Annotated in this window: 59 protein-coding genes and 3 pseudogenes (2 of these 62 cut by a window edge); 35 read left to right on the forward strand and 27 right to left on the reverse strand. The window is 58.6% G+C overall.

The genetic code is table 11. The features are described 5' to 3' along the window. The 10 genes from CAY53_RS09320 to CAY53_RS09365 form a co-directional block, all read left to right on the forward strand. Nucleotides 1–21, forward strand: partial view of a sensor histidine kinase gene (locus CAY53_RS09320; RefSeq protein ID WP_104936878.1) — the 3' portion only. Its footprint begins 1,230 nt before the window's first position; the window shows 21 of its 1,251 coding nt (coding positions 1,231–1,251); the start codon falls outside the window, past its left edge; the stop codon is at nt 19–21. Then, complete coding sequence (locus CAY53_RS09325) at nt 18–1,421, forward strand: sigma-54-dependent transcriptional regulator (RefSeq protein WP_104936879.1); 1,404 nt, start codon at nt 18–20, stop codon at nt 1,419–1,421. The genes CAY53_RS09320 and CAY53_RS09325 overlap by 4 nt, the downstream gene beginning before the upstream one ends. An 85-nt stretch (nt 1,422–1,506) precedes the next feature. Next, nucleotides 1,507–2,991, forward strand: a complete 1,485-nt coding sequence (locus tag CAY53_RS09330; protein ID WP_104936880.1) for a DegQ family serine endoprotease — start codon at nt 1,507–1,509, stop codon at nt 2,989–2,991. A 62-nt stretch (nt 2,992–3,053) separates the two neighbouring features. Continuing rightward, the gene (locus tag CAY53_RS09335; RefSeq protein ID WP_104936881.1) at nt 3,054–4,286 is read left to right on the forward strand and encodes a vitamin K epoxide reductase family protein; all 1,233 of its coding nucleotides are present in this window, start codon (nt 3,054–3,056) and stop codon (nt 4,284–4,286) included. Nucleotides 4,287–4,333: 47 nt separating this feature from the next. Continuing rightward, nucleotides 4,334–4,846: a thiol peroxidase gene (gene tpx / locus CAY53_RS09340; RefSeq protein WP_104936882.1), complete on the forward strand. Its 513-nt coding sequence runs from the start codon at nt 4,334–4,336 to the stop codon at nt 4,844–4,846. 72 nt (nt 4,847–4,918) lie between these two features. Next, complete coding sequence (locus tag CAY53_RS09345; RefSeq protein WP_104936883.1) at nt 4,919–6,115, forward strand: M24 family metallopeptidase; 1,197 nt, start codon at nt 4,919–4,921, stop codon at nt 6,113–6,115. Further along, nucleotides 6,103–6,300 (forward strand): hypothetical protein, encoded by a 198-nt coding sequence (locus CAY53_RS09350; protein WP_104936884.1) that lies wholly within the window; start codon nt 6,103–6,105, stop codon nt 6,298–6,300. The genes CAY53_RS09345 and CAY53_RS09350 overlap by 13 nt, the downstream gene beginning before the upstream one ends. A 9-nt stretch (nt 6,301–6,309) precedes the next feature. Beyond that, nucleotides 6,310–6,786 (forward strand): hypothetical protein, encoded by a 477-nt coding sequence (locus CAY53_RS09355; RefSeq protein ID WP_104936885.1) that lies wholly within the window; start codon nt 6,310–6,312, stop codon nt 6,784–6,786. Between the two features lie 9 nt (nt 6,787–6,795). Then, complete coding sequence (locus tag CAY53_RS09360) at nt 6,796–7,239, forward strand: hypothetical protein (protein WP_104936886.1); 444 nt, start codon at nt 6,796–6,798, stop codon at nt 7,237–7,239. Between the two features lie 9 nt (nt 7,240–7,248). Continuing rightward, nucleotides 7,249–7,725 (forward strand): hypothetical protein, encoded by a 477-nt coding sequence (locus tag CAY53_RS09365; RefSeq protein ID WP_104936887.1) that lies wholly within the window; start codon nt 7,249–7,251, stop codon nt 7,723–7,725. Nucleotides 7,726–7,857: 132 nt separating this feature from the next. Here CAY53_RS09365 and CAY53_RS09370 read toward each other — a convergent pair whose 3' ends face one another. From CAY53_RS09370 to CAY53_RS09385, 4 genes are read right to left on the reverse strand one after another with little or no spacing between them, the layout of a single operon-like run. Next, entirely contained in the window at nt 7,858–10,494 is a 2,637-nt protein-coding gene (locus tag CAY53_RS09370) for a PEP/pyruvate-binding domain-containing protein (protein WP_104937525.1), read from the reverse strand. Between the two features lie 22 nt (nt 10,495–10,516). Further along, on the reverse strand, nt 10,517–10,924 hold the full coding sequence (locus tag CAY53_RS09375; protein ID WP_017865850.1) for a response regulator: 408 nt from the start codon (nt 10,922–10,924) through the stop codon (nt 10,517–10,519). 3 nt (nt 10,925–10,927) lie between these two features. Further along, complete coding sequence (locus CAY53_RS09380) at nt 10,928–12,661, reverse strand: sensor histidine kinase (protein ID WP_104936888.1); 1,734 nt, start codon at nt 12,659–12,661, stop codon at nt 10,928–10,930. A gap of 44 nt (nt 12,662–12,705) precedes the next feature. Beyond that, on the reverse strand, nt 12,706–13,089 hold the full coding sequence (locus CAY53_RS09385) for a response regulator (RefSeq protein ID WP_017866505.1): 384 nt from the start codon (nt 13,087–13,089) through the stop codon (nt 12,706–12,708). 15 nt (nt 13,090–13,104) lie between these two features. Between CAY53_RS09385 and CAY53_RS12730 the strand changes: the two genes are divergently transcribed. After that, nucleotides 13,105–13,713, forward strand: a complete 609-nt coding sequence (locus CAY53_RS12730; protein ID WP_146106477.1) for a hypothetical protein — start codon at nt 13,105–13,107, stop codon at nt 13,711–13,713. Here the strand turns inward: CAY53_RS12730 and purM are convergent. After that, entirely contained in the window at nt 13,647–14,705 is a 1,059-nt protein-coding gene (gene purM, locus CAY53_RS09390) for a phosphoribosylformylglycinamidine cyclo-ligase (RefSeq protein WP_104936889.1), read from the reverse strand. The genes CAY53_RS12730 and purM overlap by 67 nt on opposite strands. 189 nt (nt 14,706–14,894) lie before the next feature. Between purM and cobO the strand changes: the two genes are divergently transcribed. Then, on the forward strand, nt 14,895–15,413 hold the full coding sequence (gene cobO, locus CAY53_RS09395; RefSeq protein ID WP_017865845.1) for a cob(I)yrinic acid a,c-diamide adenosyltransferase: 519 nt from the start codon (nt 14,895–14,897) through the stop codon (nt 15,411–15,413). Nucleotides 15,414–15,468: 55 nt separating this feature from the next. Then, nucleotides 15,469–15,726, forward strand: coding sequence for a DUF5683 domain-containing protein (locus tag CAY53_RS09400; RefSeq protein WP_017865844.1), 258 nt, complete (start codon nt 15,469–15,471; stop codon nt 15,724–15,726). A gap of 164 nt (nt 15,727–15,890) precedes the next feature. On the opposite strand, the gene CAY53_RS09405 is transcribed toward CAY53_RS09400, so the two are convergent. Continuing rightward, on the reverse strand, nt 15,891–17,078 hold the full coding sequence (locus CAY53_RS09405; RefSeq protein WP_104936890.1) for a pyridoxal phosphate-dependent aminotransferase: 1,188 nt from the start codon (nt 17,076–17,078) through the stop codon (nt 15,891–15,893). 562 nt (nt 17,079–17,640) lie between these two features. On the opposite strand from CAY53_RS09405, the gene CAY53_RS09410 reads away from it, so the two are divergent. After that, nucleotides 17,641–18,345, forward strand: coding sequence for a hypothetical protein (locus CAY53_RS09410; protein ID WP_104936891.1), 705 nt, complete (start codon nt 17,641–17,643; stop codon nt 18,343–18,345). 227 nt (nt 18,346–18,572) lie between these two features. On the opposite strand, the gene metW is transcribed toward CAY53_RS09410, so the two are convergent. Both metW and metX read right to left on the reverse strand, forming a co-directional pair. Then, entirely contained in the window at nt 18,573–19,217 is a 645-nt protein-coding gene (metW, locus tag CAY53_RS09415; RefSeq protein WP_104936892.1) for a methionine biosynthesis protein MetW, read from the reverse strand. Then, nucleotides 19,201–20,361, reverse strand: coding sequence for a homoserine O-acetyltransferase MetX (gene metX / locus CAY53_RS09420; protein ID WP_104936893.1), 1,161 nt, complete (start codon nt 20,359–20,361; stop codon nt 19,201–19,203). Before metX ends, metW begins: the two co-directional genes overlap by 17 nt. Nucleotides 20,362–20,668: 307 nt before the next feature. Between metX and CAY53_RS09425 the strand changes: the two genes are divergently transcribed. The 5 genes from CAY53_RS09425 (at nt 20,669) to CAY53_RS09445 (ending at nt 25,624) form a co-directional block, all read left to right on the forward strand. Next, the gene (locus tag CAY53_RS09425) at nt 20,669–21,475 is read left to right on the forward strand and encodes a DUF169 domain-containing protein (RefSeq protein ID WP_104936894.1); all 807 of its coding nucleotides are present in this window, start codon (nt 20,669–20,671) and stop codon (nt 21,473–21,475) included. Between the two features lie 19 nt (nt 21,476–21,494). Further along, nucleotides 21,495–22,748, forward strand: a complete 1,254-nt coding sequence (locus tag CAY53_RS09430; protein WP_104936895.1) for a sulfite exporter TauE/SafE family protein — start codon at nt 21,495–21,497, stop codon at nt 22,746–22,748. A gap of 256 nt (nt 22,749–23,004) precedes the next feature. Further along, nucleotides 23,005–23,577 (forward strand): RBBP9/YdeN family alpha/beta hydrolase, encoded by a 573-nt coding sequence (locus tag CAY53_RS09435; RefSeq protein ID WP_181040255.1) that lies wholly within the window; start codon nt 23,005–23,007, stop codon nt 23,575–23,577. A 298-nt stretch (nt 23,578–23,875) separates the two neighbouring features. Next, nucleotides 23,876–24,442 (forward strand): hypothetical protein, encoded by a 567-nt coding sequence (locus tag CAY53_RS09440; protein ID WP_146106478.1) that lies wholly within the window; start codon nt 23,876–23,878, stop codon nt 24,440–24,442. Nucleotides 24,443–24,445: 3 nt separating this feature from the next. Continuing rightward, a complete protein-coding gene (locus CAY53_RS09445) occupies nt 24,446–25,624 on the forward strand; it encodes an MFS transporter (protein ID WP_104936897.1) in 1,179 nt (392 codons plus the stop codon). A gap of 51 nt (nt 25,625–25,675) precedes the next feature. On the opposite strand, the gene CAY53_RS09450 is transcribed toward CAY53_RS09445, so the two are convergent. Then, nucleotides 25,676–26,236 (reverse strand): DUF2062 domain-containing protein, encoded by a 561-nt coding sequence (locus CAY53_RS09450; protein WP_104936898.1) that lies wholly within the window; start codon nt 26,234–26,236, stop codon nt 25,676–25,678. Nucleotides 26,237–26,436: 200 nt separating this feature from the next. Here CAY53_RS09450 and CAY53_RS09455 point away from each other — a divergent pair, with 200 nt between their 5' ends. The 11 genes and pseudogenes from CAY53_RS09455 to nikR all read left to right on the forward strand — a co-directional run bounded on the left by CAY53_RS09455 (nt 26,437) and on the right by nikR (nt 35,637). Next, nucleotides 26,437–27,261: an amino acid ABC transporter permease gene (locus CAY53_RS09455; protein ID WP_104936899.1), complete on the forward strand. Its 825-nt coding sequence runs from the start codon at nt 26,437–26,439 to the stop codon at nt 27,259–27,261. Between the two features lie 6 nt (nt 27,262–27,267). Then, on the forward strand, nt 27,268–27,717 hold the full coding sequence (locus CAY53_RS12735) for a hypothetical protein (protein WP_146106479.1): 450 nt from the start codon (nt 27,268–27,270) through the stop codon (nt 27,715–27,717). 62 nt (nt 27,718–27,779) lie between these two features. After that, a pseudogene (locus tag CAY53_RS09465) lies at nt 27,780–28,947 on the forward strand (IS4 family transposase). 184 nt (nt 28,948–29,131) lie between these two features. Next, nucleotides 29,132–29,550, forward strand: a pseudogene (locus CAY53_RS13965) (L,D-transpeptidase family protein); the annotation flags it as partial. A 99-nt stretch (nt 29,551–29,649) separates the two neighbouring features. Further along, entirely contained in the window at nt 29,650–30,426 is a 777-nt protein-coding gene (locus CAY53_RS09475) for a hypothetical protein (protein ID WP_104936901.1), read from the forward strand. A 169-nt stretch (nt 30,427–30,595) separates the two neighbouring features. Next, nucleotides 30,596–31,201 (forward strand): hypothetical protein, encoded by a 606-nt coding sequence (locus tag CAY53_RS09480; RefSeq protein WP_104936902.1) that lies wholly within the window; start codon nt 30,596–30,598, stop codon nt 31,199–31,201. Nucleotides 31,202–31,283: 82 nt separating this feature from the next. Then, the gene (locus tag CAY53_RS09485) at nt 31,284–32,015 is read left to right on the forward strand and encodes an amino acid ABC transporter ATP-binding protein (protein ID WP_104936903.1); all 732 of its coding nucleotides are present in this window, start codon (nt 31,284–31,286) and stop codon (nt 32,013–32,015) included. Nucleotides 32,016–32,048: 33 nt separating this feature from the next. Continuing rightward, nucleotides 32,049–32,852, forward strand: a complete 804-nt coding sequence (locus CAY53_RS09490; protein ID WP_219842659.1) for a transporter substrate-binding domain-containing protein — start codon at nt 32,049–32,051, stop codon at nt 32,850–32,852. Beyond that, nucleotides 32,849–33,730 (forward strand): amino acid ABC transporter permease, encoded by an 882-nt coding sequence (locus CAY53_RS09495; RefSeq protein ID WP_104936904.1) that lies wholly within the window; start codon nt 32,849–32,851, stop codon nt 33,728–33,730. The genes CAY53_RS09490 and CAY53_RS09495 overlap by 4 nt, the downstream gene beginning before the upstream one ends. A gap of 75 nt (nt 33,731–33,805) precedes the next feature. Further along, nucleotides 33,806–35,224, forward strand: a complete 1,419-nt coding sequence (locus CAY53_RS09500; RefSeq protein ID WP_104936905.1) for a beta-barrel assembly-enhancing protease — start codon at nt 33,806–33,808, stop codon at nt 35,222–35,224. 2 nt (nt 35,225–35,226) lie between these two features. Next, on the forward strand, nt 35,227–35,637 hold the full coding sequence (nikR, locus tag CAY53_RS09505; RefSeq protein WP_104936906.1) for a nickel-responsive transcriptional regulator NikR: 411 nt from the start codon (nt 35,227–35,229) through the stop codon (nt 35,635–35,637). A gap of 20 nt (nt 35,638–35,657) precedes the next feature. Here the strand turns inward: nikR and CAY53_RS09510 are convergent, their stop codons facing one another. Continuing rightward, nucleotides 35,658–37,037: a sigma-54-dependent transcriptional regulator gene (locus CAY53_RS09510; RefSeq protein WP_104936907.1), complete on the reverse strand. Its 1,380-nt coding sequence runs from the start codon at nt 37,035–37,037 to the stop codon at nt 35,658–35,660. Between the two features lie 172 nt (nt 37,038–37,209). On the opposite strand from CAY53_RS09510, the gene tadA reads away from it, so the two are divergent. Next, nucleotides 37,210–37,689, forward strand: coding sequence for a tRNA adenosine(34) deaminase TadA (tadA, locus tag CAY53_RS09515; RefSeq protein ID WP_245874796.1), 480 nt, complete (start codon nt 37,210–37,212; stop codon nt 37,687–37,689). 218 nt (nt 37,690–37,907) lie between these two features. Here the strand turns inward: tadA and CAY53_RS09520 are convergent, their stop codons facing one another. Then, nucleotides 37,908–38,435, reverse strand: a complete 528-nt coding sequence (locus CAY53_RS09520) for a nitroreductase (protein WP_104936908.1) — start codon at nt 38,433–38,435, stop codon at nt 37,908–37,910. A gap of 199 nt (nt 38,436–38,634) precedes the next feature. Here CAY53_RS09520 and CAY53_RS09525 point away from each other — a divergent pair, with 199 nt between their 5' ends. The 4 genes from CAY53_RS09525 to CAY53_RS14135 all read left to right on the forward strand — a co-directional run bounded on the left by CAY53_RS09525 (nt 38,635) and on the right by CAY53_RS14135 (nt 42,150). Beyond that, the gene (locus CAY53_RS09525) at nt 38,635–39,015 is read left to right on the forward strand and encodes a DUF488 domain-containing protein (protein WP_104936909.1); all 381 of its coding nucleotides are present in this window, start codon (nt 38,635–38,637) and stop codon (nt 39,013–39,015) included. Nucleotides 39,016–39,113: 98 nt separating this feature from the next. Further along, on the forward strand, nt 39,114–41,162 hold the full coding sequence (gene uvrB, locus CAY53_RS09530) for an excinuclease ABC subunit UvrB (RefSeq protein ID WP_104936910.1): 2,049 nt from the start codon (nt 39,114–39,116) through the stop codon (nt 41,160–41,162). A gap of 343 nt (nt 41,163–41,505) precedes the next feature. Further along, nucleotides 41,506–41,712, forward strand: coding sequence for a hypothetical protein (locus CAY53_RS12960; RefSeq protein WP_181040257.1), 207 nt, complete (start codon nt 41,506–41,508; stop codon nt 41,710–41,712). 84 nt (nt 41,713–41,796) lie between these two features. Then, nucleotides 41,797–42,150, forward strand: a complete 354-nt coding sequence (locus CAY53_RS14135) for a transposase (protein ID WP_425430781.1) — start codon at nt 41,797–41,799, stop codon at nt 42,148–42,150. A 28-nt stretch (nt 42,151–42,178) separates the two neighbouring features. Here the strand turns inward: CAY53_RS14135 and CAY53_RS09545 are convergent, their stop codons facing one another. The 16 genes and pseudogenes from CAY53_RS09545 to CAY53_RS14140 all read right to left on the reverse strand — a co-directional run. After that, nucleotides 42,179–43,195, reverse strand: coding sequence for a hypothetical protein (locus CAY53_RS09545; protein WP_104936913.1), 1,017 nt, complete (start codon nt 43,193–43,195; stop codon nt 42,179–42,181). A gap of 14 nt (nt 43,196–43,209) precedes the next feature. Beyond that, nucleotides 43,210–43,680 carry a hypothetical protein gene (locus tag CAY53_RS09550; protein ID WP_104936914.1) on the reverse strand — a complete coding sequence of 157 codons (471 nt, stop codon included), beginning with the start codon at nt 43,678–43,680 and terminating at the stop codon, nt 43,210–43,212. Between the two features lie 454 nt (nt 43,681–44,134). Next, nucleotides 44,135–45,520: an outer membrane protein assembly factor BamD gene (locus CAY53_RS09555; protein WP_104936915.1), complete on the reverse strand. Its 1,386-nt coding sequence runs from the start codon at nt 45,518–45,520 to the stop codon at nt 44,135–44,137. A gap of 100 nt (nt 45,521–45,620) precedes the next feature. Further along, nucleotides 45,621–46,085 (reverse strand): hypothetical protein, encoded by a 465-nt coding sequence (locus CAY53_RS12740; protein ID WP_181040258.1) that lies wholly within the window; start codon nt 46,083–46,085, stop codon nt 45,621–45,623. Between the two features lie 215 nt (nt 46,086–46,300). Further along, complete coding sequence (locus CAY53_RS09565; protein ID WP_245874797.1) at nt 46,301–47,779, reverse strand: DUF805 domain-containing protein; 1,479 nt, start codon at nt 47,777–47,779, stop codon at nt 46,301–46,303. Between the two features lie 50 nt (nt 47,780–47,829). Then, nucleotides 47,830–47,985: a hypothetical protein gene (locus tag CAY53_RS12965; RefSeq protein WP_181040259.1), complete on the reverse strand. Its 156-nt coding sequence runs from the start codon at nt 47,983–47,985 to the stop codon at nt 47,830–47,832. A gap of 229 nt (nt 47,986–48,214) precedes the next feature. After that, nucleotides 48,215–48,817 (reverse strand): outer membrane protein, encoded by a 603-nt coding sequence (locus tag CAY53_RS09570; RefSeq protein ID WP_104936917.1) that lies wholly within the window; start codon nt 48,815–48,817, stop codon nt 48,215–48,217. 267 nt (nt 48,818–49,084) lie between these two features. After that, on the reverse strand, nt 49,085–49,396 hold the full coding sequence (locus CAY53_RS12970) for a hypothetical protein (protein ID WP_104936918.1): 312 nt from the start codon (nt 49,394–49,396) through the stop codon (nt 49,085–49,087). A 13-nt stretch (nt 49,397–49,409) separates the two neighbouring features. Further along, a complete protein-coding gene (locus tag CAY53_RS09580) occupies nt 49,410–49,871 on the reverse strand; it encodes a hypothetical protein (protein ID WP_146106482.1) in 462 nt (153 codons plus the stop codon). Between the two features lie 49 nt (nt 49,872–49,920). Continuing rightward, nucleotides 49,921–50,502 (reverse strand): hypothetical protein, encoded by a 582-nt coding sequence (locus tag CAY53_RS09585; protein WP_104936919.1) that lies wholly within the window; start codon nt 50,500–50,502, stop codon nt 49,921–49,923. A gap of 110 nt (nt 50,503–50,612) precedes the next feature. Then, nucleotides 50,613–51,413: a tetratricopeptide repeat protein gene (locus CAY53_RS09590; protein ID WP_104937529.1), complete on the reverse strand. Its 801-nt coding sequence runs from the start codon at nt 51,411–51,413 to the stop codon at nt 50,613–50,615. A 110-nt stretch (nt 51,414–51,523) separates the two neighbouring features. Then, on the reverse strand, nt 51,524–52,441 hold the full coding sequence (locus CAY53_RS13790; protein ID WP_219842660.1) for a tetratricopeptide repeat protein: 918 nt from the start codon (nt 52,439–52,441) through the stop codon (nt 51,524–51,526). A gap of 58 nt (nt 52,442–52,499) precedes the next feature. Next, nucleotides 52,500–52,874: a hypothetical protein gene (locus CAY53_RS09600; protein ID WP_146106483.1), complete on the reverse strand. Its 375-nt coding sequence runs from the start codon at nt 52,872–52,874 to the stop codon at nt 52,500–52,502. Nucleotides 52,875–53,400: 526 nt separating this feature from the next. After that, nucleotides 53,401–53,799: a YbjN domain-containing protein gene (locus CAY53_RS09605; protein WP_104936921.1), complete on the reverse strand. Its 399-nt coding sequence runs from the start codon at nt 53,797–53,799 to the stop codon at nt 53,401–53,403. A gap of 27 nt (nt 53,800–53,826) precedes the next feature. Further along, entirely contained in the window at nt 53,827–55,959 is a 2,133-nt protein-coding gene (locus CAY53_RS09610; protein WP_104936922.1) for a VIT and vWA domain-containing protein, read from the reverse strand. Between the two features lie 7 nt (nt 55,960–55,966). Continuing rightward, a pseudogene (locus CAY53_RS14140) lies at nt 55,967–55,998 on the reverse strand (hypothetical protein) (its annotated part continues 148 nt past the right edge of the window); the annotation flags it as partial.

The following is a 55,998-nucleotide window of genomic DNA, read 5'->3' on the forward strand; positions in this document are numbered from 1 at the left end:
GAAAAGGAGGCGAGGCCATGAGCACGGCTCTGCCCATTCTGGTGGTGGATGACGACCGCTATCTGCTTTTGGCCCTGCGCCAGACCCTGGAACTGGCGGGCTTTGTGGTCCAGACCTTTGAGCGTTCGCCTGCGGCGCTGGCAGCGGTTTTGGGGCAAAAGGAACATTTCGCTGCCGTGCTGGCCGATATTCGGATGCCCGAGCTGGACGGCATGGCGCTGCTGGCCCGGCTGCATAAGGAGCGGCCCGAACTGCCGGTCATTCTCATCACCGGTCACGGCGATGTGGCCCTGGCCGTGCAGGCGGTGAAGGAAGGGGCCTATGATTTTCTGCAAAAGCCGGTGGACGGGGAGGCGCTTCTGGGCGCCCTGGGCCGGGCCGTGGAACGGAACCGCCTCGTCAAGGAAAATCGGCAGTTGCAGGCCACGCTGGAGGCCAGCCGGGCGGAGCGCACGGCCTTTTACGGTCTGGTGGGCGCGCACCCGGCCATGCGGCAGGTGTACAGACTCATCGAAACCATGGCCACCGCGCCCGACCCGGTGCTCATCAGCGGGGAAACCGGCTCGGGCAAGGAGCTGGCGGCCCGGGCCCTGCACGCGCTTTCCGCCGCGGGCCAGCCCTTTGTGGCCGTGAACATGGCCGCTCTGCCGGCCGAGATGATAGAATCCGAACTCTTTGGTTACGAACGCGGGGCCTTTACCGGTGCGGACAGCCGCAAGGCCGGCAAGTTTGAATTTGCGGGCCGGGGCACCCTCTTTCTGGACGAGATCTGCTCCATGCCGCTGCACCTGCAGGGCAAACTGCTGCGGGTTCTGGAAGAGCGCGCCTTCTGCCGCCTGGGCGGCAATGCGGCCATTCCCCTCGGGGCGCGCGTCATTTCCGCCAGCAACCGCGATCTGGAAGGCGAGGTGGCGAGCGGTCGTTTCCGGCAGGACCTCTATTTCCGGCTCAACGTGCTGCCGCTGAAGATCCCGGCACTGGCGGAGCGGGTCGCGGACATTCCGCTTTTGGCCCGGCATTTTGCCGAAGAGTATGCCCTGCTGCACGGGGATGCCCAGGTCAGGCTGGAGCCTGCCTTTCTGGACGCGCTCAGCCAGCGCTCCTGGCCCGGCAATGTGCGGGAGCTGAGGAACCTGGTGCGCCGGCACTGCATTCTGGGCGGACAGGCGCAGCAGGACAAGGCGATCGGCGCTCCGGCGGCAGCCCTGCCCGCGTCCGGCCCGCTTTCCACCTGGAAAGAGCACATGGAGCGCGAGGAAAAGCGCTACCTCATCGAGGCGCTGGCGCACGCCGGCGGCCAGGTGAGCGCGGCCTGCCGGATTCTGGGACTTTCCCGCAAGAGCGTGTACGAGAAGGTCAGGCGCCTGGGCATTGACCTGGAAGGACTCCGACAGAACAGGGCCGGCAAGAACGTTACTTGACGAAGCCTAGGTTTTGCCGCATTGTGTGAAAGCCTGCGCATGGCAGGCGCAATCCGTTTCCCGTGTTCAAGGAGGAATTGAACCCATGTTTGACGATACCCGTAGGCGTTCCAAGGCTCTGCTCCTGGCCCTGTGCCTCTCGCTGCTGCCTTGCTCTTTCCAGCCGCTGCCCGCTTTTGCCGACGATGCGGCGGACATTGCCATTCTGGATCGCACCGCCAAGGCCTTTTCTTCGGTCGTGAAAAAGGCCGGCCCGGCTGTGGTGCAGATTGTGGTGGAGAAGAACGCGACTCTGGGCGATCTGCGGCAAACGCCCTTTGACGAACTCTTCAGCGATCCCTTTTTCGAGCAGTTCTTCGGCCGCCAGTTCGGGCAGCGGCAGCCCCGCGGCAGGGACCGCATCATGAAACAGCAGGCCGCCGGTTCCGGTTTCATCATCTCGGCGGACGGCTACATCCTGACCAACCACCACGTGGTGGCAAAGGCCGACACCATCACCGTGCGGCTGGCGGACGAGCGCGAATTCAAGGCCAAGGTCGTCGGCACCGACCCGCAGACCGACGTGGCGCTCATCAAGGTGGCAGGCCAGAACCTGCCGGTGCTGCCCCTGGGCGATTCCGACAGCCTGGAAGTCGGCGAATGGGTGATTGCCATCGGCAGCCCCTTCCAGCTCAGCAAAACCGTGACTGTGGGCGTGGTCAGCGCCAAGGGCCGCAACCGCATGGGCATGGCTGACTATGAAAATTTCATCCAGACCGATGCGGCCATCAACCCCGGCAACTCCGGCGGTCCGCTGCTGAATATCCGCGGCGAGGCCATTGGCATGAACACCGCCATTTTCTCCCGCAGCGGCGGCTACATGGGTATCGGCTTCGCCATCCCCATCAACATGGCGAAGAACATAGAGCAGCAGCTCCGCTCCAGCGGCAAGATCACCCGCGGCTGGCTGGGCGTGATGATTCAGGACGTGGACGAGGAACTGGCCAGGCAGTTCGGCAGCGGTGAGCGCCATGGCGCGCTGGTCTCCGAGGTCAGCCCCGGCTCGCCTGCGGAAAAGGGCGGCCTGCAGCAGGGCGATCTGATTGTGGCCATGAACGGCCGGAAGGTGGACAATGTCTCCGACCTGCGCAACCGCATCGCCGAAACCCAGCCCGACACGGAGGTGTCCCTGCGCGTGCTGCGTGACGGCCAGGAGAAGACGCTGAGCATGCGGATCGGCAGCCAGCCGAAAGACCTGGCCAGTGGCGATCGGCAGAGAAGCAGGAGCGGCATGGGCAGCGGCATACTCGACAGCATGGGGCTGTCCCTGCAGGATCTGAGCGACGATGTGGCCCGACAGTTCGGCTACGATAAAAATCAGGGCGTGCTGATTGCCAGCGTGGAGCCGGGTTCCGTGGCCGAGGCCGCCGGCCTCGAAAGTGGGCAGATTGTCGAGGAAATCAACCGCAGCCGCGTCCGCAGCATCAGGGATGTGCCCAAGGCCCTGGCCATGGGCAGAGACGGCAAGCAGGTGCTTTTGCGCGTGCGCAGCGAGGCTGGAAGCCGTTATATTGTCCTGCGGGCCGAATAAACGGTTCATAAGACCAATGGCGGGGCCCTGGATCCGCCCCGCCCCAACCGGCAGGAGACGCCATGGAACTGACAGAAAAAGCGGACAAGAAATTCAAGTGGTCGGCAATTCCGGAATTTTGCGGCAAGTGGCTTGCTGCCGCGCTCTTTCTCATGATTCTGGCCCAAACCGCCCACCTGCTGTTCCGGGGTGAGGCCTACTGCCCCAATGAAGGTTGTCGCATCGTGGACGAGCAGTCGCCCCTGTCGCCGATTGTGACCAATGTCGGCGGGCTGCTCTACTTCGCCATACTGTTTCTGCTCTTCCGGGCCGCGCGCAAACGGCCGGAAGGCGGCGGCGCGGCCCGCTTTCTGCTGGCCCCCTGCCTGCTGGCCGGCATGGCGGCGGAAGGCGTGCTCTCCATCTTTCAGGTGCAGACCGGTGCCTTTTGTGCGTACTGCTGCACCATTCTGGCCGGGCTTTTCCTCATCAACCTCTGTCTGGGCAAAAGGCAGGCGCTGAACGCCATCTTTACCTTCTGCGGCGTGGCTGTGGCCGCCTTTCTGCTGACCTCGCCCAAGGGCGAGGGCCCCATTGCGGCCGCCCAGAGCATCAGGGCCGGTACGCAGTTCGTCAAGACCGGGCCCGAGGGCAGCGATATCCGCTATTTCTTCTTCAAGGAATCCTGCAAATACTGCAAGCCGGTGCTGGACGAGCTTATGCAGGACAACAACGCGACCCTGCGCCTGAATCCGCTGGCCGAGCTGAAAAAAATGGAATTTCCAGAGGCCACGCCCCAGAGCGTCTTTGTCCCGGAGGCCAACCGGCTCTTCCTGCGCGGGCTGGGCATCAACTCCGTGCCCGTGCTCCTGGTGCAGCGGGCCAACGGCAGCATGAGTCTGTACATGGGCGTCAGCCAGATCGGGGAGTACCTGCAGGAAGGCGTGAGCGAAGTCGCTCCCGGGACGCCGGCCATGAACAAGGCTCCGGCGCCTGCGGCCGACGATCTGGAGCCCATAGACCCGAAGAGCGGGGAGCCGATGCCCCAGCAGAGCGAGCCTGCAGCCGAACAGAAGCCGGAAGACTCCCCGCCGTCGCCGCCCGAAGCGCCGTCGGAGGCCCAGGCGCCGGAGAGCGGGCAGCCGGCGGATCCGCCCGGTGCCGACCCGGCCGAAACGCAGTCTGCGACCACGGAAAATTCCGCCACACCGGAGCCTGCCGGGCAAGCCGGCCAGACCTCGTCCCAGTCGGTGGAAAGCCCGGGCCTGCCGCCCTCCGACAAGGACAGCTGCAGCATTGACAAGGACTGTAACTGAACAGGACACACACCGTCCACCCTGAAAAACACTGACAGGAGAACAGCATGGCAAGCATAACCCTTCAAGGCAATAAACTGGAAACCGCAGGCACGCTGCCCGCAATCGGCTCGGCCGCGCCGGACTTCAAACTGCTGAACGGCGAACTGGGCGAGGTCTCGCTCAAAGACTACCAGGGTAAAAAGCTGGTGCTCAACATCTTCCCAAGCATCGACACCGGCGTGTGCGCAACCTCGGTACGGCGCTTCAATCAGGAGGCCGCCAAACTGCCGGGCGTGCAGGTGCTCTGCATTTCGGCCGACCTGCCCTTTGCCCTGGGCCGCTTCTGCGCCGCCGAGGGCATCAAGAACGTGGCCACGCTCTCGGCCTTTCTGGACCCCTTCCGCAGCCCCAGCTTTGGCCAGGATTACGGCGTCCGTATGGTCAGCGGCCCGCTTCAGGGTCTGCTGTCCCGGGCCGTGGTGGTCATCGATGCAGGCGGCAGGGTCGTCCACACCGAGCAGGTGCCGGAACTCACCCAGGAACCGGACTATGATGCGGCCCTGGCTGCCCTCCGGTAATTTCCCGGAATCACCACAATAACAAACGGGGGCGTCCTGCAGGACACCCCCGTTTTTTTGTCTGGAGGCAAAATGCACGAAATCAGGCTGACCCCGAAAACGGAAATCGACGCGCGCATCCGGCACCTGCAGGCGCAACTTGCCGAAGAGGGCGTGGACGCTGCGCTCATCATCCATCACACAAACATGTTTTATTACAGCGGCACTTCCCAGAGCGGCCATCTCCTGATTCCACGGCAGGGTGAGCCGCTCCTCATGGTGCGCCGGAGCTTCGGGCGTGCCAGGGCGGAATCGCCGCTTGCCCAGATTCTGGACGTGCAGAGTCTGAAACTCCTGCCCGCGCTCCTGGCCGAATACGGCTGCGCGAGCGAGCGCGTAGGCCTTGAACTGGACCTTTTGCCGGTCAATCTCTATCACCGTTACCTTGGCCTGTTCCCGAACACCGAATTTGTCGACATCTCCATGCTGACCCGGCGGCAGCGCATGATCAAATCGCCGTACGAAATCGAATTGCTGGAAGCCTCGGCCGCGGTGCTGGATGCGGTCTTTGCCAAGGTGCCCGCATGGCTGCACGCCGGCATGCCCGAGCTGGAACTGGCAAGTCGCTTCGAGGCCGGCATGCGGCAACGGGGTTTTGGCGGCGGCGCGCGGATGCGGAGCTTCAATCAGGACTTTTTCATGGGCAATGTCCATGCCGGCAAAAGCGCTGCGGTGCCCAGTTTTTTTGACGGCCCGGTGGGTGGCCCCGGCACCTCCCCCGCCGGCAATCCGCAGGGCGCAGGCTGGGGCTGCCTGCAGCGGAACGAGCCGGTCTATATCGACTATGCGAGCTGCATCGACGGCTATATTGCGGACGAAACCCGCATGTTCTGCGTGGGCAGAATGCCGGAGGACATGCGGGCCGCCTACGAGGCGGCGCTGGCCGTGGAAGCGGCGGTGCTGGCCAGGGCCCGGCCCGGCGTGCTGTGGGAGGAACTCTACCAGCGTGCGCTGGAGGTGGTGGCGGATACCGGCCTGGGCGACTTTTTCATGGGCCCTGGCCCGGACAGGGTGCGCTTCGTGGGGCATGGCGTGGGGCTGGAACTGGACGAACTGCCGGTGCTGGCCCCCAAACTGCGCCAGCCACTCGAAGCGGGCATGGTCTTTGCCCTGGAGCCGACCTTTGTCTTTCCCGGCGGCGCGGTTGGCATCGAAAACACCCATCTGGTCGAGGCCACAGGCATCCGCACCCTGACTCGCGCGCCCCGGGAAATCGTATGCGTGAGCTGAAAACGAAAAGCTTTTCCGAACCGCCCCAGGAGGATCTGCCGGCCATCTTCCGGCTGCTTGAAGAGGCGCTTTCTGTGTATGGCGGGAGAGGAATGAGAGGAATTGAGCCTGCTTATCCAGGCGAGTATTTTGTGAAGGATGAAACGGTAGCTTATCGTGCAACAATTGAACCTGAAAAGAAATAAGAAAGCACTATGGCCTTTGTGAATGAGTGGATTTCAGAAGAAGATATGGAAAAGTACCATCTCCGTGAGATCAGAAAAAAAATGGTAGCCGATAGGGGCCGCCCTGACTGGGTACGCGACCGGGAACGGGACATGTACCTGATGCAAGTCCGTGGTTTGGGACAGGCGAATGAGTACGAGGTATGGCTGCTCTATGCGCGGGGAAAGTATGCCGCTGTACGGATTTACTGCGCCGGATCGAAACGTCTCGACGATGGAACACTACATAGGCGTTGGCGTTTTGTGGAATTCCATAAGAGCCTGCGTTGTCCCTTTCCCGAACCGCCTCAGGAGGATCTGCCGGCCATTTTCCGGCTGCTTGAAGAGGCGCTTTCGGTGTATGGCGCGGAAGGAATGAGGGCGATTGAGCCTGCTTATCCCGGGGAGTATTTTGTAAAGACTGACCCTGTAGTTTATCGTGCGACAATTGAACCTGAAAAGAAATAAGGAAGCACTATGGCCTTTGTGAATGAGTGGATTTCAGAAGAAGATATGGAAAAGTACCATATCCGTGAGATCAGAGAAAAAATGGTAGCCGATAGGGGCCGCCCTGACTGGGTACGCGACCGGGAACGGGACATGTACCTGATGCAAGTCAATGGTTTGGGACGGGATAACGAGTACGAGACATGGCTGCTCTATGCGCGGGGAAAGTATGCCGCTGTACGGATGTATCGCATTGGCGGTGACATCCATGAAGATAAAACGGAAGATATACGCTGGTGCTTCCAGGAATTCGATAAAGGCCTGTTTTGCCCCTTTCCCGAACCGCCCAGGGAGGAACTGCCGGCCATGTTCCGGCTGCTTGAAGAGGCTCTTTCAGTATATGGCAGGAGGGGAATACGATACAGCGGCGACCTGGTGGCTTTTCATGTAACGCTTGAATTTGAAAAGAAATAAGGAAGCACTATGGCCTTTGTGAATGAGTGGATTTCAGAAGAAGATATGGAAAAGTACCATATCCGTGAGATCAGAGAAAAAATGGTAGCCGATAGGGGCCGCCCTGACTGGGTACGCGACCGGGAACGGGACATGTACCTGATGCAAGTCAATGCTTTGGGACGGGATAACGAGTACGAGACATGGCTGCTCTATGCGCGGGGAAAGTATGCCGCTGTACGGATTTACTGCGCCGGATCGAAACGTCTCGACGATGGAACACTACATAGGCGTTGGCGTTTTGTGGAATTCCATAAGAGCCTGCGTTGTCCCTTTCCCGAACCGCCCCAGGAGGATCTGCCGGCCATTTTCCGGCTGCTTGAAGAGGCGCTTTCGGTGTATGGCGCGGAAGGAATGAGGGCGATTGAGCCTGCTTATCCCGGGGAGTATTTTGTAAAGACTGACCCTGTAGTTTATCGCGCAACAATTGAACCTGAAAAGAAATAAGGAGGCAAAAGATGGCACTGGAAATTCCTGTGAGCGTGGTTTCGTAATGTGCTCCAGGTGGGAGTTCCCCGCCCCTCACTGCTGGTCCGGACTGAATGGCGGCAACTGCGGGAACAGGCCGCATGAAGCCCCTTACGCCTTTTGTCCGCCGGCTGCTCCGGATAAAATCCGGTCGATGTCGCCCGTGAGTTTGTTCTTGTAGTACTTGACCCGGGCCGGATTGCCCATGATCATATCGAGCTGGCGGGTGTGCAGGGTGAGGTAACCCAGAATCTTCAGCCGCTCCAGCATATAGTTCTGATTCCGGCCCTCGATTCTGGCATCCATGTGGTCGCCGTTGGCACTCGCGTGGAAGTCGTAGCGCTCCAGAATCTCCTGAATGAAACGCACCCGGCCCAGACAGCGCTCGTAGTCTGCCGCGCCGCCCTTGAAGGTGAAGCGCACGTAGTTTTCCGGCTTGCGCTCGCTGACCATGGCCTCCATGGTGCAAAAGTGGTAGCCCAGGCGCGAGTTCAGGGTGCAGAAGTGCTTTGAAATCATGAAGTAGTTGCGCTCCGCATACTTGCTCTGGGCGCCGGCAACCAGGTTGGTGTTCATGGTGGAACGCACCAGAATGCTGGTCATGCCCCCGCCGTCCATGGCCGGCGGGCCGTCCCAGGGGATGGCGACAAAGCCGTCCCAGAAGGCCAGCATGGGAATGCTGGCGATGTCGTCCAGCTTCACATACCTGCCCGGCACCTCGTGGGCGAAGCCGTCGTCCAGATTCAGAATCCACCAGTTCATGGGCACCCGGTAGTGGAGCTGCTTGCTGGCCAGTTCGGAAAAGCGGTGATCCTTGCCGAAGTTGAACATCTCCACCACGGCTTTCTCGTGGATGAAGCGGGTGATGTCGTGGAAGGTGCTGCACTTGTCGGGTCGAAAATCGCGGGATTCCGGATCGACCAGGGTCAGGGGGATGATATGGCGGCTGGCCTGCAGCAGGGTCTCGTAGATGGGGCTGCCCTTCATGGGCGCGATCTCGGCGCGTTTCCATTCGAGCAGGGGCGCGATGCTGCCCAGATAGACCCGGCCCAGATCAGCGGCTACGGTGACCAGTTCGCCGTTTTCCACATTCGTCATGGCCGTGGCCACGCCAAAGATGGCCGGAATGCCGAATTCGCGCGCCACATTGGCCAGATGTCCGGCAAAGCCGCCACGCTCGGAAATGACCGCCGATGCGCGGGCCACAAGCGGCGCCCAGGTAGGCAGGGCCTGGGCCACGACCAGTACCGCCCCTTCCGGAAACTGCAGGATATCCGCTTTCTTGGCCACCTTGAAGACCCGGCCCGAGGCAGTGCCGGGACTGACATTGATGCCCTTGTCGAAGAGCAGGGAATGGTCGAAACGGCTCAGGTTCAGTTCCTCGACCGGCAGCACGGCTTCCATCTGCTGGAGCGGCCGGGACTGCAGGAAATACAGCTCCCCTTCCCTGGTGATCGCCCACTCGATGTCCTGTGCGGTCTCGTAGTACTCCTCGATCTGAATGGCCGCGTCGGCCAGCTCGCGAATCTTCTCGGGGCTCAGCGAGGGCGCTCCCACCAGGGACTCGTCGGTTTTGGCACGGATGCAGCCGTCGGATTCGTAGCACTGCACCAGAAAATCCTTGTTCCGCACATCCTGCCGCTCGATGGTCAGATGCTCGTCCCGCGCCACCACGAAGAGATCGCAGAGCGCGTCGCCGTCCACCACCCCCTTGGGCAGCCCCCAGACGGAGTTGATGTAGATGCGGTCGTCTCTCCGGTCAAGGGGGTTACGGGTGTAGACCACGCCGCCGGCCACGGCGTCCACCATGGCCAGGCAGCCCACGCACATGGCAATGTCCTTGTCGCGGAAGCCCCTGTTAAGTTTGTAGGCAATGGCCTGCGGGCTGTACTTGCTGGCCACCACCTGCTTGTAGGCGTGGAAGAACTGCTCGAAGCTCACGTTCAGCTCGCTTCGGTACTGGCCGGCAAAGGAGCTGTTTTCCGCGTCTTCGCCGTGGGCGCTGCTGCGCACCGCGAGTCTGAGCTGCGGGCCCCTGTATTCCTTCTTCAGCTTCTCGAAGGCCGCCATGACCGCATTGTAGAGCGGCTCCGGTATGCCGGCGGCCAGAATGCGCTGACGAATCTGGGAACTCACCAGATCCGGATTACGGTCCAGATCGGTGCCAGCCACCTGAAAGAGGCGGTCCACCTCCTTCTGCAGACCGTCTGTCCGCATGAAGAGTTCGTGGGCCGCGGCGGTGACCACAAAGCCCGGCGGCACCCGCATCCTGAGCCGGTTCTTGATGTCGCCCAGGTTCGCCATCTTGCCGCCCGCCACATCCATCATGTCGCTGGTCACCGCCTCCAGGGGAATGACCAGACGGCGGTCGCTCAGTTCCTTCTTCTGCAGCCACAGCGCATCGATCCGGCTCTGAATGGCGGTAAAGGCCTCCCGCAGGGCCTCGTACCTGCCGGGCGCGATGCGCTCCATGTGGCTGATCATGCTGAACACATTGATGGATACCGTGCCGCACGCCTTCTGGACAAAGGAAAAGCTGAAGGGTTCGGCGCCCTGGAGCGCCTTTTCAATTTCCGCCATGGATTCCAGGGTCTTGGTGTTGGCGGCGAGCAGTTGGCGGAAACTGTAGTAGCGGGCCTTGAAGGTGATCTGCAGTTTTTCGACTGCAGCGGCGTCCAGCCTGGGGCTGTCGTCGTCTCTGGTCGAACCGAAGGTTTTTCTGAACCAGTTGGACAGGCTGTGCAGCATGACGCGCCTCCAGGGGGCTTTTTCAGGCCAGGCCAGCACTCAACTGGCGCTCGTTGATCTGCTTTCTGGCATAGGCGTCTTCTATCTTGTAGAGCAGTTCTTCCAGATTCACGGGCTTCATCAGGTAGTCGAAGGTGCCCAGCTTCATCAGCTCCAGCGCGTCGTCCACACTGGTGTTGCCGGTCAGCATGATGACCTCGATGAGCGGATTCGCCTGCTTGATGGCCGCAAAGGTTTCGGAACCCGACAAACCGGGCATCTGCTGGTCCAGGAGCACCACGTCCGGCGGATCGCTGTGCACCAGCTCCAGGGCCGCCTCGCCGCTGTCGGCGGCATTGACGACAAAGCCGCGCACCCTGAGCTGGCGGGCCGTGGCTTCGCGGAAGATGTCCTCGTCGTCCACCAGAAGAACCTTGAATTTTCTGTCCATGATTTATGCTGCCTCTTGGGGATTGATGGGGCAGGTGAAATTGTTGGGCAAAAGCACGGTAAAGGTGCTGCCTTTGCCGACAATGCTGCTCACCTTGATGACGCCGCCCAGATATTTGACAATGCTGGCGGCTATGGAAAGCCCGAGCCCGGTGCCGTAGGCCCCGCCCTTGGTGGTGAAAAAGGGGTGGAAAATGCGCTCCAGATTTTCGGGCGGAATACCCCGGCCCGTATCGGCAATGTGGATGGCCAGCATCCTGTCTTCCATGCCGGTGCTGATGGCAATGACGCCGCGCTCCTCGCCAATGGCGTCCGCCGCATTCAGAAGCAGGTTGCCGATAACCTGTCGTATGGGTTCGGCCTCGGCCAAAACTGCCGGCAAATCCGGGTCCAGGTCGAGCTGAATATCCAGATTTCTTTTGGTTTTCAGCTCCACCTTCCGCAGCCGGGCCAGGGTGTTGCTCACCTGTGCGTTGAGGTCGCAGGGCTCTGACTGCGGCACCCGTGCCTTGGCCATTTCCTGCAGCCGTCTCGTGATGCCCTTGGCCCGGGTTGCGGCCTTGTCGATAACGGCCAGCTCCTTTTCCAGCGCCTCGCGGCTGTGATCCAACTCGAATTCCGGGGTGAACATGTCGCGGATGACGCCGCTCTCGGCCATGATGATGGCCAGGGGATTGTTGATTTCATGGGCCACACCCGCAGCCAGTTCGCCGATGGAGGCGAGCTTGGAGGCATGCACCAGCATTTCCTGCAGCCTGCTGCCCCTGTCGGCCATGCGCCGGGCATCCTGCATCAGTTTGCTGATGGTAAAGGTGATGAGGAGGGAAAACAGGAGCGTGATGGCGATCAGGCTCCAGAGCAGCACGCGGCGGGCGTGATACATTTCAGCCATGGCCACCGGGAGCGGCTGCGAGAGTTCCAGCAGCCATGGCGCTTCGGCAAGCCGGATGCGGGCGCTCAGGACCGGTTCATCGTCTGTCATCCGCTCCCGTACCTCCGCTTCTTTGGAGGAACCGGAGGCGCTCTGGTCATGCAGCAGGGACCTGTGCACAGTGTCGTCAGGCGCCGGGTTCGCCAACACTTCGGCCAGGCGGTCGGGATTCAGACTGGCGAAAAGGATGTCGTTTCGACCGTCCAGGGTGCGACGCACTGCCACGATGCCCTGCTGTACCTCTCCCTCCTCCGTGTGGATATCACCTATGCAGTAGCTGCGGCTGCCGTCGAAAAGAGCGCCCAGCCAGGGAGCGAGGCCCAGGGTTTTGCCCTGCTCCGGCACAGGGCCCGCATAGGCCCGCACCGTGCCGCCCGCATCCAGAAGCCCCAGACCCGTGAAGTCTTCGTGCAGCGCATTCAGGCGTTTCAGGCCGGCGGCCAGCCCGTCCTGCGAGGGTGCCTGGCTCAGGCTGGGATCGGGCAAAAGGGTGGAGAGATTGCTCACCCGGGCCTGCAGGTAGAGGTCCAGGGCATTTTTCTGATTGTCGGCCAGAGTGGCCAGTTTCAGGATGGCGCTGTTTTTCAGGGAATGGGTGAGCTGGTGGTGGAAATACGCAGCCAAAAGCGCGTTCGGCAGGAGAAAGCCGATAATCAGGCCAATGGTCAGCTTGCGTTGCAGCCGCCTGAAGCGCTGGCCCATCTGCTGACGGTTGGCTTCGCTGTACACATAGGCATGGATGGATTCTCTGGGCGCCCTGGTCGTACTCGGATTGTCCTGCAAGAGGCTCATATCCCAGACTCGCATACGCATCCCTCCGGTGGGAGTACATAATTGCCGGGTTTGCCGGCTCAGGCCAGACCTTGCTTCTTGTTGTAGGCCTGGGTGATGGTGTCCAGCAGCTCGTTGATGGGCACCGGTTTCATGATATAGTCGAAAGCGCCCAACTGCATGCCCTTCATGCCAAATTCCATGGAGGCGTGGCCGGTGAGCATGATCACCTCCACATTCGGCGCAATCTGCTTGGCTGCCTTGAGCGTGTCCACACCGTTCATGTCCGGCATCTTCACGTCCAGAACCATCACGTCGAATTCCTTTTCCCGGAGCAGGTCCAGCGCTGCCGTGCCGGTGCCCGCGCCGCAGGCCTCCAGTTTGCGAACCTTCAGTCTTTTGATGATCGTTTCGCGGAAATCTTCTTCGTCATCGACAATGAGCACCCGTATCGCTTCTGCCATTACGGCCCTCGGTGTTTGAATGAAAAAAAGAAAGTAGAAAAACTTTTCCTAATGTACCCAGAACAGCCGCCTTTCCACCAGATTTTTTGTGATGCTCCAAAAAATAACGGCACCGGGGCTCATGGCGCCCGCCAATACACCCTGTTCTCCATCCCCTGTTTCCCCTGGATGGCGGGCCGCCCCATGGGGCAAGACCCTGGTGCCTTTGACAGGGAAAACACGGCATTGGCTGGAAGGATGCTTCTGACAATCAGCATCTGGTGGCAAATTGCCGAGAGGACGCGATACGTTGAGCCGGGTATCAGAGAGCACTTCAAAAGGTCCACGGAAATCAAGAACCCGGACTTTAGCAACAACGAGGATGCCAAGCCGCCTGTGGGCCATGATCTGTCTGAAAATATGAGAGTCTGTTGCAGAACAGTCTGTTTTCCGGATATTCGGCAGGCGAGTGGTTTTTATCCGGCAGCGCTCTCACAGACGCTGTCCAGGCGCTGGGCGCTCGCGTTCGTGCCCGTTTGTCTGCAAGCCTGGCCTGGCACGCCGGAACAGGGGCACGATCAGCACAGGCCGCTCATGCAGACCGCCTTGCCAGGACTGGCTGCCCTGATTTCGCCGATAAGATAGGCTTTTTCACCAAAGGCCTCGAACTGCTGCATGAGGTCTTCCACCTCCCTGGCTCCAACTATGGCAATCATGCCGATGCCCATGTTGAAGGTGCGGTACATTTCCAGCGGGCTCACCTGACCCTTGTCCTGCAGATAGCCGAAGACCGGGGGCACCGGCCAGGAGCCGGGCTCGATCTGGGCCACACAGCCGGTCGGCAGCACCCGGGGGATATTGTCCAGAAAGCCGCCGCCGGTGATATGCACCAGCCCGTTGATCCGGTGGCGGCGCAGGGTGTTGACCAGTGTCTCCACATAGATCCTGGTCGGGGTCAGCAGCTCCTCACCCACAGTACGGCCCAGCTCGGCCACGTAGTCGTCGACCTTTCTGCCCTCGGTTTCAAAAAAGATTTTCCGTGCCAGGGAATAGCCATTGGAGTGCAGGCCGCTCGAGGCCAGCCCGATGATTTTATTGCCCACCCGGATATCGCTGCCGTCGATGATCATGTCGCGGTCGCAGATGCCCACGGCAAAGCCGGCCAGGTCATAGTCGCCCGGTTGATAGAGCCCCGGCATTTCCGCGGTCTCGCCGCCAATCAGCGAGCAGCCTGCCTGCCTGCAGCCCTCTGCAATGCCCCGCAGGACCTCGGTCGCCTGATCCAGCTCCAGCGCGCTGCTGGCAAAATAGTCGAGAAAAAAGAGCGGCTTGGCTCCGCAGACCACCACGTCGTTCACACACATGGCCACCAGATCGATGCCAATGGTGTCGTGCCGGTTCATCAGCTTGGCGACAGCGAGCTTGGTGCCCACACCATCGGTGGACGACACGAGCACCGGATTGTTCACGTGCTCGCCGCTCAGGCTGAAGAGGCCGGAAAAACCTCCCAGATCGCTCAGCACGCCGCGTTTGTGGGTGGCAGCGACCAGCGGTTTGATGCGCTCGACAAAGGCGTTGCCCCTGTCGATATCCACGCCGGCCTCTGAATATTTCCGGAATACTTGCTCGCTTGTCATGTTCACAGTATGTATGCGATTGTCTGATGGGCGTGCCGCGCTTTCCCTGTTCTGCCCGGCAGTCAAAGAATTTGTACCGATTCTTCCGTGTCCTTGTCAACTGTTTTGCGCGTTTCAATCCAGGCTCTTCCTTTCCTTGTCCGGGAAAGGCGGTTTCGACTTTTTTATCTGCAAGTTCAGGGGGTTCAAATGGAAACAAAAGGATTGCTCATGGTTTTCACCGGCACGGGCAAGGGCAAGACCACGGCCGCTCTGGGCATGGCCCTGCGCGCCTCCGGGCACGGACTGCCGGTCTGCGTCATCCAGTTCATCAAGGGCAACTGGCGCTACGGCGAGCTGGACGCCTTGCCAAAGCTGGGCGTGGAGCTGCATACCATGGGCCGGGGCTTTACCTGGAAATCCGACAATCTGGACGAAGACCGGCGGCTGGCCCTGGAAGGCTGGAACTTTGCCCGGGAACGCATGGGTTCTGGCCGGTACCATATGATCATTCTGGACGAGTTCACCTATCTTCTGCACTACCGGATGCTGGATTTGGCGCCGTGCCTGGAAACGCTGGCCCAGCGCGATCCTGCCCTGCACCTGGTCATCACCGGCCGCTACGCGCCAGAGCCCCTGATCGAGCTGGCCGATCTGGTGACCGAGATGCAGGCCGTCAAGCATCCCCTGCAGCAGGGCATCAAGGCTCAGCGGGGCGTGGAATTCTGAGAGCTGCCTTGATCCCGGACTGGACCGTATTACACTATGCACAAACGAGCGAACCATGACACCTGAAGCCCAGGAGGACAAGATGCCCCAGGACTACTCCGCCCGTATTCGCAATCCCGGCACCGCCGCCGTGCTCAGCGCCCTGCTGCCGGGTCTTGGCCAGATCTACAACGGCACCTTCTGGCGTGCCCTGCTCTGGCTGCTTATCACGCCCGGCCTCTGGCTGGGCACCGGCGGCCTGCTGGGCTGGCTCTGCCACGTGGTCGCCGCCGTAACCGCCTACAATTTCGCCCAGAGGCACCCGTATCACTGAGCTGCCCTGCTATCGGGCTTCAGGCCATCAGAAACTGAACCTTTCCTGCGGCATCCGCCGGCAAAGGGTACGGGCATCAGGCCCGAACCGCGCCGCGCGGGCGATAAAAATGGCCGGCCTTCCACCAGGAAAGGCCGGCTTGTGCAGCGAAACGAGCGGTGAGATTACAGCTTCCCGGCGGCTGCCACCGCCCTTTTGAAGCCTTCCGCCGAGGCGCGAATCACCTTTTCCTCCACACAGAAGGCCAAGCGGATATGACCGGCCAGCCCAAAGCTACGGCCCGGCACCGCAAGGATGCGCTCGTCCTGCAAGAGGGCGCAGAACCTGGCGTCGTCGGCAATCGGCGTTTTGGGGAAGAGATAGAAGGCGCCCTTGGGCCGCACGTATTCGAGGCCGGCGGCATCCAGGACCTCGCAGAAGGCGGCGAGTCGCTGTGCATACACACCGCTCTCCACCGCCGCGCCGTCCAGCCGCGCCACCACGCGCTGCATCAGGGCCGGGGCGTTGACAAAGCCCAGGATGCGCAGACCCAGAATCAGGGCCGAGAGCAGCGCCTCCTTGTCTTCCATGTCCGGATGCACGGCGATGTAGCCGATGCGCTCGCCCGGCACCGAAAGCTCCTTGGAAAAGGAGGAGGCCACAAGCGTGTTGGTCGAAGCCTGCATGAACGGCGCCACCGTGTTGTTGTCAAACACGATGTTCCGGTAGGGCTCGTCCGCAACCATGAAAATGCGGTGACCGAACTTCCTGCTCGCACGGTCCAAAAGGGCGCCCAGTTCATTCAGGGCCGCGGCCGGATAGATCTGGCCGGTCGGGTTGTTCGGGCTGTTCAGCAGAACCACCTTGGTTTTTGGCGTCAGCGCGGCTTCGATGGCGTTCAGATCCAGGTTGAACTGTGCGTCGCATGCCACAGTCTTGAGCACGCCGCCGTGATTGTCCGCATAAAAGCCGTACTCCACAAAGTAGGGCGCTGGCACCAGCACCTCGTCGCCAGGGTCGAGCACGGCCTTGAAGATGACATTCAGCGCGCCGGCCGCACCGCAGTTCATCACCACATCCGTGCCGGCGAGCTTCAGCCCCTGCTCTCTGGAAACCCGGGCCGCCACGGCCTCACGGGTGGCCATGAAGCCGGGATTCGGCATATAGCTGTGCACCCCGGGCCTCTCCTCGGCCGCCACCTGTTGCAGGATCTGGGAAAAGCGGGCCGGCGGCGGCACGTCCGGATTGCCCAGGCTGAAATCATAGACATTGTCCACGCCGAACTGCGCCTTCATGCGCAGGCCCTCTTCAAACATCTTGCGAATCGTGGACGACTTTTCGTTCATTTCGCGCATCTTTCTGGCAATACCCATATCTGCCTCCTTGCAGGGATGAAAGGGGGGATGCAAAGCGCCCGCAGGCGGCCGCCCATTCCCGCTGTTCCCGGTCTTCAGACAGGCGAGAGCCGCTGGGGCGCACGGGAACCGCGGCTTCTGCAGCCTCTGGCCTCGCCATGCCGCCGCAGGTCCACAAGATAGCCGGAATGCCTGCGAATTGCTTTCCTTTTTTCAGGAGTACCAGCGGACAGGGGCAGGACGCTTGTGCCCCGCGCCGCCACGCCCTGTTACAGGAAAAGGGGCCACAAAAAACTTGCACGGCAAAGGGACATTGCGTATAGTCCGCGAAAATAGTAATTAACAGGGCGCCTATGTAATACAAAGGCTGAATTTTCTATGGAAACCCCAAAAAAACGATAAATTAGCATAAGCCCCGATTCGTATTTTGTAATCAGACTCCTGTTTACAGGGGCATGGCCCAGGGATGGAGAGCCGGGGCGGGAAGATGCCGCTTTCGGGGTCCGGCATCAGGCTTAGAACATGGAAGGCAGGGGGATAACGGTACCCCTCCTGCCCCAACTTTTGAGGTGGAAATTTTATGCAATCACCAAAGAAGAAAAAAGGCTTTCTGAAAATCATCCTTTTGCTTTGCATCCTGGCCCTGGTGCTGGCCGGGTGTGCAGGGGGGGGCCGGATGGGCAGGAAAAAGGGCAAGCCAGAGGTGAATCCCGCCAATGCCGGTCAGGCGCAGAGCGCCGAGGTGGAAAAAAATGGCGGCAAAAAAATCGCCTATCTGACCTTTTCTCCGCCGGAACAGGTGCGCTGGGTGGAGAACGATGATCCCGCTCTCCGGAATTCCGGGGTTGCCGAATGGATAGTGGAAGGCTCCAGCGCCGAAAGCACGCCGGCTCGGGTGATGTATCAGAAGCTGATGCCTGTCCAGGATGCAAGCACGCTGAAGGCGCAGATCCTGAAACCACTGGCAGGCTGCCCGGACAGCAAGGTGCAGGACCTGCAGCTTGGGAGCAAATACCGCGACCAGCTGGGCTTTCAGGCCACGTGCTCCAAACTGGGCACCCAGGACTACGGGCTGATCGACTATGTGGCGATTTTCAGTGACGGCGTGGCCAATCACGTGATGCTGGCCGAGGTGAAAACGCCGCCGTCCAACAAGGTGGGTGTTCTGGACTCCAAAAGCGCTGAGATGCAAAAACAGGCCCAGACCAGCAAGAACTTTGCCGATATGCTCAGCAAGGCGATCCGGAGCGTCCGCGTCTGCAACGAGCAGGAACTCTGTATCTGATTTATTTGGAAGGGGGGAGGGAGCAGGCCGGCGCCAAAAGGCGCCGGCCTTTTTTATGCCGTTCTCCTTGACGAGCGCCTTGCGGCCGAGGGCCGGAACCGGGCCTGAAGCAGCAGGCCCCGGCACCGCCTCCGCTGCAGCGCCAAAAGGCGGTCTCCGCAGGACAGCCAAGGCCCTGAACAGAAAATCTGCCCTGTGGGCGCGGCTTTTTCTGGGCGGATTTTGGGCTACCTGACCTCCTTCTCCAGCATGAAAATGCCATAGGTGGCCCGCAGATTGGTGAGGGTGCGCACCTGATGGCCCCGGGTTTCGTGGTGGTGGGTGTTGATGGCCACCTCGCGCACGGCCTGCATGCCAAAGCGGCGCATGAAGCGCTGGAAATCGCCAATGGACAGCACCCGGATATTGGGCGTGTCATACCATGCGTAGGGCAGTTGGTCGGTGATGGGCGCACGGCCGCAGGCGAGCATCTGCAGGCGGACGCGCCAGTGGGCGAAATTCGGAAAACTCACGATGGCGCGCCTGCCGACGCGCAGCATGTCCAGCAGCAAATCGTGGGGTCTGCCAATCTGCTGCAGAGTCTGGCTCAGGATGACCACGTCAAAGCAGTTGTCCGGGTAGTCGCCAATTTCCGTACAGAAATCGCCCTGCAGCACCGTCAGCCCCCGCTGGATGCAGCGGGCCACCTTGGACTCGTCCAGTTCTATGCCCGTGGCCTGCACCTGCTTGCAATCACGCAGATGGGCCAGCAGATCGCCGTTGCCGCAGCCCAGGTCGAGCACCCGCTCACCGGGCGCTATCCAGGAGGCTATCACCTGCAGGTCATAGCGCAAAAGCGCGCCGCCCCTGTCGCTGTCAGATACAGTGTGCATGGTAGATCCGCGCCAGAAAGCCGCTGACGAGCCGGTTCATGTTGTCGTTGGGCAAAAGAAAGGCGTCATGACCCCACTGCGCCTCTATTTCGCAGAAACTCACATCGCTGCCGTTCTTCTTGAGCGCTGCCACGATCGCCTTGGACTGATAGGTCGGATAGAGCCAGTCCGAGCTGAAGGACAGCACCAGAAAGGGCACCTTCGCCAGCTCCGGCCTGATGAGCTGGTGGCTGCCGTCGCGGCCCAGGTCAAAGTAGTCGGCCGCCTTGGTGATGTAGAGCAGGGAGTTGGCGTCGAAGCGGTCCACAAATTTCTTGCCCTGATGGTGCAGATAGCTTTCCACCTCGAAATCGCCGCCAAAGTTGAAGGACAGACTGCTGCTGTGCAGCCTGCGGCCGAATTTTTCCCGCATGGCGGCATCGGAGAGATAGGTCACATGCCCGATCATGCGTGCCACCGCGAGCCCGTGGGCAGGGCCGGGACCGTCGTAATAGTTGCCGTGGTTCCAGGCCGGGTCGGCCATGATGGCCTGCCGGGCCACCTCGTTGAAGGCAATGGCCTGGGCCGAATGCCGGCTCGTGGTGGCGAGCGGAATGGCCGAACGCACCATTTCGGGATAGTCCACGCACCACTGCAAAACCTGCATGCCGCCCACCGAGCCGCCGATCAGGGCCATCAGCTTCCTGATGCCCAGATGCTCGATCAGGTGCTTTTGCGCCCGCACCATGTCGCCGATGGTGACCATGGGAAAGCTGAGGCCATAGAAGTCGCAGGTGGCCGGATTGATGGACGCCGGCCCGGATGAGCCCACGCAACTGCCGAGAATATTGCTGCAGATAACGAAATAGATATTGGTGTCAATGGCCTTGCCCGGACCCACCATGTTGTCCCACCAGCCGGGGCGGGTATCGGACTCGCTCGAATAGCCGGCCACGTGCGCATCGCCCGAGCAGGCGTGCAGAATGAGCACCGCGTTCGATCGGTCGGCGTTGAGCTGGCCGATGGTCTCGTAGGCCAGGGTGATGGGGCCCAGCCTGGCCCCGCTGTCCAGAACCATCTGGTTCGGCGGCTCGGCAAAGGTGTAGAATTGCCGCCTGACAATCAGCCTGGCCGTCTCTGCCTGTGGACTGCTGGCAATGCTCATGTCGTTACCTGCGGAAAATCGTTGTTAAAAACGAGCGCTGATGGCGGCAAGGATAAGCACGATTTACAATCGCGCCATCCTACCATGACGGGCCGGCCTTTACCACCGCATAGCGCAGGAAGCATGGCGGCTCGCCGACAGGCCTTGCCGCCGGAGATCCGGCCCTGGCGGCCCCAAGATATAGGACAGGGAAACTCCTTTACAAAAACAGCATAATCCTTTAAGCAAAGAAATTTCGCATCACCCAGAACTTCTGCATCACCCAGGCATCCCAGCCTTTCACCCACCCTGTACCAAGGAGAACATCATGCCGCTCAGTTACGCCGAAATGGAACGCCACCTGATGGATGAACTGCGTCTGTACCATCATCCCATTGCCGTGACCTTTCTCGCCACGGATGCAGAGGTGGCAGAGTTCAAACGCACGACACCCCACGTGGTGCCGGTCAAATCGCTGACCTTCTGCCAGTGGGAGATCGCCGCCCGGATGCAGGGCAAGACCGTGCTCGGCACCAAGGACAAGCTCTTCTGCACCAACGCCCAGTGCAGTTTCGGCTGGCATGAAATCGACGAAGGCGAAATCAAATCCCAGCTCAAGTACTGTGTGGACGCAGCCCAGGCGGAGCGCTTTCTCCGCTCCAAGCCCCATCTGCCCAAGGACAGCATCAGGGCCCTGGCTGTGGGGCCTCTGGGACAGGCAGTGCTGCCGCCCTCCGTCGTGCATTTTTATTGCGACTCCATGCAGGCCTATCACCTGGCCGTGGACTACATGGCCGCGACCGATACCCATCCGATCCGGCCGCTGCTGATGATGAGTTCTTCGGCCTGCGGCAGCAGCGCCTACAGCTTTCTGGAACAGGCCTTCAACTTCTGTCCGCCCTGCTCCGGCTCCTACAACGCGGGCAAAACGGAGCGCGGCGAGGTCAACGTGACCATTCCCGGCACACAGATCGGCGCGGTAGTTGAGCGTCTGCTGGCCCGTATCGAGGAAAAGGGTTCGGCCGCCATCACCCGGCCCGGCGACTATTTCCCCGGCGGCGACATCTGCAAGAACTGCCCGATCATTATTTTTAAAAACGACACTGCGGCCTGCGAAGGCTGCGGCAAAAACTGAACATCAGGAGGTTGGCAACATGAGGAAAAACATGCGTTCCCTGCTGGGGCTGGCAGTGATGCTGGCTGCACTGGCCATGTGGCAGCCGGGTTCCGCCCGGGCAGAGGGAGCAGGCGAGCAAAATAATGGACCGGCAGCGGTCGCAACCATGGAAGCGGCCGGCGAAGCGGTCAACGCCGCTATGGACGAGGCCGCCAAGGCTGCGCCCGATCTGTCGGCCTTTGGCAACGAAAAGTTGAAAGAGGCCATTGCCGCCGCCTATACGGACGGCAAGCTGGACATGAACGCCAAGCCGGGCTTTCTGGGCATTCCCGGAGGCCCCAAGGTCAATGTCGTTCTGGCCTTTCTCTGGGCCATCTGGGTCGGCTGGATCTTCTCCAGCGTCGGCGCCTTCGGCGGCGTCATGGCCTCGGTCGGCCACATCAGCGTCTTCGGGCTGGGCGACTACGCCGCGTCATTCGGCAAGAAAACGGTCATGAACAAACTGGTGACCGACTCCATCCGCGTGTCCAACCAGTGGCTCGTGGGGACATCGTCCCTGATCTCCTCCTTCAAGTACTGGACGCTGGGCCGTATCGTGCTGCCGCTGGGCATCGCCCTGGGCATCGGTTCCCTGGTCGGCTCCATTCTCGTGCCCATGCTCACCCAGGGCAAGGTGGATTTCAAGGCCTATGTGGGCTATTTCGGCATTTTCGTGCTGGCTCTGGGCTGCTACCTCTTTTACGGCACCACGGCCTATGCCCGCGCCAAAAAGCAAAAGGCCAACCTCGCGGCCAAGGCCTTTGAAGAGGCCAGCAAGGCCCATGGCGGCGACAGCAAGGGCACCCGGGTCGTCATCAAAAAGATCAGCCCGCTGAAAGTGGAATTTGCCTTTTGCGGCGTGGATTTCTCCTTCAACCCGGTCGTGCCGATTATCGCCGGCTTTCTGGTCGCCTCGGCAGCCTCCTTCCTGGGCGTGGGCGGCGGCTTCCTGCTCGTGCCTATCCTGACCGGTATCAACCAGCTGCCCATGTATCTGGCCGCCGGCACCTCGGCCTTCGCGGTGCTGGTCGGCATGGTGACCTCCATCACCACCTTCATGACCAGCGGCACACCGGTGTTCTGGCCGCTGATCGGCATAGAACTCTGCGGCATCGTGGCCGGTTCCTGGCTCGGCCCGATCACTTCCAAATACATCCCCGACATCTGGCTGAAACGGCTCTTCATCGTGATCGCCTTCATCGTCGGCATCAACTACGTGCTGCGCGGCTTCTTCGGCATGCGCCTCTGGTAAGACAGCAACAACCGGGGCCGCCTCCCGGCGACCCCGGCCGCGAAGCCCATGAACCTGCCCTGCCCCCTTTGGCTGGATGCTTCTTCGACATGCGCCTCTGGTAATACAGCAACAATCTCCTTTTTAAAAATAAGAGAGACTGGATATGAACCATGAAAGAAGAAATATAATGAAATTTAGCCTAGCATGCGCAGCTTTGCTACTTTGCATCAGTACTTCCTCGTTTGGGGCGGATTTAAATTTCAAGGAGAGGAATATGCAAAAACACGTGTATATCGTGCATGGCTACGATGCTTCGCCTAAAAGGCATTGGTTTGCCTGGCTCAAAGATGAAATTGAAAAATCCGGTGCGAAAGCGGATATTTTAACGATGCCGACCCCTGCACACCCCCAATTCAAGGATTGGCTAAAAACTTTGCAAGAAAGCGTAAAATTTGAAGGCGAGGTTTATTTGGTCGGACACAGTCTCGGTTGCCCGACGATCTTGAATTTCTTGCAAGATAACGTCGCAAACGGCGCAGTAGAGGGTATCGTGCTGGTCTCAGGACTCGCTCAACCCCTTAGTGATCCGCAATTTAAAATGTTAGACGAGTTTGTGAATAAAGACTTTGATTTTGGGCGCATCAAAGTCGCCGCAAAACAGCGCGCAGTGGTCTCTGCAAAAGACGACTATATCGTGCCGTTCGAGTTGAGTCGCGAGCTGGCAGGACAAATTGGCGCCGAATTTTACGAAATGCAAAAAGGCGGACATTTTCTGGATAGGGACGGTTTTACGAAGTTCGATCTCGTCTATGAAATCTTGGAAAAAATGATGAAATTAACAGACTGAATTTACGTGTAAGGTATTTTCATGCCAGATTCTCATATTTTTTTGATGAGCAAAATGCACACTTTTCCAAGCGCCATAAGGCCTGCTCCATTAAATTTACGCTTTTCATTGTGCCACCACAAACGGCAACGCTCATACTAAGCTAAATTTAGATATTTGTTTTTGTGCATGAGACAGGGATCCTGCCGCATCAAGCTCAGAAATGAATATCCTGAAATTCAGCAGACTAGCAATTTAAAAGCACCGCAACTCTGGTAAAGACAGCAACAACCGGGGCCGCCTCCCGGCGACCCCGGCCGTGAAACCCATGAACCTGCCCTGCCCCCTTTGGCTGGATGCCCTGCTGATCGCGCCCTTTCGCTGGCCCGCCTCGCCGTACCTGGGGATGTGGCTGGGTTCCACTCTGCTTGCGCTCTGGTGCCTGATCCTGGGCGAACTGTCCTATGCCCTGGTCTTTTTGCTGCAGCGACGGCGCCTCAGCCAGATGCAGGACGACATGGTCCGGCTGCACAACCTGTCGGTGGATGCCATCCACAGCGGCGACAAGGCCGCATATCTGGCCGTCAACAGCTTGGCGCAGGAAAAACTCGGCAACAACTTTTTCGCCACCGCAGCAGCCGGCATGACGGCAATCTGGCCCCTGCCTTTTGCCCTGGCCTGGATGGCCCAGCGCTTTGAGGGCATCGTGCTCTACCATCTGCCCGGCACCACCCGGAGCCTGGGCTATGTCTTCGTGCTGCTCAGCGCCTATATCGCAGAGAAGCTGGTCTTTTCCCGCCTGAAGCGGCATCTGCCCCTCTTTGCCCGCATCGAGGCCATAAAGCAGGCTGATCGTGAACGACGCGGCCCCATGCGACCCTTCTGAAGCATGAACAAAAAACAGATTCTCTTCGCCTCGTTCAGCCACTTTGTCTGCGACGTCAACAGCGGCTCGCTCCCCGCGATCCTGCCCTTTCTCATCAGCGCCCATGGCCTGAGCTACAGCATGGCCAGCGCGCTCATGCTCGCCAATTCGAGTCTGGCCTCCATCGTCCAGCCCATCTTCGGCCTGCTCGCCGACCGCAGGGCCCGCCCCTGGTATATGCCGGCCGGCATCCTCATCACCGGCTGCGGCATGGCGGCAGTCGGCTTTCTGGACAGCTACCCGGCCATTTTCCTGGTCGTCATGGCGAGCGGCATGGGCTCGGCCCTCTTCCATCCGGCTGCCGTGCGCTTTGCCAACATGGTCTCCGGATCAGCGCCGGGCACGGGCATGAGCATCTTTTCCGTGGGCGGCAATGCCGGCTACCTACTCGCACCGATCCTGGTCGTGGCGCTGATGCACCTGGGCGGGCTCCCCGGACTGGGCCTGCTCGCGCCGCTCGCCGCAGTGCTGGCCGGCCTCATGTTCTACGAATCCCTGCGGTTCACGCGCGCGCAGGCCAACGGGGCCCAGCCGCGGCCGAATACGGCCGGCAGGTCCAGGACGGTCAACGACTGGCAGGCCTTTGCCAAACTCACGGTCAACGTCATCTGCCGTTCCATCATCATGGTCTGCCTGCGCGCCTTCATCCCGCTCTACTGGATCGCGCATTTCGGCCAGAGCGAGACGGCCGCGGCACTGGCGCTGACCGTCTTCGGCGCCTGCGGCGTGTGCAGCAACCTGGCGGGCGGCATGCTGGCCGATCGTTTCGGCTACCGCCGGGTGGTGCGCACGAGCCACGCGCTGCTCCTGCCGCTCATGCTCGCTTTTCCTTTTGTGGACGACTTTGCCGTGGCCACCGTCATGCTGATGGCCCTGGGCGTGGTTCAGTTTTTGCCCTTCAGCTCGCTGGTGGTCCTGGGGCAGCGCTATCTGGGCGGCCATGCGGGCTTTGCCGCAGGCATAACCATGGGGCTCGGCATGAGCGTGGGCGGCATGGCCGCGCCGATCCTGGGCAGGGTGGCGGATATCTGGGGCCTGGGCATGGCCTTTCACGTCCTGAGCGGCTGCGCGCTCGTGAGCACGATCTTTGCCTTTCTGCTGAGCCCGGCGCCGAAGCTGCCGGAGGATGAGGAGGCGACCTGAACCGGCTGGATGCAGAGGGGCAGCAGTCCAACCCGGCAAAACCAAACCGCTTCAGCCTTTGTCAGCCCCGCGCTCTTCCGGCGCAGGCCGAACCTCCTGGCCGGAGACGCTGTCCCTGGCCTTTCGGGCCAGCTTTTCCCGGTGACGAATGACGAGGAAGCGGATGCCGTAGTAGCACAGCGGTGTCATGATGCAGGCCAGCAGCGCGCCGCCGAGAAAAAAGGCTGCGATCAGCTCCCAGCCGATGCCGGACAGGGCATGCCAGTTCTGCTCCTGCAGCACGTTGGCCAGCGCCCGTTCGATGGCGTGGTAGGAATGGTTGCTGCCCATGCAGTGCAGACCCACATAGCACTGCATGGGATAGAGGAAGACAATGGTGACGGGATTGGTGATGAGGGTGCCGAAGATGGCGCCGGTCTTGCTGCCCCTGAGCCAGAGGGCCGTGGGGATGGACAGGCAGATCTGCAGGCCAAAGGGCGCCAGACAGCCATAGAACATGCCGATGGCCCAGCCCTTGGCGATAAACTCCGGGGATGCCTTTTCGCGCACAGTTCTGCGGTAGATGTGCCGTGCCCTGCGCCTGATAAGGTGTTTCCAGTCTCTCCAGCCCATCCTTTGTCCCTGTTCCCGGTCAGAATGCGCTTTGCATAACGTCTGATTTACACTGAAAAGTCAAGTGCAAAAAACGACAGGCGCCGGCGCGCTCCCCCTGCTGCCGGCTTGCATCCGGCCCGGATGCAGGGTATCCTGCCGCCAACCAGCCTGCCTCAGGAACAATCCACCTTCTGTCTCCGCTGCCCCGAGACCTGACTATGTCTGGCACCCAAACCCGCTCTGCCGGTCAACCCGGCGCCCGCCTCCGGCCCGCACAGCTTCGCGATGTGCTGCTCTACGTCCTCACCCTGGCCCTGCTGGTCTGGCTGCTGCTGCGCGGGGCCGAACTCTCGGGCTACAACTGGCAGTGGCGGAAGGTGCCGGGTTTCCTGATCAGTTGGCAGGATGGCCGGCCGGCGGCCGGAGCCCTGCTGCGCGGGCTGGGCGTGACACTGGCCCTCACGCCGGCAGCGCTGCTGGCCGCCGGGCTGATCGGGCTTGCGGCAGCGCTGCTCAGGCTTTCCGCCTCGCCGGTGGGTCGGGTCCTCAGCCGGGTCTATCTGGAACTGGTGCGCAACACGCCGCTTCTGGTGCAGCTCTTCTGCCTCTACTTTGTCCTGGCCCCGATTCTCGGCCTGGGCCGCATGTGCACCGCCATTCTGGCCCTGGGGCTGTTCGAGGGCGCCTATGTCTCCGAAATCATCCGTGCCGGCATCCTGTCCATCGATCGCGGCCAGTGGGAGGCCTGCCAGGTTTTGGGTCTGAACCGCTGGCAGAGCTATCGCCACGTGATTCTGCCCCAGGCCCTGCGCCGGATGCTGCCCCCGCTCACCAGCCAGGCCGTGTCGCTGGTCAAGGATTCGGCCCTGGTCAGCACCATTGCCGTGTACGAACTCACCATGCAGGGCCGGGCGCTCATTGCCGAAACCTTGCTCAGCTTTGAAATCTGGCTGCTTGTGGCCGCGCTCTATCTGGGCCTGACCCTTTTCCTCTCCGTGGCGGCCGCATGGCTCAGACGGCGCCTTGCCAGAAGCATCTGTTAGGATTGTATGAGCAAGGCATTGATAGCCATTTTGATTTTGCTTGCCATCATTATTGTAAGCATACCAGGTGAATTGAAACGACGAAAAAGGCTGAATGCATACTGGCAAAGGTTATCTGTTGCCAATGCACGAAAATGGAAAAAAATGTTTCCCGATGCATCAGCAAAAGAAATCAGGGACTTTCTTAATGAATTTTCGGATGGATTTGCCTTCACGAGAAGATATTCTCTAAAATTCTCGCCAAACGATCATGTAATGAAAATATACAGGACAATGTATCCACCAGAAGAATTGTTCAGCGTAGATGCTCTTGAACTTGAAACTTTTGCTGCAAATCTTGAACAAAAGTATGATATAAAATTTATAGAAATATGGAATGAGGATCTCACTCTTGGCAAGCTCTTCATAACAATAAATAAAAAAGATCGTCACTGCTGTCCCACAAAATATCAATGATTTCGGGATAAAATAAAGGCTTGGAGCCCCTGGTGTGGTATAATGGATTTGACAAAAAGTTCATTAAAACCAAAGAGGTCCAAGCCAGGGGATATTGTAGCACGGTTGTCGGCCAATTGCTTAGAGTTTTTCCGAGACATGAATTTGAGCAAGTCCGCCGGGCGGTTCAACCAAAGAAACACCGCCGCGCCCTTTCTGCGTGGACGCAGTTTGTGGCCATGCTGGTGGGGCAACTCGCTGGACGCGACAGTTTACGCGGCATTGTGGATGCCTTTTCACCGCAAAGTCGCAAACTGTATCATCTGGGCCTCGGCTCATTCAGTCGTTCCAGTCTGGCGCGGGCTAATGAAAAGACACCCGCCGAGCTGTTCGAAAAGGTGTTCGTAGCGCTTTTGGCTCGTTGTCAATCGCTTGCGCCTCCCAACCAAAAGTTCCGCTTCAAAGACGGCGGCAAGGTCTATCTCCTTGATGCCACGGTGATTGAGCTGCCGCTCTCGCTGTTTCACTGGGCCACGTACCGCCAGCAAGGGGGCGATGCAGTTGCATGTGGGGCTTGCAGCGGACGGCTATTTGCCCAGCTTCGTGGATATGACGGCAGGGCGAGTCCACGAGATCAACAAGGCGCGTGAACTGCGTCTTCCCCGAGGTTCCTGGGTGGTCTTTGACCGGGGCTACACGGATTACCAGTGGTATCAGGAGTTGACGAAGGATGGTGTGCATTTCGTCACACGCCTGAAGCGTGGTGCTGCGGTGCAGCCTGGCGCGAAACGCCGGGGGTGCAAAAGCGCGGGTATCCTGGAAGACCGGGAAATCCGGTTCAGAGGAGAGGAGGGCGTGTTCCGGACAGTCCGCTTTCTGGATGAAGCGAGAGGTGAGGAATACGAGTTTCTGACCAACGCGGTGGATATTGCGGCAACCACGGTGGCGGCACTGTACAAGGAGCGGTGGCAAGTGGAGCTGTTCTTCAAGTGGATCAAACAGCACCTGAAGGTGAAGAGCTTTGTGGGCGGTAGCATGAACGCGGTGCGGACGCAGCTGTGGATCGCGTTGTGCGCGTATCTTCTGGTGGCCTTCATCAAATTTCGCAGTCGCCTGGGGCAATCTATCCTGCAGATTTTACGGCTTGTTCAGCTCAATTTGTTTGAACGGCGGGATTTAGACGAACTTTTTTGTCCGGAAAAACAAAAAATACCATTACATAACAACCAGTTATCGCTATTCCAAATTTAGTGGGACAGCAGTGAAAGATCGTAATCTGTCTGTTGCAAAAAGTGGCGCATAAACCGATCCACCCTGAGCAGCCTGTTCTACAAATATGAGTAAGGTCATGAACGGTATAAGCTCCATAAAATACATGCTGCCCATGCTCCTCTTCCTGCCACTTTCCGCTTTGGCTGCTGATGCGGTCATTGCAGACAAAGTCCTCATAGAGAAGCAGGCAAGACGATTGAGACACTGCTTTCGAAAGGACAGGAGATAAGGACCTACAAAATAGCCCTGGGCAGGAAGCCCGAAGGCGTCAAGGAGCAGGAGGGCGACAACAAGACTCCGGAAGGAACCTATGTTGTTGATTCCCGCAACAGAAAGAGTGGCTACCACCTGTCGCTCCACATTTCCTACCCAAACGACAATGACAAGAAACGGGCAAAAGAACTTGGCGTATCGCCCGGCGGCGATATCATGATTCATGGCATGAAGAACGGCTTCGGGTGGCTTGGCCGATTGAACACGTGGTTTGACTGGACAAAGGGCTGCATAGCCGTTACGGATACGGAAATAGAAGAAATAGAGCAATTGGTTCCAAATGGCACGGTGGTGGAAATAAGGCCATGAAAGACGGTAAGAGAAGCCCGGCTTGCGGCGGATCGTCGAAATACGGTCCTTCGCCTCCCAGCGAAGACCACGTTATGCATGCAGGAAAGGGACAGGCCTATGTTTGGGTTCTTTAAAAGGACGCCTTTGATTGAGCCGGCAGTGATGGACTGGCAGTTCGACTGCTTTGAATGGCTCCTGAAAAACACGGGAGGATTTAAGGTATTTTCAGAAACCGTGCTGGTTCAGCCAAGCAGCCAGTTTTTCCCTCAGCAGGGAATGACCGGACCAGAGCTCGCGGAGGCCTTGTTCCTTCAGGTGAAGGAGTACGCCGGGATGAGCGACTGGCCCTGTAAACTGGAAGCGCAGGACGAAGATCCGAACCCGGTCGTGGCCCCCACCCTTGTCGTCCAGGACGCGCCTTCCGCACCTGCGGGCACGTTTTCAGCGATGGCAGAGGGGGTGGTGATCACGTACAATCCGGGCAGCATTTCTGATCCAATGTCCCTCATCGCGACATTTGCACATGAGTTGTCGCACTATCTCACGGGGTCATTTTCCGAAGAGCCTCCCGGAGGATGGGATAACTGGGAATATGCTGTCGATGTAACCAGCGTCTTCCTGGGCTTCGGCATCTTCGCCGCAAATTCGGTCGTTACGTTTTCCCAGTACGCTGCCTTTGATTCCCAGGGTTGGCGTACGAGTCGGTCTGGGTATCTTTCAGAAGCCGAGGTCATACATGCGCTGGGGATCTTTGCTGCATTGGGGGGTATATCTCAATCCGAGATCCTTGAACACTTAAAGCCATACCTGCGTGGCTTGTACAAGAGGGCATGCAGGGAGCTGCTGGGTCAAAGGCAACGGATTGAACGCTTGAAGGAAATCAAGGCAGGGTGAATCACATGCGATTCCAAACCCATAACAACGTTCTCCAATAGGACTGGTAATGCCGCGGGGAACCCTTGCCGGCCGCCTATGCGGAGTCTTGGGTGCAACCCATATGACCCTTTGAACTCGATGAGTAATATCCAATAAATACAAACAAGAACGAAAACGGAGATTAACGATGAAAAAATATATTATTTGCTTGTTATTATTAATTGTGACACCAACTATTTCTATTGCTGAAGATAAAGAATTTGCTCTTGAAATAAAAGATACAAAAATGGATTTTATAAAGAACGGAGATTTTTTGACTGTATATGTAGTCGGTAAATTTATTAATAAACAACAATATCCAATAAAAGATATCGTTATAGAATCACAATTTTTCGACAAAAACGGGGATTTAATTGATGTTGCCACTGAAGAACTATATTCAAATATAGTTCCAGCTAATGGCGAGGCCGCTTTTAAAATTTTAACTCATGCAACAAAAAATCGAGAAGTATATACAAATTATAAAATCAACATCCTCTCTTCGACACAGGAAAAACCGTGCGTATCTAAAAAATCCAAATTATCAGATAACGCGTTCACGCAAATGCTGGGTATTTGGGCCCCTATCTTATTCATTACTGTGGTTTTTCTATGGCTTACACGAAAATACGCTGGAAAGAATTCTCCACAGCAAAGGGGTTTTCTCTTAGTAGAAAAACAGAATGAATTGTTTGCGCAACAGAATGCTTACCTCAAATCTATTGCGGAATCGATTAAAAACAAGCAACAGTAACAACCAACCACTACAGCCGACGGCGTCAGGTGCTCGTTGTTATCGCTTCCACACCTGTGCCGCAGCGTTCCAGCTTATCGATATGGACAGAGAAAACCCGGTGCCAGCAGTGCAAATCCTGCAGGCCAGCAAAAGCTTTGCCGGCGGCGTGACGGCCCTCAGAGAGCTGAGCCTGGAGGTGCAACAGGGCGAAAGAGTGGTCATCATCGGCCCGTCCGGCTCTGGCAAGTCCACCCTGCTGCGCTGTCTGGCCGGCCTGGAGCCCGTGGATGCCGGCCGCATCCTGATAGAGGGCGTCCCCCTGGACGAAAAAACGCGACGCAAAATCGGCATGGTGTTCCAGTCCTTCAACCTGTTTCCACACCTGACGGTGCTGGACAACCTCAATCTGGCCCAGCGGCTGGTGCAGAAAAAAAGCCTGGCCGAGGCCACGGCCGCAAGCCTCGAACTGCTGGCCAGGGTCAACATGCCGGACAAAGCCCGGAGTCTGCCGGGGGAGCTTTCCGGAGGGCAGCAACAGCGGGTGGCCATTGCCCGCGCCCTGGCGCTGAAGCCCAGGATCATGCTCTTCGACGAGGTCACCAGCGCCCTGGATCCGGAGATGATCGGCGAGGTGCTGAGCGTGATCCGCGATCTGGCCCAGGCCGGCATGACCATGCTGGTCGTCACCCACGAAATGGCTTTTGCCCGGGAACTCGGGGAGCGGGTGATCTTCATGGAGCAGGGAGAGGTGATCGAAACCGGGGACAGCAAGAGCTTTTTTGCCCGGCCGCGGGAGGCGCGCACCCGGGACTTTCTGAGCCGGATCCTGTAGGTCCCGGCTCGCTTTCACCACAGGAGGAAAACCATGAAAACAGGACTGGCATTTTGTATGGCACTGCTGCTCGCCTGTTTCGCTCTGCCGACCTTTGCGGCGGAGGGAGCGCAGGAGAAGGCCATAGACCGCATGACCCGCACCGGCACCATCCGGGTGGGGCTGGATGTCTTTGTGCCCTGGGCCATGAAGGATAAAAACGGCCAACTGATCGGCTTCGAGGTGGATGTGGCCAGAAAGCTGGCCGAGGACGCGGGGCTGCAGTTGGAACTCGTGCCCACGGAATGGTCGGGCATCATCCCGGCGCTGCTGACCGGCAAGTTCGACGCCATTATCGGCGGCATGACCGCCACCGCCGAACGCAACCTGAAGATCAACTTCACAAACCCCTACTATTTCACAAGCCAGGGGCTTCTGGCCAACCGCAAACTGGCCAAAGGCATGCAAGTTGCCGACTTCAACCGGCCGGAAGTCACGGTGGCGGCCCGCATGGGTTCCACCGCGGCCCTGACCGCGAAAAAGCTGTTTCCCAAGGCCGAACTGCGACTCTTCGACACCGAACCGGCAGCGGTGCAGGAGGTGCGCAACGGCCGGGCCCACGGCATGGTCTCCGGTCAGCCGCTGCCGGTGCAGCAGGCCCTGGCCGCGCCCGAAACCCTGGTCGCCTATCCGGACAAACTCGCCCTGGAGCCCATTGCCATGGGCCTGCGCAAGGGGGATGTCGATACCTTGAACTTTCTGAACAACTGGATCGCCCGCGAACAGGCCAGCGGCTGGATTCAGGAGCGCTACCGCTACTGGTTCGAGGGCGTGGAGTGGCGCAGTCGGGTACAATGAAAAAAAGCGGGCCGGAATGGGGCTGGCTGGACGCCCTCCTCCTGCTGCTCCTGGCCGGAGCGGGCGCCTGGCTGGCCTACCGGGCGGCAGTGGAGCTGGAATACCACTGGCACTGGGAGGCCATACCGCAGTACCTGCTCCGCCGCGGAGACCAGGGCTGGGCGGCGGGCTCGCTGACCCAGGGGCTCTGGTGCACGCTCCGGCTCAGCTTCTGGGCAGCCCTGCTGGCGCTGCCTCTGGGACTGGCCGCGGCCCTGGCCCGTCTGGGCCGCCTCTTGTATCTGCGGCTTCTGGCCCGCACCCTGATCGAACTCCTGCGCAACCTGCCGCCCCTGGTTCTGCTCTTTCTGGGCTACTATTTTCTGGCCGACCCGTTCGCGGCGCTCCTGGCCGATGACTGGCCCCGCTGGGCCGAAGCGCATCCATCTCTGGCCCATCTGGCGGCCCGACTGTGGGCGCCGCCAGCGGAACTGGCGCCCTTTCTCGCGGCGCTGATGACACTGGCCCTGCTGGAAAGCGCCTATGTGGCGGAAATCCTCCGCGCCGGCATTCAGTCCATTCACCGGGGCCAGTGGGATGCCTGCCAGGCCCTGGGGCTCGGCCGCTGGCAGGCATATCGCCACGTGATCCTGCCCCAGGCCCTGCGCCGGGTGCTGCCGCCTCTGGCCGGGCAGATGGTCTCGCTGGTCAAGGATTCGGCCATGGTCTCGGTGCTGGCCATCCAGGATCTGACCTGGCAGGGCTCACAGATCATGGCCTCCACCTATCTGAGCTTCGAGGTCTGGCTGACCGTGGCCGCGCTCTATCTGGTGCTCACCCTGCCCTGCTCCTGCCTGAGCGAATACCTGTACCGCCGCCTGAACCGGCGTCTCTGCTGAAGGCCGTTGCATCCCGCCGTTCCACACGGTATTCTGCGGCCGTTTTCTTTTGATTTCCACACGAGCGGAGCAGCCATGTCCGTTATCCACTATCCCCGATGCGCCCTTGTCCTGCCCCTGCTGTTCACCCTGCTTTGTCCGCCCCCGGCGGCATGGGCCCTGAGCATCGGCGAGGAGCGGCTCATAGGTCAGAAAATCCTCTACTCCGTGCGCCAGGAGCTGCAGGTGCTGGATGATCCGGACATCAGCCAGTACATCAACGGGCTGGGCCAGCAGGTGCTCAAGGTGGTGGGACCACAGTACTTCGACTACCGCTTCTTCGTGGTGCGAAGCGAGCAGTTGAATGCCTTCGCCGCCCCGGCCGGAATGGTCTTTTTCTACAGCGGCCTCCTGGAGGCCATGCACAACGAAGACGAGCTGGTCAGCGTCATGGCCCACGAAATCGGCCACGTGGTCAGCCGCCACATTGCCAACCGGATGGAAAAGAGTGGCAAGACCAGCGTGGCCTCCATGATTCTGGGGGTGGCCGGGCTGGCGCTGGGCGTGCCGGGGCTGTCCCAGGGCATCTTCACGGGCTCGCTGGCCGCTGGCCAGACCGCCAATCTGCAGTACAGCCGCGAGGACGAGGAACAGGCCGACCGGCTCGCCTTTGGCTGGATGGTAGCCATGCGGCGCAACCCGGACAGTATGCGCGCCATGCTGCAGACCCTGCGGCGCGTCGTCCGCTACAGCATGGGCAATGTGCCCCAGTACCTGCTCACCCATCCGGACCCGGAGTCCCGCATCGGCTATGTGGAATCGCTGATCGAGCTGAATCGGGCCAAGAAGCCTGCCCCGGTCTGGCAGCAGACCGACGACTTCGACTTTCTGCGCATCCGCTACCGGGTGCTGGCCCAGTCTCCGGATCTGGCCCGACTGCGGCAGGGCTGCACCATCACGCTGAGCCGGGACGGCAAGAGCATGGCCGGCAGGCTGGCGCGCTACGGCCTGGCCCTGATCGAGGCCCAAAACCGGCGCTTCGATGCCGCCCTGGCCCACATGGACCTTCTGCAGGCCCAGTTTCCAGACAGAGACATACTGCACGTGGACCGGGCGGTCATCCTGCAGCAGGCCGGCCGCTACGCCGAAGCCAGGGCCATTCTGGACAGGCAGACGGCCAAAAACCCAAACGACATGTACGCGCGCTTTCACCTGGCCACGGCAGAGGCGGCGCTGGGAAACACCGAGCGGGCCGCGCTCCTGTTCCAGCAGGTGGCACGCGCCCTGCCCGAATACCCGCAGGTGTACTTTGAACTGGGCCAGCTCGAAACGGGCCGCGGCGCCGCAGGCAAAGGCATCTTCTACCTGGGCAAGTACTACCTGTTTCAGGGCCGGGAAGAGCTGGCCGTGCAGAACCTGAAGCGGGCCAGCCGGGACCGGAGCCTGCCAGAGACCATGCGCAAAGAGGCCGGGCAGATTCTGGCCGGGATCGATAAAATCAAGAAAGGAACCTGAGCATGCTCAAACGATTTTCCATCTCCCTTGAAGAAGAGCTGCTGGCGCAGTTCGACGCCTTTATCCGCAGCCGCGGCTACGTCAACCGCTCGGAAGCGGTCCGGGATCTCATCCGCAGGGATTTTGTCAACGGCGAGTGGGAGGAGGACGGCGAGGTGGTCGGCGTGGTGACCCTGGTGTACGACCACCACCAGCCGCAACTGCAAAAAAGGCTCGCCGACATCCAGCACGACCACTTTCACCTGATCACTTCGACCACCCATGTGCATATGGACCATCACAACTGCCTGGAGGTGGTCATTGTCAAGGGCCGGGCGGCGCAGATTCAGGACATGGCGGCGCAGATGATTGCGCTCAGGGGCGTGAAAAACGGCAAGCTCACCACCGCCAGCACCGGCCAGGCACTGCCCTGAGCGGCCTCGCGCCCGGGGCCCTAGCGGCCCTTGTTCCTGCGCCAGCCAGGGTGGGCAATTCTGAATTTCCGGATCTTGTAATTCATCACGCGGGGGCTGATGCCCAGCTTCTGCGCGGCCCGTTTCTGCACCCAGTTGCATTCCCTGAGTGCGCGCACGAGCAGCGCGTACTCGCTGTCCGCCAGCTCCGGAATGATTTCCTCGCCCGCCGCGCCCGCTGCCACCAGATCGCCGGGACTCAGCAGAGACGCAGGCGTGATCAACTCGCCGTCTTCCAGAATGACCGCCCGTTCGATCACGTTGGCAAGCTGCAGAATGTTGCCTGGCCAGGGGTATGAGGTCAAAAGCTGCATGGCCTGATCGGTGAAGCCGCTGATGGGCTTGCAGACATTTCCCGTAATCTTCCCGAGCAGCTTGCGGGCCAGAGGGGCGATGCAGTCGGGCCGGTCCTTCAGGGGCGGCACCTGCACCGGCAGCACGTTCAGCCGGTAAAACAGGTCCTCGCGAAAACGGCCCTCCGCGATCCGCCTGGCCAGATTGCTGTTGGTGGCCGCGATCACGCGGACATCCGTGAAAATGGTGCGGGCGCCGCCCAGGCGTTCGAAGGATTTTTCCTCCAGCAGCCGCAACAGCTTGAGCTGCACATCGAGGGGCAGATCGCCGATTTCGTTGAGATACACCGTGCCGCCGTTCGCCTGCTCGATCCGGCCGATGCGCTGCTTGTCCGCACCGGGAAAGGCGCCGGCCTCGTGGCCGAAAAGCTCGCTTTCCAGCGCCTGCTCGGACACGTTGGTGCACTTGATCCTGATGAAGGGCTTGTCCCGGCGGGCCGAATTGAAGTGCACGGCTCCGGCCAAAAAGCTCTTGCCCGTGCCGATCTGGCCGGTAAAGAGCATGGCGGCGTCAAAGGCCGCAAATTTGCGCAGATTGTCCACAAGCTGCCTGAAGGACGGGGTTTCCGCCACCACATCGTCAAAACTGTACACCACATCCTGGGTACGACGCAGGTAATTCAGCTCGTGATTCAGGCTGCTGTCGGCCACCACCCTTGCCACGGAGCAGCGGATACGCTCGGGCAGATAGGGTGCCACTATAAAATCACTGGCCCCTTCCCGCATGGCCTCCACAATCTGTTGCGGCTGCTCGACCGCGCTGGCGATGATCACCGGGGTTGAGGGCGTATCCCGACGGATACCACGCAGCATGCTGAAGGTATTGATATTATCGGAGTCGATCCCCAGGATGATCGCGTCGTAGTTTTCCATGCCGAGCTTCAGGCGGAAGGTGTCCGGATCGCTCTCGTAGGTGATGCGGGAAGAATCGGCCAGCGCGGCCTCGATTTCCCGCCTGTTGCCCGGCTGCCACTTATAGGCAATGAGGTGAAATTTGTGGTCTTTCATGCGACACCCCATCAAAAAAATTGTGTGTTTCCTGCGGAGGGAAACGCTGATTGAATACAATTATCGTATGTAATACAAGCCATGCGGCAGTCATTATAAGCCAAAAAAGGAATCTGTAAACTGCTTTACATTGCTGAATTCCATTTGAAATCTTCCCCATGGCAGAGTGAAATTGAACGCTTTCTTTTCGGAAACAGAGGCCAGGGCCATGCAGCGTGCGCTGGATCAGGCCAGGGCCGCGGCCCTGAGCGGGGAGGTGCCGGTCGGGGCGGTGCTCATGGGCAGGGGCGGCGAGCTCCTCGCCGAAGCGGGCAACGCCTGCATCCGGAGCTGTGATCCCTCGGCCCATGCGGAAATGCTGGCCATCCGCAGGGCGGCGGAGCGGCTGGGCAATTACCGCCTGCCTGGCTGCACTCTCTTCGTGACGTTGGAGCCCTGCATTATGTGCGCAGGCGTCTGCATTCAGGCCAGAATCGCGCGCATCGTGTACGGCGCGGACGACCCCAGGGCCGGAGCGCTGCATTCCTGCTATGCCATCGGCCGCGACGGCCGGCTCAACCATGATCTGACCGTGGCGGGGGGACTCATGGCCGATGAATGCGCTGCGCTGCTGCGCGATTTCTTCAGGGCGAGGCGGCAAAAGGCCCTATAGCGGGCAGCCGATTTTCCCGGGCAGTGGCGTGGCAGATGGAACGGAAAGAGAGGGCCGGATCCGGCGCTGGAGGGACTCGGCTTCGTCCGGCCCATCTGCCTTGAAGACAAGCGCTCTGATGCCCTGTGCCATCCGGCTTCTGTTCCTGAACCTCCGGGTACGGTTTCCTGCAAATAACCGTGATCTTGCAGTGCGCTTCCTTGGCGTCCGAGTCCAGACTATCTGGCGTAAAAGACCCGGCCGTCCTTCCTGGCCGCTCCCGGGGAGGCCGCCACGTCGGCATAGCCCAGAATGCAGTGGCCAACGCCCTCGTAATCGCCGCTGACGCCGAGCTGCCGCAGAATGGCCCTGCCTTCCTCGGAGGCGAATTCTTCCCTGGCCCGATGGATCCAGCAGGAGCCCAGCCCCAGCGAGTGGGCGGCCAGCAGCATGTTGCCCAGGACCAGAGAGGCGTCATAGAGGCCGGTGGCCACACTTTTGGGCGCCAGCACGATCAGCAGCACCGGCGCGCCGTAAAAGGGATCGAAGTCCGGCTGCCAGCCGCCGATTTGACAGTTCATGGCCGAAAGCCGGTCGCGCAAGTCTCGGTTGGTCACCGCCACCACAATGGGCGCCTGCAGGCCCCGGCCGCTGGCCGCCCACAGACCGGCCCGAATGACCTCGTCGATTGCTGCCTGCGGCACCATCTCCGGCTTGTACCGGCGCACGCTTCTTCTGTCCCGGATGGCTTCGAGAATGGGGTTCATGCTTTTCCTCCATGTTTGACAAGAACGATGGCTGGCCCCGCGGCTGCGGCCAGGGGGGCTCCTGACCAGCCATGGTAAACGGTTCGCCGCCTGGAGGCAAGTTGCGCTTTCTGCACCCCTTGCCGGACAATTCCGGTATAATGGCGCTTTCAAAAAAAGCGGCAGGCCCGCCGCACCGCTTCAACCGACAGGAGATGCCATGCCACAGTTGCGCAGCAAACGTGTCTATCTGCCGCCGGAATCCGAAGACGGCTGCCGCGTACTGGTGGATCGTCTCTGGCCGCGCGGCCTGTCCAGGGCGAAGGCGCAGCTCGACCAGTGGCAAAAGGACCTGGCCCCCTCGAGCGCACTGCGCACCTGGTTTGGGCACCGTGCAGAGCGTTTTGACGAATTCGCTCTGGCCTACCGAAACGAGCTGGAACACAATCCGCTGGCTTCGGACTTTGCCGGGGCATGCCGCGAGCTGCTGCGGCAGCGGAACGTCACCCTGCTGTACGCTGCCAGAAACGCCGGCTGCAACCACGCGCTGGTGCTGCAGGCGTGGCTCTCGGCCCGCATGCACGACCTGCCGGACCGCTGAGGCAGGCCGGCATTGCCGTTTTGTCCGCAATATCCATATTCCGTCTGCCCCAGCCGCCCAGGGGCCCGAACCACCGAAAGACTTCAGGAGAAGCGCCCTTGCCCGAACAGCACGCCCCCACCTACGATGATACCAGACCCTTTACCCTGGTCTCCAGCTTCAGTCCCTCGGGCGACCAGCCGGAGGCCATCGCCAGACTGACGGCCGGCATCAGAGCCGGACTGCGGGATCAGGTCCTGCTTGGCGTCACCGGCAGCGGCAAGACCTTCACCATGGCCCAGGTGGTGGCCCAGATCCAGCGGCCGACTCTTGTGCTGGCGCCCAACAAGACGCTCGCGGCCCAGCTTTTCGCCGAGTTCCGCGAGCTCTTTCCGCACAACGCGGTGGAATACTTCGTCTCCTATTACGACTATTACCAGCCCGAAGCCTATATCCCGGCTTCAGACACCTACATCGAGAAGGACTCGGCCGTCAACGACGCCATCGACAAGCTGCGCCACTCGGCCACCCGCTCCCTCCTCACCCGGCGGGACGTGCTGATCGTGGCCTCGGTGTCCTGCATCTACGGTCTGGGCTCGCCGGACGAGTACAAGAACATGCACCTCTATCTGGAGCGGGGAACCGACTATCCGATGGAAGAGGTGCTCCGGCGACTGGCCTTCATGCTCTACGAGCGAAACGACTACTCCTTCCACCGCGGCACCTTCCGGGTGCGCGGCGACGTCCTGGACATCTTTCCGGTGCATGAGGAGGAACGGGCGCTGAGGGTGGAATTTTTCGGCGACACCATTGACAGCATCACGCTCATCGACCCGCTGCGCGGCGTGGTGCTGGAAGACCTACAGGAAGTGGCGGTCTTTCCGGGCAGCCACTTCGTGACCGGAGCGGACAATCTCAAACGGGCCACAAAGAGCATCAGGGACGAGCTGCAGATGCGGCTCGCCGAACTGCACGCCGCCGGCCGTCTGGTGGAGGAGCAGAGGCTGGAACAGCGCACCCAGTTCGATCTGGAGATGATCGAGGAACTGGGCTACTGCACGGGCATCGAGAACTACAGCCGCCACCTGACCGGCAAGGCGCCGGGCGCGCCGCCCCCGAACCTCCTGGATTATTTTCCGGAGGACTATCTGCTGATGATCGACGAATCGCACATCGCGGTGCCGCAGATCGGCGGCATGTACAACGGCGATCACGCCCGCAAGCAGACGCTCGTGAACTTCGGCTTCCGCCTGCCCTCGGCCCTGGACAACCGGCCGCTCCGCTTCGACGAATTCGAGGCGCGCCGGCATCAGACGATTTATGTCTCCGCCACGCCCGGCCCGCATGAACTGCGGCTCGCGGACGGCCACGTGGTCGAACAACTGATCCGGCCGACCGGCCTTCTGGATCCACGCATAGAGGTGCGGCCGGCCACTGCCCAGGTGGACGATCTGCTGGCAGAGATCCGCCAGCGGGCGGAACGCAACGAGGCGGTTCTGGTGACGACCCTCACCAAGCGCATGGCCGAGGATCTGACGCGATACTACGAAGACCTGGGCGTCCGGGTGCGCTATCTCCATTCAGACATCAAGACCCTCGAACGGGTGGAGCTGATCCGCAATCTGCGGCAGCGCAAATTCGATGTGCTGATCGGCATCAACCTGCTGCGCGAGGGGCTGGATATTCCGGAGGTCTCGCTGGTTGCGGTCCTGGACGCGGACAAGGAAGGCTTTCTCCGCTCTGAGCGCTCGCTGGTGCAGACCTGCGGCCGGGCGGCACGCAACGCGAGCGGCATGGTCATTCTGTATGCCGACCAGGTCACCCCCTCCATGGCGGCCACCATCCGTGAAACCGAGCGCCGCCGCGGCATTCAGGAGGCCTACAACCAGGCGCACGGCATTGTGCCCCGCACCGTGATTTCGGAAATCAAGGACTCGGTGAACCAGCACCTCAGGGCTTCGGGCTGGACTCCGGAAGAGGAGCAGCCGGCCCTGTTCCAGAGCGCGGAACCGGAGCGGGTGTATCACAGCGGGGAGGAATTGCGGCGCGACATTGGGGAGCTGGAGCGCAGGATGCGCGAGGCGGCAGCCAGGCTGGCCTTCGAGGAGGCGGCCGGCTATCGCGACCGCATCCGGGCATTGAAGATGCTGGAGCTGGCTTTGGATTGATGTTCAGGGCCTCAGGTGATGGGCATTGTATGGGCCTCTCGCTTGTGGCGGCCCCTGTCCGCCACCAGATGAAAGGGTATCGCCTGGGGGAGTGATCTGAGGCGAAGCGACGGCAACAGGATGTGGACGCGCGGTGGACGAAGCAGCGTGGGCAGCGACGGGGCTACAGGGTGGCAGCGGCCGATGTGCATGAAAGCCGGGTGTTTGAGGAACTGCCGGGCGGGAATACGAGCCGGGCTGTGTGGGCTGATTCGGCGTATCGTTGGGCAAAGCGTCCGGATTGGCTGAAGCATGCCGGGTACAGGGAGCATATTCAGCGCAGGGGGCCAAGGCAGCGGCCCCTGTGCAAATGGGAGCGGCAGGGGAACAGAGGGCGGGCGCGAAGATCGGACTCAGGCATCTGGCCTGCAACATGGACCGACTGGGCTTTCTGGCCGGGGTCTGCAGGGTGGCGCTGCGCCCGGAGTTCGGAACAAAGGGCAAAAACGAGCAGGCTGGGGACAAAGTCCCCCGGGAAACATACGGCAGGACTGCCGGCCGGCTCCCTTAACGGCAATCCGGCTCATGCGGCCCGGGTAAAAATCCGCCCTCAAGATCCGGAAAACACGGATAACTGCATTCTGAAAGGCGCCCTATTGTCGTTGCAGGAGCTGTGGAGAGGAAGATGTTCGATGCATATGTCAGGAGCATGCCTGCCCCTGCTCTGCGGCCCGGTGATGTCGTGATTATGGACAATCTTTCCGTTCATAAATCGCAGGCTGCCTGTGATGCCATACAGGCAAGGTATGCTGAATGCCTGTTCTTGCCGGCCTGTAGTCCCGACCTGAATCCCAGCGAAAAGATGTGGAGCAAGGTGCAGCAGATATTGCGGGGAATCAAGGCCAGAACCAACGAAGACCTGGTTGCGGGAGTCGGGGAAGCCCTGGACTGCGTTTCTGCAAACGATGCCCAGGGCTGGTTCAGATCTTGTGGCTATATACAATCTTAAAGTTGAAATACTCTAGTGGAAAGAAACTCTAATCACCAAGAATGAGCAGATGAGCCTCGCCCTCCATAAGGCGTAGCCTTTTTCCTTCCTTTTGCAGAGTCGCTCCCGCCGGTCCACTCATAATAAATTCTTTGGCATCCGTAGGATTAGAGTCTGTCAATTCAAGTTGAGTCGATTCTTCAGTGCCGATATATTGGCCCTTAACTTCGTAATCCGATAAAAATGGTTTAATTGCTATTTTCAGGTTTGGATCAATCTTGATTATTTTGGCACATCCAGAGCAACCCTTACCTTGTATAATAGGAGTGGTAGTACTGATTGATATTTTTAACTTGTCTGGCCCATCTCCTTGCCGAAATATAAGTTCACCTTTCCCAACAATAGCCGACATTGAGGGGACTTCAACTGCTTTTTCTTTAGACAATGGAATGCTATTTTTCCTATCACGATTTTGATCTCCTGTTTCCGGTTTTTCATTTGCTGAATTTTTTTCTGCATGCCTTTCAGCATCTATTGTTGTCTTGGTCTCGTCAATCTGCTCTACCTCCACAGAATCCAGATTTAATAACTGTTCTTCCTTAGATTTAGTATGAAATATTTTTGCAGTTTTCCCGATACTCCCGTTCGCAAGCATATCAAAACGAAAGACGACCCGCATGGCATAGCCATCCACATCCGTTACCGTATTAAAGGTCATTTTGTCTTCACGCTTATTCTTGTGTGTTTCGTCGAGAGTCATGCCTAACAAGCTCTTGGCGCCGGTAATAGATAAAGTGCCTGAATCAGGCTTCCCCCCAGACAGACTGAACGCTAGAGGGATCTTGTTCTCTTTTTGCAGCACGGCGACCTCAAATGTCTGTTGGCCCTGGTCTCCAGAAGGCTTGGCGACCGTTACCTTCTCAAGCGCATAGGTGCTTCCGCCAAGTATAAATTCCTCTCCGGCCTTACGCCCTTTGGGAGCCGTATCCCCTTTGGGAGCCGTATCGCAGGCGCAGAGAGCAGGCGCCAGCATGAGCGCGACCATAACTGTTATCATTTTTTTCATAATGTTCTCCCATGTTATTTAACCTTGAATGAGTACTTCTTATCCTGCCTGTCCTCCGCATAAAACTTGACTGTTTCCGGTTTTTTTGATGTGGAAAACGAGAAGATGAAAGAATCATTATTTAGGGTAACTCCATCCCACTCATATTCCTCTGTCCCGGAGGTGAATGAGCACCATACTGGCACGATCATCCGCCCATCCCGGAAAGGCACTAAATATCCTGAACCGGTGATGGTGACGGTCGTCTTGCCGTCTTTGTTCGTCCCCGGGGTGAAGGTGTCGATGGTATAGGTATTGCCGTTCGAAGTGAGGGTCAGCGGTAGCCGCTCTTCTGCTCCGGCTACGACAGGGGGCGTCATAACGATCCAAAATGCCAGCAGTATTCCAGGCAGGCGCGCCATCATCCATGGGGTTGCAGCAAGGCTGTGGACTGTGCGATACTGCACCTTGCTCCACCAAACAACGGTACGATCCATGCGTTTCATAATCCATTCTTCTTGTATTGTTTTTGTTTGTTTCTCGAGAGCTTCTACTCCAGGGGCTGTATTTCAAATTCAGACTGCCAGGTGAATACGTTATCCTTGCTTGCCCAGTCGGGCTCATTGGCGCTTCCTCGATGCCAATTCTGAATGCTTTTCGGGCGTTATCCACCATTGCCTGGACAATATTCTGAAACATTCCCGCAAAGCCCATGTGTTCCGCCCCCTCAAAGGCAGCCATCAGATAGGCATGGCCTGCGGTAAAATGGTCGCAGCTCACCGTAACATTACCTGTGTGGTGTATTTCTAGTGATGTTTCTCCTCATACATTTTTGCCATGTACATTTCTACTATACGAAACCAGAAAGGTATGACTGCCTTCCGACAGGCGAACATCTCCCCACGCGGGAAGCACATCAACACGGGGTTTCAATCTGAGTATGGCAACCTCCTTTCCGGGTTATTTCTTCTGTCTCATCCATGTTTTCAGGTCATCGTTCTTGAGTCCTGACATAATTTCACGTCTATCCCTCCATATTGCTTTTTTTCTGATATTGATGCCTGCGGCATCGCAGATTCGCATGGCCTGGGCAGCCTCCTCTTCATTAATCACGCGGGTACCGCCGAAGCCGAATGGGCTGGCAAGAAGGATGCCCAGGTCTTCATAACTGGCATTATCTGTAACAATCCATATTGCCGCCTGGCGGGTCGCTTTATCGACCCGGGCCTGTTCAAGGACAGGCATGAGTCTGGCCAATTCGCGCTGTTGGGGTGATCGCCGTACGGTAAATCTGTCGCTGTCACCTGGAATGTCCTTTGGTCTGTTGGCGCAGGCGGCATCCGGCGATACGGTGTTCCATTCGTCCGTTGTGAGCAGAATCCGGCTCGCACTCGTGGTAACCATGTTTTGCGATGAAGTCTTTGCCGCAACGAAAAAGGTGCCAACCGGAATGTGCACGGTGAGCGGGTAGGGCACGCGCTTGCGTAAACGTACTGAAACCTTCATAATGCCGCTGCCGGTGGCCTGTACCTCGATCTTTTTTTCTGCAATGAGATCAACTATATCCCGGCCTTCGCGGATGTCCCTGAGGGCTTTCCGGGCTTCGCTTTCCTTTTGATGGCCTGGAAATTCTTCGAGAAATTTGTTGAGTGATGCCTCGGTGCCATCTTTGAGAGCGGCCTGGAACGGGGCTTGCTCCTTAAGCAGCTCAGCGGCCTTGGCCTTGGCTGCCGGCAGGTGTCGCCCCTGAGGTTGAGCTGCGCTGTAATCCAGGTACGCTTTAACTGTGTTGTTGTTGGTGGCTTCCTGCCAGAACAGGGTGTCGAGGCGCTCTTTTGCTTCAGTGAAGTACCGGCCATCACTGTGCAGTTGAATGTATTCTTCAAATCCCTGGATTGTGTTAGTGGAAACTGCGCCTTTCCAGTACAGGGTGTCGATGTTGTTTCTGGCTTCAGCAATGTGCTGACCGTTGCCGTGCAGTTGAAGGTACCGCTCGAAGCCCTGAACCGTGTTTGCCGCAGTGGCCTCCTGCCAGTGCAGGGACTCGATGTTGTTTCTGGCTTCAGCAATGTGCCGGCCGTTGCCGTGCAGTTGAAGGTACCGCTCGAAGCCCTGAACCGTGTTTGCGGCGGTGGCCTCAGTCCAGCCGTGTTGATCGTACCGTGTTTTCGCCTCGCCCGCGTGACGCCCGCCAGGCCATGCCCTGATGTAGGATTCGTAACCGGCCGTTTCGTCCTTATGAGATACCCACTGCCAATGCAGTTCGTCACGTGTGGCCGGAGTGATCGCAAGGACAAAGACCGCGACCATGAGTATGCCGATTATTGCTCCGGTTGTTTTCTTCATGGTGTATGTACTCCTGTACAATGCGCATGTTCATAAGCAGAACAAATAAACAGTGTCGTAAGGCGTGAACCATGCGATCGGCTGTTTTGCTTGGTAAAAACTACTTTATAAACGACGATAAATTAATGCTCTTGCCGTTAGAAAAATTCAAGGTAAATGAATGCGAGGACTTATTAACGGCGATAGCGCATTGTGAAATATTGTTTAAAGAAACACATGCTTTGTTGTCAAACATAACGTTTTTTTCATCGGTTACTCCTTTTATAATTTTTGGAATACTACCAGCAATCTCTTCTACTTCAATAATCAGGCATGCTTGTTCATCAGTCATTCCTGTTGGGGCTAAAATCATGCCGCCACGATTTAACCCTTTACCTACATAAACATTTAATATTTTAAATTGAGTGTCTCCAACTGAAAAGATAGAGTTAGCTTGATTGGTTGATTCGGCATAAACATGGGCAGTCAAAAATAATAAGGATAAAATTATTAAAAAAATTTTATTTTTTCGTCCTTTTACATGACTGCTTTCTTTTTTATTTTTACTCTTCACTGTTAACAGCATACCCATTTCCTCCATTTAGCATAAATTTAACGACAAAGTCAGTCAGATGCCGTATGAATATTGCCAACTCGACCAGAATCCCGCCCTGGCCTTTTAACTGTCTGCGCCTCCCCTGATGGCGCACTTGCAATGTGAGTCTATCCTCCTCAACAAAATTAGATAGCCTATCCGCCATTATGCCCTGTCTGGATGACTGGTTCAACTGGCCGATAATCTTACAAATTTCTTTTTATCCCCTGCAAGTTACGTTTTGCTCGTTCATTTGCGGGATTTACCTTGACAGCCTTTTCAACCCATTTAACACCCTCACGCAAATTGCCTTGATTCGCTAATGCACAGCCATAACTCATAAGAGCAGTATCGTTGTATGGGTTGATGTCAGCGGCTTTCTTATAGCAGGTTGCGGCCCTCGACATGTTTGAAGACGCAGTCCTATCGCCTTCCTGTGCTGCTTCAACTGATGCCAATAATTGTTCAAGTTCGTCAATGCGTAAACGGCGAATCAAACTCAAAGCACTTTGATCTTCCATTATAATGTCTGGCGTCTCCTCACCCTTTTTTTCTTTAATGACAGCGTGATAGAGAATAGGATTCAAGCCGCTGACACGCACTCTTTCCGCAGAGGATAAACCACCAAGGAAAGACTTTGCCCCTTCATCAGATTTGTCTTCAAACAATTGACTGGCAGGCGGTGCATTCAAATTGCGAATGTCCAGCGGTTCTGTTTGTGTTTTTTGTTCCACTGTCAGGCGGTTTGCAATGGCGTATGCAAACAGCGACAGCGGCACGATGATGCGGAGTTGATTAACAAAATAATGGGTATTCATTTTTCCGAAACTGATAAATCGCCACATGTTCCAAAGAAGCAGGATAATGCTGCAAGCACTTGCCGCCATCAGCACATAATCTGTCAATGGCAAACGCCATTTTCTTGCCAGCAGTAATCCGCCGTAAAGGAGGTAAGCAATAATTCCGGCAATATACAGGATAAACCTCGCATTGATGTGGAAATCTGCCATTTGCGTAGTCCACCGGATTTCTAAGATGAGCTGGAGAGCATACGCGGCAATTATCCATCCGCCCACCGTGCGGGAGTAGTCCTTCTTCTGCAGGAAGGCGATTCCCATAACGATAAAAGAGACGAAGATTAAAAATTTACCCGAAAAAGGCAGCAGTATGTGTAGTCGATCCGTAGCGTCATAATATGGGTTAATGAATACATGGCTAAGGTTGAACAAACACAGATGGATGCCGAAAACAGCGAATGCCGTCAGCCACATCAATGCCTTTTGCCGCAAGCCGGGTTTCGGTACATTCCCCGTGGTGCCGTCGGGACGACTGCCGTAGCGGTTGCCGCCCGCACTGCCATCCAGGCACATCAGTACGATGAACCAGATGCCGCCCACCAACGGAACGAGACTGACGAGCAGCCACCAGCCGCTGCGCCCCGTGTCGTGCAGACGGCGAACGCCGAGCGCCATTGCGGGAACAGCCGTTGCGCTGTAGTAAATCGCCAACAGTCTGTCGCTTCCCTGACTGAATGAATAGCCGAACAGCCCCGACAGCAGTCCGGCGGCAAAGCCCCATGCCAGTGCAAACAGCAGGTTGAACAGGACAAACATCCAAAGCTCTCGCCGGCCTGCCCGGCCGCTGAAATCGGCATACTGCCGGAATGCCTTGATAAACCATTTCATGTTTTCCCTCTGTTTCAGTAAGACCGCGAGCGTCTGGGAGGGCGCGCGGATCAGCCACCCTCCAGGCTGCCGCCCGTAAATACCCCATTGGTCAAGTCAGGAGCGGTTCCGGTTTTGGCCGTCATAGCCGCCGTCTTTGCTGCAAGCGCCACGAACACCAGCGGCAGAGCAAGGACCGGCGCCGAAAGTTTCGTCGCGGATTGCATCGTTCATCCTTCATTGTACTGCTCCTTCAGAAAAAGCCGGCCAGCCCGTGCCGCCGGGTAGCCGTCCGCCAGCCGCGCTTTGACGGAACACGGCCCGGAGGGTAAAAGGCTCAGGGCGGCACACCCGCGACCGCTTCAGTTCCCGGTCGGGGAAAAGCCGGCTTTGCCGCCTCGCTCCGCAACCAGAGACAGAAGATCGCGTCTGTCTCTGGCGTGGCGGCCGGAACGCTCAGAAGAAGACCCGTATGCCGGCATAGATGTTGTGGCTGAAATATTCGTCTTCTCGTGTGTCGAAATAGCGGTACTTGACATCGAGGCTGATCCTGTCGCTGACGGCATAGCTCACGCCAAAGCCGAGCTGAAAGGCAAAGACCGTATCATGGTCACTGGCAGCAGGTATGCCCGAACCCGGTACTTCCACGTCGTTGACCTCGACCCTGGCCATGCCGATGCCAGCGGTGACAAAGGGGGTGAAGGCGCTGGAGTTCTTGAAGTCGTAGTAGCCGTTGAACAGGAAGGCAAGGCTGGAGCTATCGCCATTTAAATCCACCTCCTGCCCCATAGCTTTGCCTTTATCGAAATCGTTTTTCTGCCAGGCCAGCTCTCCCTCGACCCGGATGTTCTCGAAGGCATAGCCCACCGCCGCCCCGAGCGCCAGACCAAGGTCGGAATCGATATTCACTGCTACACCTGAATCTGTAGTAGTGTCAGCATCATTGAGTATGGCCATGCCCAGGTTGCCGCCGACATAGAGTCCCTCGGCATCGGCGGCAAAGGAAGAGAGCGGCAGAAATGTGGCAAGAGCGACAAGCAGAACAAGATGTTTCTTCATTTTCAGTTTCTCCTGGAAAGAATTCGTGATTGCCTTGTACAAAGCTTTGTAAAACGATGTGGACAGACATTGTTCTTCGTTACATGGCGCACCTCCTCTTTCATGCGGACGATTGACGGTTCTTCGTTCCGGGCGGCTGACGTTCCATGGTCTTGCCGTCCCTCCTCCCTGTGTCGAAATACGGGCCTCGGCCCGCGTGTCCGCCGCAGCCCTGCTGGCGGAACATGCCGGATCCGCCGGCACTTTTGCGTGTTCCCGGCTGGGGATTTATGCCCTTTTCTTGCATCTTCTGATTGCTTCGACAATATCCTGTTTGTTGATTCCGAGCTCTGCATTGAGCACGTCAACTTTTTTGTTTTTCCTCACCATCAGTACAATGCATGTAATGGAAATAATAAACCAAAGTATAAGGCCGAGAAGTGCTAGCGGATAAATTATGAGGGGCGCTGCCATGACGACTGCAAAGTTTACCATGCCATGAATATACGCACGGTTGTATGCGTTTTTCCATCTGAAGAACAAGTCCGGATTGAATTCTCGTCTGAAATCCTGCGGGCTAAGTCTTTCTATTGTACTCATATGATTGACATGTTCATTTGATTTCTATCTGTATGGCACAGCCTTCGTTGGTGCCGTTGCCATTTTTCCAAATACGCAGTTCGAGGTATTCGCAGTTTTCTCCGGGCGGACGGCGAAACATCCTCAGATTGTCCGCTTGTTCAAGTTTTTTGGCCTCTGCCACATCTTCCTTCGAAAATAAAACGACAAAGGCATAAGATGCCCCGTCGCTCATTAGCGGCACCCGAAAATTCACGGTCTTCCCGTTGCCGGTATTGGCCCTTTTCTCGACCAAGGCCGATGCCGCTTCGTCGTAATAGAGGAAGTAAACATCCGCGTTCGGGATATTTTTCTCCCCTTCCAGATAATTAACCTTTACTTGAAACATTTCTTTTTGCGGTGGCCTATTCTTACTGCTCCCGAAGGTCTGGCCGTAAAGGCCGACGGATGCCGCCAATATGATCGGCAACATCACCATCATCATTTTTCTTTTCATTTTCCTTTTCCTTTTTGATTTCATTTGGATTTGTTTGGATGAATAGTCCTCAGTCCTGCGGCGTGGTGGTGTTCTTGAGCACGGCATACACCGATTTTGTCCCGCATCCGTTCAATTCCAGTTTCACCTGTCCGTGTATCTCGGCTTTCGTGACGCTCAGGTTGCAGATAAACGGTCTTTCGTCCAAAACGATTTTGTTGCCGGCGACGTCAATGGGCTCCGTAGTTTCGATTCCCCCTTTGAATTGCAGGTTTTCAATCTTGCTGCGTCCCGATGCATCCGTTGCAATCACGTTATAGCCATTAACCGTAGTGATGGCGAAATTCGTTTGCATTTCCGATCGCTCCGAATACTTGAAAATACTTTCCCTGCCCGGCGCCTTGCGCTGCCTGTCAAAATGGGCCGGCGTGAGTTCTATTTCCTTTCCGGAGATCGCGATTTTTGTAACTCGCTTCAAATCGGCTGACAGAGTCATCTTCAGCGTCACATTTTTCGAGTTCTCGAAAGGTATCTCTCCCGAATATTCCTGTTCGGAGGAGAAGACCGGCGTCTCAGCCGCCGCAAGGGCCGCAGCCGCGAAGACCAGCAGCACGGCCGCCACGGTAAAGCCCAACCTCGACCACAACTTCATGTCATCCTCCTGTGTGTGAAAAATACGGGCCACGGCCCGCGTGCCCGCCGCAGCTCCGCTGGCGGAACATGCCGGATCCGCCGGCGCGCCCTGTCCGGGAAAATTCGCGCCTACTGCAGCTTCTGCAGGGCGGCCCTGGCATCGGCATGGCCCTGGTCCGCGGCTTTGCGGAACCAGGCGGCCGCCTCCTTCTTGTCTTTAGCCACGCCATCGCCGTTGAGGTACATCAGCCCCAGATTGAACTGGGCCTTGGCAAAGCCCTGCTCCGCGGCTTTGCGGAACCAGGCCATTGCCTCCTTGTCGTCTTTGGCCACGCCTTTGCCTTCGTAGTAGCTATTGCCCAGATTGAACTGGGCCATGGCAAAGCCCTGCTCCGCGGCCCTGCGCCACCAGGCCGCCGCCTGCTTGTGATCCTGGGCCACCCCCTCACCACTGTCGTACATCAGTCCCAGAATGAACTGGGCCTGGGCATGGCCCTGCTCCGCGGCTTTGCGATACCAGGCGGCCGCCTCCTTGTAATCCTGGGCCACACCTTCGCCTTTGCTGTACATCAGCCCCAGACTGTACTGGGCCTGGGCATCGCCCTGCTCCGCGGCTTTGCGAACCCAGGCCATTGCCTCCTGCTTGTCTTTGACCACGCCTGCGCCTTCGTAGTACATCAGCCCCAGATTCAACTGGGCCTGGGCATCGCCCTGCTCCGCGGCTTTGCGATACCAGGCGGCCGCCTCCTTGTAATCCTGAGCCACGCCTTCACCTGTGCGGTACATCTCGCCCAAATTGAACTGGGCCTGGGCATCGCCCTGCTCCGCCCTGGCACGCAGCGCGGCCATGTCTTCCCCTGCCCAGGCCGCAGCCGCGAAGACCAGCAGCACGGCCGCCACGGTAAAGCCCAACCTCGACCACAACCTCATGTCATCCTCCTGTGTGTGAAAAATACGGGCCACGGCCCGCGTGCCCGCCGCAGCCCTGCTGGCGGAACATGCCGGATCCACCGGCGCGCCCTGTCCGGGAAAATTCGCGCCTACTGCAGCTTCTGCAGGGCGGCCCTGGCACCGGCATGGCCCTGGTCCGCGGCCCTGCGGTACCAGGCGGCCGCCTCCTTGTCGTCTTTGGCCACGCCATCGCCGTTGTAGTACATCAGCCCCAGATTGAACTGGGCCTGGGCAATGTCCTGATCCGCGGCCCTGCGGAACCAGGCGACTGCCTCCTTGTCGTCTTTGACCACACCTTTGCCTTCGCGGTACATCACCCCCAGATTGTTCTGGGCACCGGCATGGCCCTGGTCCGCGGCCCTGCGGAACCAGGCGGCCGCCTCCTTGTCGTCTTTGGCCACGCCATCGCCCTTGTAGTACATCAGCCCCAAATTCAACTGGGCCTGGGCATCGCCTTTTTCCGCCGCGCCGCGCAGGGCGGCCGCCCTGTCTTCTCCCCCAGAGACATCCTCCGTTATATAGACAGGGACTTTCTCCCACCCGCCGGTGAGCGGCATAAAGTTCGTCACCCCCAGATGGGGTTGGCCGGTGGCATCCTTGATAAAAACGCCGATATCAACGCCGGGCTCATCACGGGCAAGGATCGAATATTCACGGCCAGCCAGAAAATTATATGTGAACATCAGAGGTTTTTTTGACCACACCGTTCTAGTGGGATACTCCCCCGCGCCTTGAAGCGATGTGTGGCGGTAATCGAAGACAAAGGTATGCGTGCCCGCCGGAACACGTACCTGCACCCAGTCGTCGGATTTCTTCCTTGCCCACGTGACGGGATGTCCGTCCAGCGTCTGTACGGTTATGGCTTCTTCGATGTTGAGCGTGCAGAGTTTTTCCGCCGGCACATCACCGGTGTAGGGAATAATGGTTGCAGACGTGTACCAGCTGACGCAGCCGGCAAGCATGAGGGCAGCGCCAAGCAATGAGAGCAACAGGACAAAGCGTTTCATATCTTTCCTCCCTGAGTTGGAATAGCGCCAACCGGCTTTGCCAAACAAGCAGTCCGTATCACCTGGCTTTGAATTCGTATTTCTTTTCCTGTTTATCTTCCGCATAAAAGCTGATTGTTTCAGGCTTTTTTGCAGTGTCGAAGACAAAGGTGAGGGAACCGTCGCCACCCTGGACCTGTTCCCACCCGTATTCCTCTCCGCCGGTGGTGAACGAACAGAGGACCGGCACGACTATCTGCCCGTTTCGCAGGGGCATGGTGTTAAAACCCGAACCGGAAATGGTAATGGTTGTGCTGCCCTTTTCGTTCGTTCCCAGGGTGAATGCGGCAATGGTGTAGCTCTTGCCGTGGGAGCTGATGGTCAGCGGCAGCCGTTCTTCCGCCCCGGCAAGGGCGGGGATCAGAAGCGAAAGCCCCAGCAGCAGCCCGGGCACAAGCACCTGCCGTATCCCTGTGGCTGTTTGCAGCTTCTGCAGGATAGCGCATCTGCACCTTGAACTCACTGAATCCATCCTTTCTGCTCTTTTTCCCGATCCATGCTTTACACCATTTCCTTGCATCATTTCCTCCCTGTGTTGTGAAAAGAGATAGGTTATACTTTGCACGCTCTGGCCTGGCGCAGATATCTTTCCGGCCATACACTCGTGGGTACTGGTTCATGCCATGCATAAATGGCGACAAGATATTATACCACCAAGTTCATATTTACCGATTATCTTCTCGCTAAATTCAATGGAGTAAAGAATATTTTCAAATCCATTCCAGGAAGTACAAATGACATCATTGCAAATAAAGCATATCGTTACACTGAAAATCATTGACAATGACATTGAAATATAAAAAATGTCAACCTAGACCAAAAACGATATTCTCTATTGTTTCCGATATCTTTATGAGAATTTCTCCATTACTGTAGCATGAAACTCCTTCATCAAAATCTCCCATACAGAAAAATACGAATCAAGCAACTCCTCCGTCATTCCATACGGAAAAAATACATCCATAAGCAAAAAGCCGTTCACTGTTCCATTTATTGATTACATCCAACGGAACCTCTTTCTGAGTCTTTCTCCATCCAGCAAAAAACTGTATACTCTTGCAGTTGGCACCTTGTGTGCAATAATGAAAAACAATTTGGTATAGAAGCCCTCCCATCTTTCCCTCAATATGAGGGTCACCCTGGGAGTCCTTGCCCAGACTGGCCCTGCCATATCCTTTGGCCACCTCCAGGATAGCCTCGGGGTCGGCGGCCGTGACAAGCCTTGTCTCGGCAAAGGCCTCCGAGCCATAAAAAGCACCAAAAAAATAAAAAAGACAAAGCACTTCATAGCTCTTCTCCTCGAGTTGGGATATGGCCAATCAATTTTGCTGGAAAAACAGGCCGCATCACTTGCCTGCTTTGTCCTCCGCTCCTGCTCCTTTCTCCTGCCCTCCCCAGGTGTCCGGGCCGATACCGGCGAAGATTCGGGCAAAGAGCGCGTTGGCGCGCGCGACTCTTTCCGCGCGCGCCCTGGCCATACAGCCGAGCCAGGCCAGGAGATTTTGCAGCGCAAGAAGCGTCTGCTCCGGCATGGTGTAGGTATCGGCCAGGCGTTGCCGCAGCCAGTCCAGAAACAATACGCCGACCGCATCTTCACCCATGTGCACCCAGGCGCTGATGGCGGCAAAAACACGCTCCGGCCCGTTTAGCCGCAGTGCATCGAAGACCCTTGCCATCTGGCTCAGGCCGTGCACGCCGTCCGCGGCCCTGGCCTCGAAATCCCGCAGGAGGCCCAGCGGTGACAGGGCCGGTCGGGAGGAAGCGAGGCAGGCCGCCGCCTCTTTGATGAAGGCAGTGGTTTCATCGGCGTCGACGGGAGGTACATAGGGACCGGCGCCCAGACCTCTGGCCGACGGGCCGCCAGGGACTCCGAGATCCTCCACTACCGCATAGCAGCGTCGATCGCGCACGGAACCGAAGCCGCCGTGACCGGCGGCCATCATCTGGGGGACCTGGTGCAGCGCGGGAAAGTCCATACCCTTTTCTCCTTCCTGCTCGTGGATCAGGAACAGGGCGGTATGTTGACTGAGCAGTTGGTAACGGAGCGCCAGGGAACGGGCTTCTTCCGGGGTCGCGGCTGCTTCCAGGCGCGCGGCTCCGGCCAGACGGGCAATGGCATCACTTTCGATCAGGTCCGGAATTCCGGCCGAAAGATCGCACTCCTTGCCGTCTCCGCGCCAGCGCAGGATCGGTGCGGTCCGGGATGCAGCCGATCCGGTGAACGAGGCGAACACATGCACGGTATCTCCGCTGTACAGACGCAGGGGCAGGGCGGATTGCCAGGCCGGTGTACGCCCCCATTCGACCCGCAGGGAATCGGTCTCCGGCCCGCGCATCCTGTCCACCATGTTCCGCAGCGGCGGAAAAATATCCTCGTTGGGAGAAACGAAGGCACACGCGCCACCCGTTTGCAGGGCCAGTTGCCTGAGCAGACTTTCCGCCGGAGCGCTGCCCACGCCGATGGCGAAGATGCGTTCTCCCGAACTGCGGGCCGCATGGACAACGGCATCCACATCCCAGACGGCTCCGTCGGTGATGAGCAGAACACAGGGCGCATGCGGCGCGTCCTTCGGCAGGCGAATATCGTTGAAAGTCGCAAGCAGGGCGCGCTCCATCTCCGTGCCGCCCATATCCGCTTCGGTTCGGGCAAAGGCGTCGGCCAGTCTTTCCCGGACATCTCCGGACTCCAAAGACCAGCGCAGAAAGCCGGGAGTTTCGAGCCGCACCTTGCTGCCGAAACGGCTGTAGGAAACGTGGTCTCCGTTCTCCAGCATCGCCAGCAGGCCGGTCAATCCCCTTTTCAGACTGCCGATACTGTCTCCGGCCATGGAGCCGGAGCAGTCGGCCAGAATCTTCAGGCACAGGGGTTTGGAGAGGGCAGCGGGAAAGACGGGCCGGAAGCCGGCCAGAATCAGGTGCCGGCCGTCCAGATCCGGTCCGGTCAGGGCAAAGGATGGCCGCCCCGGGGCACTGATGGTGAAGATGCAGTCGCGATCCGGCATGGCTCCGGGAGCCAGGGTGACGACTGTGCCTTCCGCCGTATTCCCGACCTGGCAGGGGTGACTCGGGCAGTGCACCGTGGCCCCGGCAAGCGTTCCGCACAGGAGGAGCCGCAGGGTCAGGGGATATCTGCTCAGTATGTCCGCATCCGCGTTTTCGTGCGGCGCCAGACCGCCCGCCAGATGCCGGTCGCCGTAGCGGGGCGCTATGGTGCAGGGGATGGTCAGGCGGAACCCGCCCTGTTCGCAGGACAGCAACTGGACGTAGCGCAGTGTCACGTCCACGTCTTTGCCGTGTTCGATATTCCCCAGATTGGCCGTATACAGGCCCGGAGCGCTCCGCTCCACCAGGATAGGCGCATCGCCGCTCTCGATGCCCCTCTCGTACTCCTGCCGGGCCTCCGTTCGTTCCAGGACAAGGGCCCGCAGCCGCCGGCCGGCCATGACAACGTCCATGCCGACAAATATGGCGCCCCGCAAGCGGAAAGGTGTAGACGATTTCCAGATTCCTGGCGCTGT

The organism is Desulfobulbus oralis, assembly GCF_002952055.1.
GTDB classification, from domain to species: Bacteria; Desulfobacterota; Desulfobulbia; order Desulfobulbales; family Desulfobulbaceae; genus Desulfobulbus; species Desulfobulbus oralis.

Bases quoted from the DNA above. Each gene is read 5' to 3' on its own strand.
- CAY53_RS09325 (WP_104936879.1), top strand. From the start codon at position 18: ATGAGCACGGCTCTGCCCATTCTGGTGGTGGATGACGACCGCTATCTG.
- CAY53_RS09330 (WP_104936880.1), top strand. From the start codon at position 1,507: ATGTTTGACGATACCCGTAGGCGTTCCAAGGCTCTGCTCCTGGCCCTG.
- CAY53_RS09335 (WP_104936881.1), top strand. From the start codon at position 3,054: ATGGAACTGACAGAAAAAGCGGACAAGAAATTCAAGTGGTCGGCAATT.
- tpx (WP_104936882.1), top strand. From the start codon at position 4,334: ATGGCAAGCATAACCCTTCAAGGCAATAAACTGGAAACCGCAGGCACG.
- CAY53_RS09345 (WP_104936883.1), top strand. From the start codon at position 4,919: ATGCACGAAATCAGGCTGACCCCGAAAACGGAAATCGACGCGCGCATC.
- CAY53_RS09350 (WP_104936884.1), top strand. From the start codon at position 6,103: ATGCGTGAGCTGAAAACGAAAAGCTTTTCCGAACCGCCCCAGGAGGAT.
- CAY53_RS09355 (WP_104936885.1), top strand. From the start codon at position 6,310: ATGGCCTTTGTGAATGAGTGGATTTCAGAAGAAGATATGGAAAAGTAC.
- CAY53_RS09360 (WP_104936886.1), top strand. From the start codon at position 6,796: ATGGCCTTTGTGAATGAGTGGATTTCAGAAGAAGATATGGAAAAGTAC.
- CAY53_RS09365 (WP_104936887.1), top strand. From the start codon at position 7,249: ATGGCCTTTGTGAATGAGTGGATTTCAGAAGAAGATATGGAAAAGTAC.
- CAY53_RS09370 (WP_104937525.1), bottom strand. From the start codon at position 10,494: ATGCTGCACAGCCTGTCCAACTGGTTCAGAAAAACCTTCGGTTCGACC.
- CAY53_RS09375 (WP_017865850.1), bottom strand. From the start codon at position 10,924: ATGGACAGAAAATTCAAGGTTCTTCTGGTGGACGACGAGGACATCTTC.
- CAY53_RS09380 (WP_104936888.1), bottom strand. From the start codon at position 12,661: ATGCGAGTCTGGGATATGAGCCTCTTGCAGGACAATCCGAGTACGACC.
- CAY53_RS09385 (WP_017866505.1), bottom strand. From the start codon at position 13,089: ATGGCAGAAGCGATACGGGTGCTCATTGTCGATGACGAAGAAGATTTC.
- purM (WP_104936889.1), bottom strand. From the start codon at position 14,705: ATGACAAGCGAGCAAGTATTCCGGAAATATTCAGAGGCCGGCGTGGAT.
- cobO (WP_017865845.1), top strand. From the start codon at position 14,895: ATGGAAACAAAAGGATTGCTCATGGTTTTCACCGGCACGGGCAAGGGC.
- CAY53_RS09400 (WP_017865844.1), top strand. From the start codon at position 15,469: ATGACACCTGAAGCCCAGGAGGACAAGATGCCCCAGGACTACTCCGCC.
- CAY53_RS09405 (WP_104936890.1), bottom strand. From the start codon at position 17,078: ATGGGTATTGCCAGAAAGATGCGCGAAATGAACGAAAAGTCGTCCACG.
- CAY53_RS09410 (WP_104936891.1), top strand. From the start codon at position 17,641: ATGCAATCACCAAAGAAGAAAAAAGGCTTTCTGAAAATCATCCTTTTG.
- metW (WP_104936892.1), bottom strand. From the start codon at position 19,217: ATGCACACTGTATCTGACAGCGACAGGGGCGGCGCGCTTTTGCGCTAT.
- metX (WP_104936893.1), bottom strand. From the start codon at position 20,361: ATGAGCATTGCCAGCAGTCCACAGGCAGAGACGGCCAGGCTGATTGTC.
- CAY53_RS09425 (WP_104936894.1), top strand. From the start codon at position 20,669: ATGCCGCTCAGTTACGCCGAAATGGAACGCCACCTGATGGATGAACTG.
- CAY53_RS09430 (WP_104936895.1), top strand. From the start codon at position 21,495: ATGAGGAAAAACATGCGTTCCCTGCTGGGGCTGGCAGTGATGCTGGCT.
- CAY53_RS09435 (WP_181040255.1), top strand. From the start codon at position 23,005: ATGCAAAAACACGTGTATATCGTGCATGGCTACGATGCTTCGCCTAAA.
- CAY53_RS09445 (WP_104936897.1), top strand. From the start codon at position 24,446: ATGAACAAAAAACAGATTCTCTTCGCCTCGTTCAGCCACTTTGTCTGC.
- CAY53_RS09450 (WP_104936898.1), bottom strand. From the start codon at position 26,236: ATGGGCTGGAGAGACTGGAAACACCTTATCAGGCGCAGGGCACGGCAC.
- CAY53_RS09455 (WP_104936899.1), top strand. From the start codon at position 26,437: ATGTCTGGCACCCAAACCCGCTCTGCCGGTCAACCCGGCGCCCGCCTC.
- CAY53_RS12735 (WP_146106479.1), top strand. From the start codon at position 27,268: ATGAGCAAGGCATTGATAGCCATTTTGATTTTGCTTGCCATCATTATT.
- CAY53_RS09475 (WP_104936901.1), top strand. From the start codon at position 29,650: ATGTTTGGGTTCTTTAAAAGGACGCCTTTGATTGAGCCGGCAGTGATG.
- CAY53_RS09480 (WP_104936902.1), top strand. From the start codon at position 30,596: ATGAAAAAATATATTATTTGCTTGTTATTATTAATTGTGACACCAACT.
- CAY53_RS09485 (WP_104936903.1), top strand. From the start codon at position 31,284: ATGGACAGAGAAAACCCGGTGCCAGCAGTGCAAATCCTGCAGGCCAGC.
- CAY53_RS09490 (WP_219842659.1), top strand. From the start codon at position 32,049: ATGAAAACAGGACTGGCATTTTGTATGGCACTGCTGCTCGCCTGTTTC.
- CAY53_RS09495 (WP_104936904.1), top strand. From the start codon at position 32,849: ATGAAAAAAAGCGGGCCGGAATGGGGCTGGCTGGACGCCCTCCTCCTG.
- CAY53_RS09500 (WP_104936905.1), top strand. From the start codon at position 33,806: ATGTCCGTTATCCACTATCCCCGATGCGCCCTTGTCCTGCCCCTGCTG.
- nikR (WP_104936906.1), top strand. From the start codon at position 35,227: ATGCTCAAACGATTTTCCATCTCCCTTGAAGAAGAGCTGCTGGCGCAG.
- CAY53_RS09510 (WP_104936907.1), bottom strand. From the start codon at position 37,037: ATGAAAGACCACAAATTTCACCTCATTGCCTATAAGTGGCAGCCGGGC.
- CAY53_RS09520 (WP_104936908.1), bottom strand. From the start codon at position 38,435: ATGAACCCCATTCTCGAAGCCATCCGGGACAGAAGAAGCGTGCGCCGG.
- CAY53_RS09525 (WP_104936909.1), top strand. From the start codon at position 38,635: ATGCCACAGTTGCGCAGCAAACGTGTCTATCTGCCGCCGGAATCCGAA.
- CAY53_RS09545 (WP_104936913.1), bottom strand. From the start codon at position 43,195: ATGAAAAAAATGATAACAGTTATGGTCGCGCTCATGCTGGCGCCTGCT.
- CAY53_RS09550 (WP_104936914.1), bottom strand. From the start codon at position 43,680: ATGAAACGCATGGATCGTACCGTTGTTTGGTGGAGCAAGGTGCAGTAT.
- CAY53_RS09555 (WP_104936915.1), bottom strand. From the start codon at position 45,520: ATGAAGAAAACAACCGGAGCAATAATCGGCATACTCATGGTCGCGGTC.
- CAY53_RS12740 (WP_181040258.1), bottom strand. From the start codon at position 46,085: ATGCTGTTAACAGTGAAGAGTAAAAATAAAAAAGAAAGCAGTCATGTA.
- CAY53_RS09565 (WP_245874797.1), bottom strand. From the start codon at position 47,779: ATGAAATGGTTTATCAAGGCATTCCGGCAGTATGCCGATTTCAGCGGC.
- CAY53_RS12965 (WP_181040259.1), bottom strand. From the start codon at position 47,985: ATGCAATCCGCGACGAAACTTTCGGCGCCGGTCCTTGCTCTGCCGCTG.
- CAY53_RS09570 (WP_104936917.1), bottom strand. From the start codon at position 48,817: ATGAAGAAACATCTTGTTCTGCTTGTCGCTCTTGCCACATTTCTGCCG.
- CAY53_RS12970 (WP_104936918.1), bottom strand. From the start codon at position 49,396: ATGAGTACAATAGAAAGACTTAGCCCGCAGGATTTCAGACGAGAATTC.
- CAY53_RS09580 (WP_146106482.1), bottom strand. From the start codon at position 49,871: ATGAAAAGAAAAATGATGATGGTGATGTTGCCGATCATATTGGCGGCA.
- CAY53_RS09585 (WP_104936919.1), bottom strand. From the start codon at position 50,502: ATGAAGTTGTGGTCGAGGTTGGGCTTTACCGTGGCGGCCGTGCTGCTG.
- CAY53_RS09590 (WP_104937529.1), bottom strand. From the start codon at position 51,413: ATGAGGTTGTGGTCGAGGTTGGGCTTTACCGTGGCGGCCGTGCTGCTG.
- CAY53_RS13790 (WP_219842660.1), bottom strand. From the start codon at position 52,441: ATGAAACGCTTTGTCCTGTTGCTCTCATTGCTTGGCGCTGCCCTCATG.